The sequence below is a fragment of the Comamonas composti DSM 21721 genome (assembly GCF_000429845.1).
Classification (GTDB): Bacteria; Pseudomonadota; Gammaproteobacteria; order Burkholderiales; family Burkholderiaceae_C; genus Comamonas; species Comamonas composti.
Map to the genome: position 1 here is coordinate 114572 of NZ_AUCQ01000003.1, position 55306 is coordinate 169877.

Annotated in this window: 55 protein-coding genes and 1 pseudogene (2 of these 56 cut by a window edge); 13 read left to right on the forward strand and 43 right to left on the reverse strand. The window is 64.4% G+C overall.

Annotation, left to right across the window (positions count from 1 at the left end):
• The 9 genes from G486_RS0103820 to G486_RS0103860 all read right to left on the reverse strand — a co-directional run.
• On the reverse strand, positions 1-406 hold the start of the coding sequence (locus G486_RS0103820) for a TonB-dependent hemoglobin/transferrin/lactoferrin family receptor (RefSeq protein ID WP_027014336.1). The gene continues 1961 nt to the left of window position 1, outside the view; only the first 406 of its 2367 coding nucleotides appear in the window; its start codon is at positions 404-406; its stop codon lies off the left edge, out of view.
• A gap of 170 nt (positions 407-576) precedes the next feature.
• Entirely contained in the window at positions 577-786 is a 210-nt protein-coding gene (locus G486_RS0103825) for a 2-hydroxymuconate tautomerase (protein WP_281171898.1), read from the reverse strand.
• Between the two features lie 149 nt (positions 787-935).
• A complete protein-coding gene (locus tag G486_RS0103830; RefSeq protein WP_027014338.1) occupies positions 936-1922 on the reverse strand; it encodes a Bug family tripartite tricarboxylate transporter substrate binding protein in 987 nt (328 codons plus the stop codon).
• A gap of 204 nt (positions 1923-2126) precedes the next feature.
• Positions 2127-2918: a 2-oxo-3-hexenedioate decarboxylase gene (gene dmpH, locus G486_RS0103835; RefSeq protein WP_027014339.1), complete on the reverse strand. Its 792-nt coding sequence runs from the start codon at positions 2916-2918 to the stop codon at positions 2127-2129.
• A gap of 44 nt (positions 2919-2962) precedes the next feature.
• Entirely contained in the window at positions 2963-4213 is a 1251-nt protein-coding gene (locus G486_RS0103840; protein WP_027014340.1) for an ABC transporter substrate-binding protein, read from the reverse strand.
• Entirely contained in the window at positions 4210-5247 is a 1038-nt protein-coding gene (aphG, locus tag G486_RS0103845) for a 4-hydroxy-2-oxovalerate aldolase AphG (RefSeq protein ID WP_027014341.1), read from the reverse strand. The genes G486_RS0103840 and aphG overlap by 4 nt, the downstream gene beginning before the upstream one ends.
• Before the next feature lie 12 nt (positions 5248-5259).
• Positions 5260-6183, reverse strand: coding sequence for an acetaldehyde dehydrogenase AphF (gene aphF, locus G486_RS0103850; protein ID WP_027014342.1), 924 nt, complete (start codon positions 6181-6183; stop codon positions 5260-5262).
• 164 nt (positions 6184-6347) lie between these two features.
• Complete coding sequence (dmpE, locus tag G486_RS0103855; RefSeq protein ID WP_027014343.1) at positions 6348-7130, reverse strand: 2-oxopent-4-enoate hydratase; 783 nt, start codon at positions 7128-7130, stop codon at positions 6348-6350.
• Between the two features lie 197 nt (positions 7131-7327).
• Positions 7328-8782 carry a 2-hydroxymuconic semialdehyde dehydrogenase gene (locus tag G486_RS0103860; protein WP_027014344.1) on the reverse strand — a complete coding sequence of 485 codons (1455 nt, stop codon included), beginning with the start codon at positions 8780-8782 and terminating at the stop codon, positions 7328-7330.
• A 112-nt stretch (positions 8783-8894) separates the two neighbouring features.
• Here G486_RS0103860 and G486_RS21495 point away from each other — a divergent pair.
• Positions 8895-9791, forward strand: a pseudogene (locus tag G486_RS21495) (LysR substrate-binding domain-containing protein).
• A 28-nt stretch (positions 9792-9819) separates the two neighbouring features.
• On the opposite strand, the gene G486_RS0103870 reads toward G486_RS21495, so the two are convergent.
• The 10 genes from G486_RS0103870 to G486_RS0103915 all read right to left on the reverse strand — a co-directional run bounded on the left by G486_RS0103870 (position 9820) and on the right by G486_RS0103915 (position 17435).
• Positions 9820-10272 (reverse strand): GlcG/HbpS family heme-binding protein, encoded by a 453-nt coding sequence (locus G486_RS0103870; RefSeq protein WP_034386582.1) that lies wholly within the window; start codon positions 10270-10272, stop codon positions 9820-9822.
• 11 nt (positions 10273-10283) lie between these two features.
• Positions 10284-11174 carry a SphA family protein gene (locus G486_RS0103875; RefSeq protein WP_027014346.1) on the reverse strand — a complete coding sequence of 297 codons (891 nt, stop codon included), beginning with the start codon at positions 11172-11174 and terminating at the stop codon, positions 10284-10286.
• 261 nt (positions 11175-11435) lie between these two features.
• On the reverse strand, positions 11436-12380 hold the full coding sequence (locus G486_RS0103880; RefSeq protein ID WP_027014347.1) for a catechol 2,3-dioxygenase: 945 nt from the start codon (positions 12378-12380) through the stop codon (positions 11436-11438).
• 10 nt (positions 12381-12390) lie between these two features.
• Positions 12391-12756 carry a 2Fe-2S iron-sulfur cluster binding domain-containing protein gene (locus G486_RS0103885; RefSeq protein WP_027014348.1) on the reverse strand — a complete coding sequence of 122 codons (366 nt, stop codon included), beginning with the start codon at positions 12754-12756 and terminating at the stop codon, positions 12391-12393.
• Positions 12757-12763: 7 nt separating this feature from the next.
• Positions 12764-13837, reverse strand: coding sequence for an NADH:ubiquinone reductase (Na(+)-transporting) subunit F (locus G486_RS0103890; RefSeq protein ID WP_027014349.1), 1074 nt, complete (start codon positions 13835-13837; stop codon positions 12764-12766).
• Positions 13838-13896: 59 nt separating this feature from the next.
• Positions 13897-14253: a phenol hydroxylase subunit P4 gene (locus G486_RS0103895; RefSeq protein ID WP_027014350.1), complete on the reverse strand. Its 357-nt coding sequence runs from the start codon at positions 14251-14253 to the stop codon at positions 13897-13899.
• The gene (locus G486_RS0103900; RefSeq protein ID WP_027014351.1) at positions 14250-15848 is read right to left on the reverse strand and encodes an aromatic/alkene/methane monooxygenase hydroxylase/oxygenase subunit alpha; all 1599 of its coding nucleotides are present in this window, start codon (positions 15846-15848) and stop codon (positions 14250-14252) included. The genes G486_RS0103895 and G486_RS0103900 overlap by 4 nt, the downstream gene beginning before the upstream one ends.
• A gap of 56 nt (positions 15849-15904) precedes the next feature.
• On the reverse strand, positions 15905-16174 hold the full coding sequence (locus G486_RS0103905; protein ID WP_027014352.1) for an MmoB/DmpM family protein: 270 nt from the start codon (positions 16172-16174) through the stop codon (positions 15905-15907).
• 35 nt (positions 16175-16209) lie between these two features.
• Complete coding sequence (locus G486_RS0103910) at positions 16210-17202, reverse strand: aromatic/alkene monooxygenase hydroxylase subunit beta (RefSeq protein WP_027014353.1); 993 nt, start codon at positions 17200-17202, stop codon at positions 16210-16212.
• A gap of 41 nt (positions 17203-17243) precedes the next feature.
• Entirely contained in the window at positions 17244-17435 is a 192-nt protein-coding gene (locus G486_RS0103915) for a phenol hydroxylase subunit (protein WP_027014354.1), read from the reverse strand.
• Positions 17436-17741: 306 nt separating this feature from the next.
• Between G486_RS0103915 and G486_RS0103920 the strand changes: the two genes are divergently transcribed.
• The 6 genes from G486_RS0103920 (at position 17742) to G486_RS0103945 (ending at position 24842) form a co-directional block, all read left to right on the forward strand.
• Positions 17742-19445: a sigma-54-dependent Fis family transcriptional regulator gene (locus G486_RS0103920; protein ID WP_027014355.1), complete on the forward strand. Its 1704-nt coding sequence runs from the start codon at positions 17742-17744 to the stop codon at positions 19443-19445.
• Between the two features lie 4 nt (positions 19446-19449).
• The gene (locus tag G486_RS0103925; protein ID WP_027014356.1) at positions 19450-20202 is read left to right on the forward strand and encodes a GntR family transcriptional regulator; all 753 of its coding nucleotides are present in this window, start codon (positions 19450-19452) and stop codon (positions 20200-20202) included.
• 126 nt (positions 20203-20328) lie between these two features.
• Positions 20329-21699 (forward strand): aspartate aminotransferase family protein, encoded by a 1371-nt coding sequence (locus tag G486_RS0103930; RefSeq protein ID WP_027014357.1) that lies wholly within the window; start codon positions 20329-20331, stop codon positions 21697-21699.
• Between the two features lie 162 nt (positions 21700-21861).
• A complete protein-coding gene (locus G486_RS0103935) occupies positions 21862-22923 on the forward strand; it encodes a peptidogalycan biosysnthesis protein (protein WP_027014358.1) in 1062 nt (353 codons plus the stop codon).
• Positions 22905-23816: an arginase family protein gene (locus G486_RS0103940; RefSeq protein ID WP_027014359.1), complete on the forward strand. Its 912-nt coding sequence runs from the start codon at positions 22905-22907 to the stop codon at positions 23814-23816. The genes G486_RS0103935 and G486_RS0103940 overlap by 19 nt, the downstream gene beginning before the upstream one ends.
• Before the next feature lie 114 nt (positions 23817-23930).
• On the forward strand, positions 23931-24842 hold the full coding sequence (locus tag G486_RS0103945; protein WP_034386585.1) for a bifunctional GNAT family N-acetyltransferase/nucleoside diphosphate kinase regulator: 912 nt from the start codon (positions 23931-23933) through the stop codon (positions 24840-24842).
• A gap of 135 nt (positions 24843-24977) precedes the next feature.
• Here G486_RS0103945 and G486_RS0103950 read toward each other — a convergent pair whose 3' ends face one another.
• Positions 24978-25358 carry a tautomerase family protein gene (locus tag G486_RS0103950; protein ID WP_027014361.1) on the reverse strand — a complete coding sequence of 127 codons (381 nt, stop codon included), beginning with the start codon at positions 25356-25358 and terminating at the stop codon, positions 24978-24980.
• Between the two features lie 91 nt (positions 25359-25449).
• Between G486_RS0103950 and G486_RS0103955 the strand changes: the two genes are divergently transcribed.
• Complete coding sequence (locus tag G486_RS0103955) at positions 25450-26322, forward strand: LysR family transcriptional regulator (protein ID WP_027014362.1); 873 nt, start codon at positions 25450-25452, stop codon at positions 26320-26322.
• 139 nt (positions 26323-26461) lie between these two features.
• On the opposite strand, the gene gorA is transcribed toward G486_RS0103955, so the two are convergent.
• The 5 genes from gorA to G486_RS24245 form a co-directional block, all read right to left on the reverse strand.
• On the reverse strand, positions 26462-27817 hold the full coding sequence (gorA, locus tag G486_RS0103960; RefSeq protein WP_027014363.1) for a glutathione-disulfide reductase: 1356 nt from the start codon (positions 27815-27817) through the stop codon (positions 26462-26464).
• An 82-nt stretch (positions 27818-27899) separates the two neighbouring features.
• On the reverse strand, positions 27900-28721 hold the full coding sequence (locus G486_RS0103965) for a DODA-type extradiol aromatic ring-opening family dioxygenase (RefSeq protein ID WP_027014364.1): 822 nt from the start codon (positions 28719-28721) through the stop codon (positions 27900-27902).
• Entirely contained in the window at positions 28718-29026 is a 309-nt protein-coding gene (locus G486_RS0103970) for an aromatic ring-opening dioxygenase LigA (RefSeq protein WP_027014365.1), read from the reverse strand. Before G486_RS0103970 ends, G486_RS0103965 begins: the two co-directional genes overlap by 4 nt.
• Positions 29023-29727 (reverse strand): glutathione S-transferase family protein, encoded by a 705-nt coding sequence (locus tag G486_RS21500; RefSeq protein WP_051303108.1) that lies wholly within the window; start codon positions 29725-29727, stop codon positions 29023-29025. Before G486_RS21500 ends, G486_RS0103970 begins: the two co-directional genes overlap by 4 nt.
• A 38-nt stretch (positions 29728-29765) precedes the next feature.
• Positions 29766-30722 (reverse strand): Bug family tripartite tricarboxylate transporter substrate binding protein, encoded by a 957-nt coding sequence (locus G486_RS24245; protein ID WP_051303110.1) that lies wholly within the window; start codon positions 30720-30722, stop codon positions 29766-29768.
• Between the two features lie 126 nt (positions 30723-30848).
• On the opposite strand from G486_RS24245, the gene G486_RS0103985 reads away from it, so the two are divergent.
• Positions 30849-31682, forward strand: a complete 834-nt coding sequence (locus tag G486_RS0103985) for a helix-turn-helix transcriptional regulator (protein ID WP_027014367.1) — start codon at positions 30849-30851, stop codon at positions 31680-31682.
• Between the two features lie 32 nt (positions 31683-31714).
• Here the strand turns inward: G486_RS0103985 and hpaR are convergent, their stop codons facing one another.
• The 7 genes from hpaR to G486_RS0104020 all read right to left on the reverse strand — a co-directional run bounded on the left by hpaR (position 31715) and on the right by G486_RS0104020 (position 37615).
• Complete coding sequence (gene hpaR / locus G486_RS0103990; RefSeq protein WP_027014368.1) at positions 31715-32194, reverse strand: homoprotocatechuate degradation operon regulator HpaR; 480 nt, start codon at positions 32192-32194, stop codon at positions 31715-31717.
• A gap of 104 nt (positions 32195-32298) precedes the next feature.
• Entirely contained in the window at positions 32299-33132 is an 834-nt protein-coding gene (hpaH, locus tag G486_RS0103995; RefSeq protein ID WP_027014369.1) for a 2-oxo-hept-4-ene-1,7-dioate hydratase, read from the reverse strand.
• 3 nt (positions 33133-33135) lie between these two features.
• Positions 33136-33576 carry a 5-carboxymethyl-2-hydroxymuconate Delta-isomerase gene (locus G486_RS0104000; RefSeq protein WP_027014370.1) on the reverse strand — a complete coding sequence of 147 codons (441 nt, stop codon included), beginning with the start codon at positions 33574-33576 and terminating at the stop codon, positions 33136-33138.
• A gap of 25 nt (positions 33577-33601) precedes the next feature.
• Complete coding sequence (locus G486_RS0104005) at positions 33602-34576, reverse strand: tripartite tricarboxylate transporter substrate binding protein (protein ID WP_027014371.1); 975 nt, start codon at positions 34574-34576, stop codon at positions 33602-33604.
• Between the two features lie 87 nt (positions 34577-34663).
• Positions 34664-36121 carry a 5-carboxymethyl-2-hydroxymuconate semialdehyde dehydrogenase gene (hpaE, locus tag G486_RS0104010; protein ID WP_027014372.1) on the reverse strand — a complete coding sequence of 486 codons (1458 nt, stop codon included), beginning with the start codon at positions 36119-36121 and terminating at the stop codon, positions 34664-34666.
• Positions 36122-36185: 64 nt separating this feature from the next.
• The gene (locus tag G486_RS0104015) at positions 36186-36941 is read right to left on the reverse strand and encodes a fumarylacetoacetate hydrolase family protein (RefSeq protein ID WP_027014373.1); all 756 of its coding nucleotides are present in this window, start codon (positions 36939-36941) and stop codon (positions 36186-36188) included.
• Positions 36938-37615, reverse strand: a complete 678-nt coding sequence (locus G486_RS0104020) for a fumarylacetoacetate hydrolase family protein (RefSeq protein WP_027014374.1) — start codon at positions 37613-37615, stop codon at positions 36938-36940. The genes G486_RS0104015 and G486_RS0104020 overlap by 4 nt, the downstream gene beginning before the upstream one ends.
• A gap of 502 nt (positions 37616-38117) precedes the next feature.
• On the opposite strand from G486_RS0104020, the gene G486_RS0104025 reads away from it, so the two are divergent.
• Positions 38118-38411 (forward strand): antibiotic biosynthesis monooxygenase family protein, encoded by a 294-nt coding sequence (locus tag G486_RS0104025; protein WP_027014375.1) that lies wholly within the window; start codon positions 38118-38120, stop codon positions 38409-38411.
• A 94-nt stretch (positions 38412-38505) separates the two neighbouring features.
• Here G486_RS0104025 and G486_RS0104030 read toward each other — a convergent pair whose 3' ends face one another.
• From G486_RS0104030 to G486_RS0104045, 3 genes are all read right to left on the reverse strand, one after another.
• Positions 38506-40371, reverse strand: a complete 1866-nt coding sequence (locus tag G486_RS0104030; RefSeq protein ID WP_027014376.1) for a phosphoenolpyruvate carboxykinase (GTP) — start codon at positions 40369-40371, stop codon at positions 38506-38508.
• A gap of 282 nt (positions 40372-40653) precedes the next feature.
• Positions 40654-40797: a hypothetical protein gene (locus G486_RS24250; protein WP_169728576.1), complete on the reverse strand. Its 144-nt coding sequence runs from the start codon at positions 40795-40797 to the stop codon at positions 40654-40656.
• A gap of 391 nt (positions 40798-41188) precedes the next feature.
• Positions 41189-42394 carry a threonine ammonia-lyase gene (locus G486_RS0104045; protein WP_027014378.1) on the reverse strand — a complete coding sequence of 402 codons (1206 nt, stop codon included), beginning with the start codon at positions 42392-42394 and terminating at the stop codon, positions 41189-41191.
• 118 nt (positions 42395-42512) lie between these two features.
• On the opposite strand from G486_RS0104045, the gene G486_RS0104050 reads away from it, so the two are divergent.
• Positions 42513-43523, forward strand: a complete 1011-nt coding sequence (locus G486_RS0104050) for a helix-turn-helix transcriptional regulator (protein ID WP_027014379.1) — start codon at positions 42513-42515, stop codon at positions 43521-43523.
• Positions 43524-43682: 159 nt separating this feature from the next.
• Here the strand turns inward: G486_RS0104050 and G486_RS21505 are convergent, their stop codons facing one another.
• On the reverse strand, positions 43683-44999 hold the full coding sequence (locus tag G486_RS21505; RefSeq protein ID WP_051303112.1) for an MFS transporter: 1317 nt from the start codon (positions 44997-44999) through the stop codon (positions 43683-43685).
• Positions 45000-45472: 473 nt separating this feature from the next.
• Here G486_RS21505 and G486_RS0104060 point away from each other — a divergent pair, with 473 nt between their 5' ends.
• Positions 45473-45829: a zinc ribbon domain-containing protein YjdM gene (locus G486_RS0104060; RefSeq protein WP_027014380.1), complete on the forward strand. Its 357-nt coding sequence runs from the start codon at positions 45473-45475 to the stop codon at positions 45827-45829.
• A 92-nt stretch (positions 45830-45921) separates the two neighbouring features.
• On the opposite strand, the gene G486_RS0104065 is transcribed toward G486_RS0104060, so the two are convergent.
• Positions 45922-46539, reverse strand: a complete 618-nt coding sequence (locus G486_RS0104065) for a pseudouridine synthase (protein WP_084455027.1) — start codon at positions 46537-46539, stop codon at positions 45922-45924.
• A gap of 347 nt (positions 46540-46886) precedes the next feature.
• Between G486_RS0104065 and G486_RS21510 the strand changes: the two genes are divergently transcribed.
• Positions 46887-48680: a methyl-accepting chemotaxis protein gene (locus tag G486_RS21510; protein WP_051303113.1), complete on the forward strand. Its 1794-nt coding sequence runs from the start codon at positions 46887-46889 to the stop codon at positions 48678-48680.
• 306 nt (positions 48681-48986) lie between these two features.
• Here the strand turns inward: G486_RS21510 and G486_RS0104080 are convergent, their stop codons facing one another.
• The 6 genes from G486_RS0104080 to G486_RS0104110 all read right to left on the reverse strand — a co-directional run.
• Positions 48987-49532 carry a hypothetical protein gene (locus G486_RS0104080; RefSeq protein ID WP_027014382.1) on the reverse strand — a complete coding sequence of 182 codons (546 nt, stop codon included), beginning with the start codon at positions 49530-49532 and terminating at the stop codon, positions 48987-48989.
• A gap of 177 nt (positions 49533-49709) precedes the next feature.
• Positions 49710-50576 (reverse strand): HpcH/HpaI aldolase/citrate lyase family protein, encoded by an 867-nt coding sequence (locus G486_RS0104090; RefSeq protein ID WP_027014383.1) that lies wholly within the window; start codon positions 50574-50576, stop codon positions 49710-49712.
• Positions 50577-50586: 10 nt separating this feature from the next.
• Positions 50587-51951, reverse strand: coding sequence for an MmgE/PrpD family protein (locus G486_RS0104095; RefSeq protein ID WP_027014384.1), 1365 nt, complete (start codon positions 51949-51951; stop codon positions 50587-50589).
• 52 nt (positions 51952-52003) lie between these two features.
• The gene (locus G486_RS0104100; RefSeq protein ID WP_027014385.1) at positions 52004-53212 is read right to left on the reverse strand and encodes a CaiB/BaiF CoA transferase family protein; all 1209 of its coding nucleotides are present in this window, start codon (positions 53210-53212) and stop codon (positions 52004-52006) included.
• Positions 53213-53306: 94 nt separating this feature from the next.
• On the reverse strand, positions 53307-54473 hold the full coding sequence (locus G486_RS0104105) for an acyl-CoA dehydrogenase family protein (protein ID WP_027014386.1): 1167 nt from the start codon (positions 54471-54473) through the stop codon (positions 53307-53309).
• Positions 54474-54562: 89 nt separating this feature from the next.
• Positions 54563-55306, reverse strand: partial view of an FAS1-like dehydratase domain-containing protein gene (locus G486_RS0104110; RefSeq protein ID WP_027014387.1) — the 3' portion only. Its footprint extends 159 nt past the window's final position; the window shows 744 of its 903 coding nt (coding positions 160-903); its start codon lies beyond the right edge, outside the window; the stop codon is at positions 54563-54565.

The window sequence follows — 55306 nt, forward strand, 5'->3', positions numbered from 1 at the left end:
CATCCATGCCGATGCGGTTGCCCTCTATGCCGCGTATGTTGTAGCCCGTGGTGCCCGCGCGGTCGAAGCTGCTGCGGTTGCGGCTCGCGCCCGAGGCCGTGCCCGGAGCCGACACCAGGGGCTGGTAGCGCACGATGTCGGCCATGTCATTGGCCTGCTCCAGGGCCTGGCCGCTGACCGTGGCAGAGGCTCCGGGTTCGCGCTTTTCAGCGGTATCGCGGACCTCGACCTGGGGCAGGGCCTGGGATATCAGGGTCTGTGTAGCGGGTTCGTCCTGGGCCCAGGAGGCGGCAGGCAGCAGGCCGATGATGGTGGCCTGCACGGCCAGGGCCAGCAGGCTGCGCGGTTGCGCGGGATGGGTGATGCAGGTCTTGCCTGAAAAAATGGAATGCGATGTCAGCGCCATGGTAGAGATTGGAATGAAAGGGTTGCTGGCTAGCTCCCCCTGTTCTCCACCAAGCACTCCCGCAGGAGCCTCGCTGTCCTCCAGATGATAATTGTCTGCTGGCTGGGCTTGATTGTCTCACATACTGAGAACGATTCTCATTATCGAAAAAGATTTGCGATTCGTCAAAACTAACGGCCCAAATCCTTGGCGCTGATGCCGGCAATGCCCCAGTTCTCCTTGGGCACGTCCTGTATCCAGACGCGCACATTGGCCACGGGCGCACCCACGGCCTCGACCAGGGCCTGGGTGACCTTTTCGATCACCGCTTTTTTCTGCTCCTCGCTGCGGCCTTCCAGCATGTAGATTTGTGCAAATGGCATAGAGCTTCCTTTTTCTATCAATCGTTATCGGTGGCAAGACAAGAGGCCCGGCGCCCAAAACCGGCAGAGCCTTCCTCAGAGACGCCGAGCAAGAGCCGCCTCGCGGCGAAGGCATCGTCCCCTTGTTTCTCTATTTCAGGGGAAGGCGCCGCAGGCGACTCAGGGGGTTAAGCCTTGATCCCCAGCTTGCGAATCAAGTCACCCCAGCGCTTGTTCTCTGCGCGGATGAATTCCGCGAACTGCTGGGGCGTGTTGGCGCGCAGATTGCCCGAGATGTTGTCAAAGGCCTGCTGCACCTCGGCCGTCTTGGCGCCTGCAGCCCAGGCCTCGTGCAGCTTGGTGATCACGGCCTGGGGCGTGGCCGCCGGCGCCACCAGGCCAAACCAGGTCTCGACCTCAAAGCCGGGATAGCCCGACTCGGCTACCGTGGGCACATCGGGCAAGGCCTTGGAACGCTGGGGCGAAGTCACGGCAATGGCGCGCAGCTTGCCGGCCTTGATGTGCTGCAAGGTCGTGGCCAGCGAGCTTTCCATGCTCATCATCACCGTGCCCGACAGCAGATCCGGCACGATCTGGCTGGAGCCCTTGTAGGGCACATTGGTCAGCTGAATGCCGGCCACGGACTGCAGCAGCTCGGCGGCCAGATGGTTGCTGGTGCCAATGCCCGAGGTCGCGTAATTCACCTTGCCGGGGTTGGCCTTGGCATAGGCCACCATGCCCTTGAGGTCGGAGAATGGTGCGCCTGGATTGATCACCAGCGCGCAAGGCGTGGTGCCGACCAGGGAGATCGGACGCAAGTCCTTTTCCACATCAAAAGGAACGCTGTTGTACAGGTGGGGCGCAATGGCCAGGCTGCTGATGGCCGTCAGGCCAATGGTGTAGCCGTCGGCTGCGGCCTTGGCCACGGCGTCCGTGCCGATATTGCCCCCGGCCCCGGCCTTGTTCTCCACCACAAAGGGCTGGCCCAGTTGGTCCGACATGGCCTTGGCTGCCGCGCGGCCCATGACGTCCGTGGGGCCACCGGCCGGAAACGGCACGATGATGCGCACCGGGCGCGTGGGGTAGACCGCCTGCGCCAGGGCGCGGCCCGGCAGGGCCATGGTCATGGTCATGGCTGCCAGGGCGGCCGCCGTCATCAACTCTCTTCTTTGCATGGTTTGTCTCCGTTTTTGTTTTGAAAAATCTTGATGGGATGAATCGTTTTGAGGCGCTGGTACAGCGCTACAAAGCTTGGGCTGGGCCTTGAAAACTGGCGCGGCCCAAGGCCAAAGACACCGAGGAAGGGCCGCCCCGCACCGAGGGTGTCGTCCCCCTTTCAGGGGGAAGGCGCGAAGCGACTCAGGGGGAGTCCAACCACCTCAGGCGGCGAAGCTGATTGACGTGCTGCCCATGCCTTGCACGCGCAGGCAGACATGGTCGCCAGCGGCCACGGCCACGGCCTCGGTGGCGCCACCCGAGAGAATCAGGCTGCCCGCCGGAATTTCCTGGCCACGCCGGCCCAGGTGGTTGGCCAGCATGGCAATGGCTGCGGCCGGGTGGCCCAGCACCGCTGCACCTGCGCCCATGGCCACGGGCTGGCCGTTTTTCTCCAGCACCAGGCCCACGGTGCGCAGATCCACGGCGTCGGGGCGCAAGGGCTGGCCGCCGACCACAAAGCGCGCGGCCGAGGTGTTGTCGGCCACCACGCTCTTGAGGTCGAACTTGAAGTCGCGGTAGCGGCTGTCGATGACTTCGATGCCGGGCATCACAAAGTCGGTAGCGGCCAGCACGGCGCCGATATGGCAGCCCGGGCCCTTGAGCGCATGTTTGAGCACAAAGGCGATCTCGGGCTCCACCTTGGGATGGATCAGCTCCGAGGTCTTGACCGTGCCGCCATCGGGCACGCTGAAGTAGTCCACCAGAAAGCCGAACACCGGGTCGGTGACGCCCATTTGCTTCATCTTGGCGTGCGAGGTCAGCCCGGCCTTGAGGCCCACCACGCGGGCGCCGCGTGCCAGCTTGCGCGCCAGGATGGCGGCCTGTATGGCGTAGGCGTCATCCCAGTCCATATCGGGATGGGCGTCGGTGATCTTCAAGGTGTCGTGGGCCTGCAGCTCGCAGGTCTCCAGATGCTCGGCCAGTTGTTCGATGGTGGCGGGGGAAAGTGCCATGGGGTGCTCCGAATATTGAAAATGAATGGGCGGGCAAGGCCTGCTCAGGTCTGGCCCAGGGTGAGCTCGGCCGTGACGGGGATGAAGGGCGAGCGCGTGTTGTCCACGACTTCCAGCACCCAGCGGCCCTGTGCGTTCTTCAGCCATTGACCGCCCACGGCGGGTGTGGAGCAGACGTTGAGGCTGGGCATGCGGCCCGAGAAGCTCAGCGGCCCGACCACGGTCCTGGCCTTGACGCGGCGCAGCGCCTGCACCAGGCCCTGGCGTGTGGGCTCCTGGGCCTGCTCCACGGCCTGTACGGCCAGATCGACCATGGCATGGGAAAAGCCCAGCGTCTGCACCCAGGGCTTGCCCGTGCGCGTCTCGTACTCGCGCGCCACCTGGGCCGAACTCGCGCTGGTAAAGCCCGAGCTGAAAGGCCAGGCCGGAGACCACCAGACTTCGTTGGTCAGCGCAAGATCCGGCTGGTCGATCTGCCCCACGGTGTCCGCAAACGCAAAGGCCTTGGCCAGCGAGAGCATGCGAGGCTGGTAGCCGACCTCGCGTGCGGCTGCGTGAAATGCGAGCGCCATGGGCGGTGGCAGAACGCCCGTGACCATGGATACCCTGGCATCGCGCAGGCGTGTGGCAATTCCCTTGTAATCGGGCGCCGAGAGCTTGAGCCGGCCCGGCTCGAAGAGCCTGAGGCCGCGTTGCTCCATGGCGCGTGGAAAGGCTGCCATGAAGGCCGATCCGTCTATGTCGTCAGGCCAGATGCCACCCACCAGCGAGCCCAGGCGGGCACGTGCGAACAGGCTGGAATGCACGTCGGCAAAGTCCTCGAGCCCGACGAAGAAGTGAAAGGTCCACTGAAAGCCCTTGTAGAGATCGCCCTTGCGCCCCTGAAACCAGGCTTGCCAGGGCGCGACCGTGGTCACGCAGGGAATGCCTGCCGCCTCGCAGACATCGGCCACGGGGTTGCAGATCTCGGGTGTGGCCGAGGCCAGCACCATGTGCACGCCGCTGGCAGCGAGTGCCGAGGCGATCTCGGCGGCCCGCTCTGACGAGGATGCGGCGTCATGCAGCTCCAGCTCGATTTTCCTGCGCCCCATGTGCCGCGTGTCCAGGCCCTGGGCCAGACGCTGGGCAAACAACTCGTGCACATAGATGTTGGTGGCGCCAAAGGCCGCGAGCGCCCCGGTGTTGGGCGAGATGATGGCAATGCGCAGCGCGCGGCCATCATCGGCTGCAGAGGCCTGGGTGGACTGGGCCAGGCCCCAGGCCGCCGATGCCTTGAGCAGGGCGCGGCGCTTCATGCTGCGACCTGCAGACCGCGCGCACGCGCCATGGTCAGCGCCGTGTCTTCGATCATGTCTTCCTGGCCGCCGACCATGCCACGCCGGCCCAGTTCGACCAGCAGATCGCGCGCAGGAATGCCGTACTTCTTCTCGGCCCGCTTGGCGAACAGCAAGAAGCTGCCATACACGCCGGCATAGCCCAGGGTCAGCGCGTCGCGGTCCACGCGGATGGGGAAGTCCATCAGCGGCACCACCAGGTCTTCGGCCACGTCCTGGATCTTCCAGACATCGACACCGGTCTGAATCCCCATGCGCTCACACACGGCCACCAGCACTTCCATGGGCGTGTTGCCCGCGCCCGCACCCAGGCCTGCGGCCGCCGCATCGATGCGGTTGGCACCGGCCTCCACGGCGGCAATGGAATTCGCCACGCCCATGGCCAGGTTGTGGTGGCCATGAAAGCCCAGCTCGGTCTCGGGCTTGAGTGCAGCGCGCACGGCGGCAATGCGTTCCTTGACTTGGTCGGGCAGCAGATAGCCCGCCGAGTCGGTCACATAGATGCAGTTGGCGCCATAGCTCTCCATCAGCTTGGCCTGCGTGACCAGGCCCTGGGCGCTGTTCATATGGGCCATCATCAAAAAGCCCACGGTGTCCATGCCCAGCTTGCGCGCCTGGGTGATGTGCTGCTCGCTGACATCGGCCTCGGTGCAATGCGTGGCCACGCGGATGGTGGAAACGCCCAGCGCATGCGCCATCTGCAGATGGTCCACGGTGCCAATGCCCGGCAGCAGCAGGGCCGAAACCTTGGCCTGCTTCATCAGCGGGATCACGGTGGACAGGTATTCCTCGTCGCTGTGCGCCGGGAAACCGTAGTTGACCGAGGCGCCGCCCAGGCCATCGCCGTGCGTGACCTCAATCAGCGGCACGCCGGCCGCATCCAGGCCCTGGGCCACGCTTTTCATCTGTTCCAGCGTCATCAAATGGCGCTTGGGGTGCATACCGTCACGCAGCGTCATGTCGTGGACGGTGATCTTCTTGCCTTTGAGTTCCATGTTGTCTCTCCTTCAGGCGGCTACGGGGGCCATGGGTGCCAGCGTGAGCTTGCCGGCCAGCATTTGTTCGGCAAACATCTCGGCCGTGCGCGCGGCGGCGGCGGTCATGATGTCCAGATTGCCTGCGTACTTGGGCAGGTAGTCGCCCAGGCCTTCGACCTCCAGGAAGACGGAGACGCGCTTGCCGTCGAACACCGGGCCGTTGACCAAGCGGTAGCCGGGCACGTATTTCTGCACCTCGGCCAGCATCTGGTGGATGGAGGCGGTGATGGCGGCCTGGTCGGGCGCGTCCTCGGTCAGGCAGTGCACGGTGTCGCGCATCATCAAAGGGGGTTCGGCCGGGTTGATGACGATGATGGCCTTGCCTTTTTTGGCGCCGCCCACCTTTTCCACCGCACCGGCCGTGGTTCGCGTGAATTCATCGATGTTCTTGCGTGTGCCCGGTCCTACGGACTTGGAGGACACGGTGGCCACGATCTCGCCATAGGCCACGGCCTGCACACGGCTCACCGCCGCCACCATGGGGATGGTGGCCTGACCACCGCAGGTGACCATGTTCACATTCATGGCGCCGCTGCCCAGGTGCTGCATCAGGTTGACCGGGGGCACGCAGAAAGGGCCTATGGCCGCCGGCGTGAGGTCGATCATCAGCGCGCCCTGCTCGTTGACCTTGCGCGAGTTCTCGGCATGCACATAGGCGCTGGTGGCGTCGAATACGATTTGCACGCCATCGGCCTGCATATGTGGCAGCAGCCCATCCACGCCCTCGGCTGTGGTCTTGATGCCCATTTCACGCGCCCGCTTGAGGCCATCGGACTCGGGGTCTATGCCCACCATCCACACCGGCTCCAGCACCGGGCTGCGCTGCAGCTTGGCCAACAGATCGGTGCCGATATTGCCCGGCCCTATCAGCGCACATTTGATTTTTTGACTCATCACTTGTCTCCAGTCTTGAAATAGCACCCCCTGAGTCGCTGCGCGCCTTCCCCCTCTCTCGCTTCGCGGGAGGGGGACGACAGCCTCGCTGCGGGGCGGCCCTTGCTCGCTGTCCCTGGCCTTGGAACGCGCCCGTTCATGCGACCTGGGGGCAGGTTTGACGCTTAAACAAACCTCACAGAGCAACTACCTATTCCGCCTATGGTCACGCGCAGGTTGTCCCCGGCCTTGACCGGCACCATGGCGGCCAGCGAGCCGGAGAGCACGACTTCGCCGGCCTCCAGCGCGATGCCGTGGGCACCCAGGGTGTTGGCCAGCCAGGCCACGGCATTGGCAGGGTGGCCCAGGGCTGCGCTGCCTGCGCCCGTGGCCACGATCTCGCCGTTTTTCTCCAGCACCATGCCGCAGGTGGCCAGGTCCACATCGCGCGGGTCGACCAGGCGATCGCCCAGCACAAAGACGCCGCAGCTGGCGTTGTCGGCCACTGTGTCCTGGATCTTGATCTTCCAGTCGCGGATGCGGGAGTCGACGATCTCGAAGCAGGCCATCACGCCCTCGGTGGCGGCCAGCACATCGGCGGCCGTCACGCCTGGACCCTGGAGCGTCTTCTTCAGCACAAAAGCAATCTCGCCTTCGGCCTTGGGCTGTATCAGGCTGCTCGCCGGCACGGCCTCGCCCTCGTTGAAGACCATACCGTCGGTGAGCCAGCCAAAGTCGGGCTGGAACACGCCCAGCATGTCCATCACGGCCTTGGAGGTCACGCCGATTTTTTTGCCCACCACGCGCTCACCGGCCTCCAGGCGGCGCGCCAGCATGCGCTGCTGTATGGCGTAGGCGTCATCGATGGTGATGTCGGGGTAGCGGTTGCTCAAAGGCTCGACCACCTTGCATTCACGCAGGGCCGCATACAGCTCGTCGCCCAGGGAGTGCTGCAGTTCAGTGTTCATAGGAAAGGCTCACAGAAAACAAAGAAGGGAAAAGTCGTGATGTTTGCAACTCAGGCTTCTGGTCAGGGCGCAGCGCTTGAACCAGCACACCCCAACTCAGAGACACCGCGCAAGGGCCGCCCCGCCGCGCCGGTGTCGTCCCCCTCCGGCGCGCAGCGCCTAAAGAGGGGGAAGGCGCGTAGCGCCTCAGGGGGTGCTTACAGCTTTATGCAAACGTTCTTCAGCTCCGTATAGAACTCCAGCGAATGCACGCCGCCCTCGCGGCCTATGCCCGATTGCTTGGCGCCGCCAAAAGGCGTGCGCAGATCGCGCAGAAACCAGCTGTTGACCCAGGAGATGCCCACGTGCATGCGCTGGGCCACGCGGTGGGCGCGGGCCAGGTCCTGCGTCCAGATGGCACTGGCCAGGCCGTAGACGTTGTCATTGGCCTTGGCCAGCACCTCCTCTTCGGTATCGAAGGGGGCGATATGGCAGCAGGGGCCGAAGATTTCTTCCTTGATGACGCGCGCCGTCTCGGGCAGGCCGGTCCAGATCGTGGGCTGCACCCAGGCACCGTCCGCATACTGGGTGCCCAGGTCGGGCACACCGCCGCCGGTGACCACGGTGGCGCCTTCCTGCACCGCCAGCTGGTAGTACGACAGCACCTTGGCCTGGTGCTCCTTGCTGATCAGCGGGCCCAGCTTGGTGTCGGCGTCTTCGGGCACACCGATCTTCCAGCCCTCGATCTGCTGCTTCAGCGCGGCCACAAAACGCTCATACAAGGGGCGCTCCACATAGACGCGCTCCGTGCCCAGGCAGACCTGGCCGCTGTTGACAAAGGCCGAGCGCAGCGTGCCTTCGATGGCGGCGTCGAAATCGCAGTCAGCAAAGACGATGGCAGCGTTCTTGCCCCCCATCTCCAGGCTCACGGGGCGTGCGCCCTTGGCTGCCGCCTTCATGATGGCCTCGCCGGTGCGTGTTTCACCGGTAAAGGTGATGGCATCCACGCCGGGGTGGCTGGTGACGAACTCGCCGGCCGAATCGGGGCCGAAACCATGGACCACGTTGTAGACGCCGGGCGGAATGCCGGCCTCGTTCATGACCTCGCCCAGCAGGGCTGCGGTCTGGGGCGATTCTTCGGAAGGCTTGACCACCACGGTGTTGCCGCAGGCCAGGGCCGGCCCCACCTTCCAGGTCATCAGCAGCAGGGGCAGATTCCAGGGGCAGATCACGCCCACCACGCCCACCGGGCCGCGGTGGCCGTAGTTGATGGCGCCGCGCCCGTCGGGCGTGGCCATTTCAAAGAACTCCGTGGGCACGTTCTTCACCACGTCGGCAAAGATTTTGAAGTTGGCCGCACCGCGCGGAATGTCGATATGGCTGGCCACGCTGCGTGGCTTGCCCGTGTCCGCACATTCGGCGGCCAGGAATTCCTCGAAGCGACGGTTGATGCCATCGGCCACGGCATAGAGTTTTTCCACGCGCTCGGCCACGCTCATACGGCCCCAGGGCCCGTGGAGCGCTGCGCGCGCTGCGGCCACGGCGGCATCGACTTCGCTGCGGCCGGCCTCATGCACCTTGGCAATCACCTGGCCCGTAAGCGGTGAGTGCTTGTCGAAGCTGCGCCCCGTGGCAACGTAGGCACCGTTGATGAAGTTCTGGATGTCTTTCATGGTTTTCTTCCTGTCACGCATGCTTTTGCAGCAACGATAAATTCGGTGTTCAATACTGTCCAATACTGAATTTTCTAAAATCAATACCTGCAAGGTATCAAGGAGCCGCCCCGTGGACTTGAGGCAGATGAGGTACTTTCTGGCGCTGGCAGAGGAGCTGCATTTCGGCCGTGCTGCGGCCCGGCTGCATATGGCCCAGCCACCGCTGACGCGGCAGATCCGCGCCATCGAGGAGGAATTGGGCACGGCGCTGTTTGTGCGCACGCCCAAGGGCGTGGAGCTGACGGTTGCAGGCTAGGCCCTGCTGGACGAGGTACCCAACATCCTGTCGCTGGCCCAGCGCGCCCGCGAGCGCACGCAAAGAGCCGGTCAGGGGCTGACGGGCCAGTTGGACGTGGGGATTTTTGGCTCCGGCGTGCTGGATGTGATTCCGCGCCTGCTGGCAGCGTTTCACCAGGCCAGGCCCGAGGTGCGTATCGCGCTGCACAACCAGACCAAGGACGAGCAATTGCAGGCGCTGCGCGAACGCAGAATCACCATTGGCTTCAACCGGCTGGTGCCGGCAGAGCCAGACATCAGCGTGCAGACCGTGCTGAAAGAAGCCCTGGTCGTGGGCCTGCCGGCCACGCACAGGCTGTGCGCACGCGAGGAGGTGACGCTGTCCGAGCTCGACAACGAGCCCATGATCCTCTACCCCAATCTCTCGCTGCATGGCCTGGCCCAGGAGGTCAGCAATGCCTTCCACCGCGAGGGCCTGCGCCTGAACGTGGCCCAGTCGGTGGAAGATGTGCTGACCTGCGTGGCCCTGGTGGCGGGCGGGTTTGGCGCCTGCATCACCACGCGCTCGGCCACCAGCTTGCGCCTGCCGGGCGTGGAATACCGGCCGCTGCGCTCGCGCCATTTGCGCGACATCGAGCTCAGCTGCCTGTACCGCAGCGACGATGCATCGCCGGTGCTGGCGGCCTTTCTGGACGTGGTGCGCACCTTTCCAGGCCAGGACAAAGCCTAGGCCTGGAAAGACAGGCAAGCGCCAGGCTTTAGCCACCTTGCTGGTCCTTGCCCAGACCCAGGGCCTGCAGGCCGGCGCCGGCAATGATTTCGTCCTGCTGCTCGCTGCCGCCGGACACCCCTATGCCGCCGATGCGTGCGCCCTCCACCACGATGGGCAGCCCGCCGCCAAAACCCACAAAGCGCGGACGCAGGGCCAGACCCTGGCGCACGGCCGGCGAATGCTGCGCCAGGGCCTCATGCCACAGGCCCGTGGCCAGACCAAAGCTCACGGCCGTATAGGCCTTGTCCGTGGCGATGTCCATGGAGTGCAGGGGTGCGCCCGTCATGCGCACAAACGCGGCCTGTACCCCGGCCGCATCCACCACGGCCACATTGACACGCACGCCCAATTCCACGGCCTTGGCCACGGCCGCAGCCACGGCCCGCAAGGCGGCGTCGGTGCGGATCACGGGTTGGGAAGCCATCAGGGAGTCCGGCATGGCAGGCCTCCTCAAAAAGCTTTGACTACGGTGAAACGCACCAGCGAGCCCTTGGGCATGGCACCCGTGCCGGCCGTGGCGCTGACCTCCTTGTAGACCGCGCCCTTGAGGAAGACGCCCGCACCCTGTATCGGGTAGACCAGCTCGGCCCCCACGGCATGGCGCGAGGAATGCTTGCCCGTGGCACCCGGGCCTTTGTCATCGCTGATCTGCCACTGGCTGTAGCCCACCAGGCCGGCTTGCACGGCGCCGAAATGCTTGCCCAGGCCCCATTCCAGCGTCACCTGGTTGCCATTGCGAAAGCCCATATCGTTCTTTCCGTTGCGCTCGAAACGCATCAGGCCCGAGGCCGAGATGGTCTTGGCAGCGTCGAAGTAATAGGTCAGGCCGCCGGTAAGCATGGTGCTTTTGTAGCCCTTGCCCGGCGAGGCCGGGGCGCGGCTGCTGGCCGAGTCCAGCCAGATACCGGCACCGGCCACGGCGTCCCACTGCGGGCCATGCCAGCCCAGCACCAGCGGACCCAGATAGACGTCGCCCACACCGGAGCGGCTGTCGGAAATGCCGGCCGCATTCACCGTGAGCGAGGTACGCATCACCGGCACGATGGCCTCCATACCGTAGTCCGCGCCCAGCAGCTTGTAGTTGGTGATCCAGACAAAGCGGTTGGCCAGGGCAGTCACGGTTCCACGGTTGTGGCCGGGCAGGTTGTCACTGCTCCCCGGCGCGCGGAAGTCGTTGATGTTGTAGTTGACCATATAGCCCAGGTAGTACACGCCGGGCGGCGGCACGCTGGGGCCTTGCATGCCCTCCACACCGGGGACGTAATGGCCTTCGGCCTGCACAGCCGTCGCTGCCAGCGTGCCCAACAGGGCCAGGGCAGCAGATGCAATCTTGTGGTTCATGTCTATCTTTCAGGTGGGTTCACAGATGTCTCAGGGGTCGGCAAAAACGCTGCGCCTTGGCAAGCAGCCCTCACCCCCACCCTCTCCCCAAAGGGGCGAGGGAGCAAAGCCAGGGGCGCTGCGCCAAAAACCGGCGCGGCCCAAGGTCAGGGACAGCGAGCAAGGGCCGCCCCGCAGCGAGGCTGTCGTCCTCCTGCCCGCAACGCGCAGCGGTGCGAGAGCGGGGGGAAGGCGCAAAGCGCCTCAGGGGGGTGTTACCTATCAGGTATAGACATCCGTGAAAGAAGCCACGAGCTCACCCGTGTGATAGAAAATTCCGCTTCCCAGACGGTCCTCGCTCCAGGTGGTCACGGGGCGATCGGGCTGGGCCAGATAGCCCAGGCCGGCAAAGGTTTCGTTGCGGTTGCCGCTGGGGTCGAAGAAGTAAATCGTCTCGCCGCGTGTGATGCCGTGGCGCGTAGGGGCCACGTCGATGCGCACCTTGTTCTTGGCCATGACGTCGGCGGCCTTGAGCACGTCGTGCCAGGAGTCCAGGAAGAAGGCGATGTGGTGCAGGCCCGAGGTGGGGCCGCCCACAAAGGCGATGTCGTGCGGCGTGGTGGAGCGCGCCATCCAGGTTGCGGCCTGCATATTGCCTTCGGGGCCGACCAGAATCTGCTCGGTCAGGAAGAAGTCCATGCACTCGGCCATGAAGCGGGTGTTCTCCTCCACGGTGTTGATGCCGGCCTCGGGATTCATCTCGCACATCAGCAGGCAGTGGTCTATCCAGTGCGCGCCCGCGCCCTTGAGGCCATCGGGCCAGGGGTCAGGATTCAGAGAGCCCACATCCGTACCCACGCACTCCTTCTTGGCGTACAGCCGCATCTCATGGCCGCTGGGCAGATTGAACTGCAGCATGCGGCCCACCGTGGGCTGGCTGCCTTCGGGCAGCATGGTGGTCTTCACGCCCCAGGCCTCGATGCGCGCCTGCAGGCTGTCGAGGTCGGCGTCGTTTTGCACCTTGTAGGCCACATGGTTGAGGCCGGCGCGGTCGCTTTGCGTGAGGATCAGCGAGTACTTGTCCCACTCGTCCCAGCATTTGAGGTAGACATTGCCCGCTGCATCGCGCAGCGTGACCTTCATGCCCAGCACGTTTTCGTAGTGCTTGAGCGCAGCATCCATGTCCATCACGCGCAAGTTGGCGTGGCCGATTCGCATTACACCCATGTCTGTCTCCTTAGTTGCTTGTTGGTGTCTCGTGGGTTGTGGGCGCAGTGGCAGCCGCCCGCAGAAAAAATGGTTTGTGCAGGCGCTGCGCCACGGCAATGCGCACGGCCTCCAGCGGGGCCACACGGCAGGCCAGGGTGTAGCCCTGGTCGCGCTCGAGATCGCTCACATGGGCACAGCTCACGGGGCCCAGATGGCGTACCGCGCCTTCGAGCACCCGCACCTTGCAGACGCCGCAGCCGCCGTTGGCGCAGCCCACCGGAATGCCTTTGCGCCCCAGGCGCAACATGCCGCTCAGCAGGCTTTCGTGGGTGCCGCAGGCATAGGCATCGCCGGTTTGCTCCACGCTGACTTGCACGTTTTGCATGGCTGTCATGGCGGCCTCAGACGCGCTTGAACAAGGGGCTGCGCGCGCCTTGCGCATCGGCGGCCGAGAGGAATTTCTCGGTGTAGATGTCGCGCTCGAACAACCGGCCCTGCATCAGGGTGGAAATACAGGCCTCGACCATGGGTGGTGGCCCGCACAGATAGGCTTTGCAACCCGCAAAGCCGCCTTGGAAATGGGCTTGCGCAGCCTCGTGCACAAAGCCGCGTGCGCCTTGCCAATCACCGCAGTCCTCGCCCGAGAGGGCAGGGATGTAGGTGAAATGCGGGTGCTGCGCGGCCAGGGCGCGGAACTCATCGTCGTAGTACAGCTCCTCGCTGGAGCGCTGTCCGTAGACCAGGGTGATGGGCTGCTCGCAACCATTGGCCAGCAGCTCCAAAATCATGGCGCGCGGGCTGGAAAGCCCCGAGCCCCCGGCCATGAAGACCATGGGCTGGCGTGCCGAATGGCGCACAAAAAAGCGCCCATAAGGTCCGGCCAGCTGCAGGTGATCGCCTTCACGCAAATGCTGGTGCAACCAGCTTGTGCCCGCGCCGTCCGGCACCAGGCGCACATTGAGCTCGATCTCCTGGGCGCAGCCATCGGCGCCAGGTGCATTGGCAATGGAAAAGGCCCGCGAGCCGCCCTGCTCCTCGCTCAAACCAGGAATGCGCAGCTGCACATACTGGCCCGCCTGGTAGCGCATGGGCTGGTCCAGGCGCAGATGCAAGGCCTTGATGGTGGGCGTCAGATCGACGATGCGCACCACAGTGGCGGCGAAGTCGCGCACCGGGATGATTTGTGCATCGGGCTCGTCTTCGAAGTCGGCCTCGATGGTGGCGTCGGACTGCAGCGTGGCGCAGCAGGCCAGCGTCATGCCGTCCTCGCGCTCCATGTCCATCAGCGCAAAGGGGTTGGCCGCACCGTGGTCCACCTCGCCGTCGCAGACCTGGACCTTGCAGGTGCCGCACAGGCCATGGCCGCAGGCGTGGGGAATGTAAATACCCTGGCGCAGCGCGGCGTCCAGCAGGGTCTGGCCCTCTTCCACTTCAATCGAGGCGCCCAGGGGTTCTAAGGTCAGTTGGTAGCTCATATCGTCTCGCTCTCATTCCTGCAGCGCCGGCCAGGCCAGCGCTGCAGCCGCCAGGGTGGTTAGCTGTAAGAGCCTTGGATGCCTGTCAGGCCCGGGGTGCGAAAGCGGATCACGTCCTTGTGCGTCAGGCCGTTGTCGGCCAGCGACTTGGACGCATCGGGCGACCAGGGCTGGCCCGACTTGAACCACTGCACCGCGCTCCAGTCGATACGCGCAAAGTCGGGGTGGGCGCCATAGACATCGGGCAGCACGGCCTGGGCCAGCGCGCCGAAAGGCATGTCGGGCGGCAGAGGCAGGGCCACGGGCGAGCAGAACATCAGGTGGTCTTCCCAGCCGATGTAGAGCAGGGGCGCAGGAAAGTTCTCGCGCACATCCTTGGCGGGAAAGCGATAGGGCTTGAGTGCGGTGACGCTCATGGCTGGGCCTCCTGGCTGTTGTTGGCGGAAGCGTTGTTGCCCGGAGTGGCCGGCGGCGGATCGCCACGCCAGGCCGCGAAATTGCGCTGGTCCTCCGATCCCTCAAAGTCCATGTTGTCGCGGCCCACATTCATGCCGTACCAGTCCAGCACGGCAGCCAGCGGGTCAAAGCCTTCGGCCGTAGGGTCCACATCGGGCTTGAAGCAGTTGCCCTGGTAGATCTGGTGCACCGGCAGCCAGGACTGGACAAATTTCTCGGGCTCGTCGTCGAAGACATGCTTGCAGCCGTCGCTGCAGAAGTGGTATTTGCTGCCCTCGTAGTCGGATTCGCGATAGCAGATCTTGGTGGCGTCGCCGGGTTCGGTGAAGCCCATGGGGATCTGGCAGGTGGTGCACAGCATGGGCAGGGTCTTGCTGTAAAAGCGCTTGCCGGCCTGCTGCTCGGCGCGGTAGTGCTCCAGGCGGGGACGGTAGTGCTTGTCAAAGCTGTCCGGGTATTTTTCGGACAGCCACTGCATCTCCTGCTCGCCGGGCACCCAGGTGTGAAAAGGTGCGGCCGCCGTGTAGTTGTAGAAGATGTTCCAGGCCTGGTGGCTGATGTGGTCCTTGCCTTCGCAGGCCAGCTTCCAGCCTGCGGGCTCGCGGATGCCGTAGCGCGCCAGGTCGCGGAACAGGGCGCCGCCGTTTTCCTCGGCATACATCTCCCAGGCTTCCTTCCAGCTCATCACGCGCTTGGGCAGCATGTAGTCCTGCATCATGGCCACCAGGGTCAGCACGCGGTAGCCACGCCAGAACCATTTGTCGATCCAGCGCTGCACGATGGGCACGTTGCCCGGATCCTGCTCCAGCATGAACTTGATGCATTCGATGCCCAGCGTCATATGACGCGACTCATCGCTTTGCGCCGAGAAGCCAAAGGTCACGGTGGACAGATCGCCGTTGTGCGCTGCGCCCGACATAAAGGGCACGAACAGCAGGTTTGTGAGCACATATTCGAAGGAGAAGCTCACCGCTGTGAGGAACTCGAACGGGCCCGCGCTCAGCGCATCTTCGAAGAAGGACTTGGGCACCGACAGAAACCAGACCCGGTCGAACCAGTGGCTGGAGCTGTGCATGCCGTTGAAGTACTTGTTGTAGTTGGACAGCGCATGGGTCTCGGTTTGGAAGTGGCGCAGCTCGTCGATGGACTGCATCTGCGCCGCCACGCGTGCCCCCGCACCGGTGAAATGCCGGCCCGCATGGGCAAAGCCACGGTGGGCGTAATACTCGAGCGGCACCACACCCTGGATGAACAGTTTGAGCGCGTTGAGGTAGCGCGCATCGGTCACGCCCAGCTGGCCGTTGTTCTGGGCAAAGGCCTCGATCACGGCGTAGAGCTTTTTCTCTTTTTCGCCCTGGTACTTCCAGTAGGCGTCCATGGTCAGGCGGAAGGGGTCTTCCCACTTGTCCCAGTCGTGGATCTTGATGCCCTCGAACTTGTCATAGGGGAAGACCTTGTCCATGGGCTGGTAGGTGGTCTCCCAGCCCAGGCCACGTGTCATGGCGGTATAGCGGTCCTTGAGGCCCAGCTTTTTCTTGATTACGGGTGCGTCCATGGTGTCTCCTTGGATGGCTTTGTCTGGTGGTGTTCGGTGAGCGGCCCTGATGGGGCTTATTGGTTCCAGCTCAGAGAGAATTCGTCGTCGTCCTCGTCCACATGGCCGGACAGCGTGACCAGATTGATCTGGATCTGCTGCAGCTCGTAGGGGCGACCGGTCTGCTCTTCGATGCTGGCGCGGCGTATGACCAGGCGGCCGGGCGCATCGATCTTCACCAGACCGGGCGAGTACACGGCCTGGGCATGGCTGTTGTCGGCGAGGATGGCGTCTACCACAGGGCGCGATTCCTCGTTGTCCTGAAAGGCGATGAAGACCTTGGAGATGGGGGTGCTGGCAGATGTGCTCATGGCGCTGCTCCTCAGATGTCCAGACCGGCCTTGCGGGCGCGGGCATCCAGGCTTTGGCGGACTTCACCGAGCACGGCCGCGCCACGCTCGCCCAGGGCCAGTTCGGCCACGGCGGCCAGTGCCACGCCGGCATGGTCGGCATAGCTCAGATACCAGCGCGACAGCTGGCTGCGGTTGTCTGCGGATTCGGCTGCAGCCACCTTGACCACGGCATCGATCCAGCGTGCGGTCTCGGCATGCCACTCGGGCATGAAGGCCGTGAGCATGGCCACGGCCGTGCCGCCCTGCACGGTGACATGCTCGTCCACAAAGTGGTTGTAGATCAGGGGGTAGAGCAGCCCGTCGAGCACCATGTTCTGGGCCACGAACAGCTCCATGGGGTCTTGCACCACCAGCAGGTCTTCCACCAGATGGCGCAGCGGCTGCCAGGCGGGGTGCTGCATCCAGTCGTTCTTGCCGGCCTCGAGCACGCCGGGCTCGTCCATGACCAGGCCCAGGCGTGTGAGGTACTGGGCCACGCCCAGATGGTCCATGGCATGCATCATGGCCGGGGCCGTGAAGGGCGTGCCGTAGCCGCGTGAGCAGATCTGGCTGTTGTTCATATTGCCGCCCCAGGCCACATGGCGCAGCGGCATCAACACCTCGCAGGCCTTGGCGCGCAGGGCATCGGGCATCTTGCCGGCCAGGTTGCGTGACTCCACAAACTGGTAGTTGGCTTCCACGGCCTCCTGCTGCTTGGCACGGGTCATGGTCCAGGTGGCGTAGTAGTACTGGCGTGGATCGCGCAGCGCGTTCCAGTCGGCCATGCGGATGGCCGTGCGGCCGGTGTCGAACAGCTCGAACTCGGGCTCCCACAGCGGCCGGTAATGGAAGTGGTGTGTGGGCTGCACGCCCAGCGTGGCCTCCAGATAGCGCGACGCGGGCTTGTCCCCCGTGTAGGCTGCCACGCGGGCAAAGGTGTGGCGCAGCGGCTGTATCTCGCGCGCCGAAAGATCGATGTTCATGAGCTTGTCTCCTGTGTTGTCGTGGAATGCGTGAGCGGTGGTCAGAGCAGCTTGGCTTTCTGGACCTGGCAGAAGGCCTCGAAGTCGGCCTCGGTCATGGCGAGTTCCACCGTGAGCTCGGGCCAGCCCACGGAGAACTCGAAGTCCACAAAACCGTTGGCGCGCTTTTGCAGCACGCGCACCGAGCGGCGCGTGAGATCGCAGGCGGGAAGATCGAGAACAGCTGTTTCCATGTGGGACTCCTGGCAGGTTGTTGCCCAGGCTGTTGCATGGGCCATGCCAGTTCATGGAAATATCGATAAATCTAGGGTTAGCACCTAAATCGATGACCGCTGATACAAAAGGCGGGGCAGCAGATCAAGGGGAAACCCGGAAATTGCTGCGGTGCACATCAATGCTCTAATGCACTGCAGCATGATCAAATGATCAACGTCCGATGACGGATGTTTGCAATTCATAAACTTTCAGCGAGTGAGCAAAGCAGGTGATGCGGGTCAGACCTCATTGCGAGAAAAAGCTGTTTTATCGATAGTTTTGCAATGCCCCAGCCTGTTCCGCCTCTGCCCTCCGATGCCGATTTGCGCAGCCAGGTCCGTTTTTCCACCGAAGACGGGCTGATCTGGCTCTCGGGCCAGCGCATGCTGCTGATGCATCTGGCCTCGCTGCACGCGCTGCGCCGCGAAATGATGAACACCATGGGGCCCGACCACACGCGGCGCCTGCTGCTGCGTGCCGGCTATGCCGCAGGCGAGCGCGATGCGCTGCTGGCCCGCCAGATACGGCCTACGGCCAGCCTGTTCGAGATGTTTGCCGTAGGCCCCCAGCTGCACCGACTGGAGGGCGCGGTGCGCGCCACGCCCGAAGTCTTCGAGGCCGATGAAGAGGCCGGCCACTTTCAATGCGTGGTGCGCTGGGAGCACAGCTGGGAGGCGGAAATCCATTTGCGCGAATGGGGGCCGCAGGAGCAGCCCTCGTGCTGGATGCTGCTGGGCTATGCCTCGGGTTACTCCAGCGCTTTCTTCCGTCGCCCGGTGTTCTTCAAGGAAATGCAGTGCTCCACCTGCGGCCACGCCCACTGCCTGATCGAGGGCCGGTTTCAGCATGAGTGGCCCGATGGCGAACAGATCGCGCGCGACTACGACCCCGACTCCATGCTGGTCTGCCTGGATGAGCTGCGCTCCCAGGTCGAGGCCTTGCGCACCGGCCTGGCCCCTTGCGACAGCCAGGGCCCGCTGCTGGGCCGTTCACGGGCCTTTCAGGCCGCACTTGCGCTGCTGTCCAAGGCCGCGCCCACCCAGGTCACGGTGCTGCTCACGGGCGAGACCGGCGTGGGCAAGGAGCGCTTTGCGCGTGCCCTGCATGCCATGAGCCCGCGCGCCGACAAGCCCTTTGTGGCCGTGAACTGCGCGGCCCTGCCCGCCGACCTGATAGAGAGCGAGCTGTTCGGCGCCGAAAAAGGCGCGTTCACCGGTGCCACGGCCACGCGCATAGGCCGCTTTGAGCGCGCCCATGGCGGCACGCTGATGCTGGACGAGCTGGGCGAGCTGCCCCTGGCCGCCCAGGCCAAGCTGCTGCGCGTGCTGCAAAGCGGCGAGGTGGAGCGCCTGGGCGGCCACCGCAGCACCCAGGTCGATGTGCGCGTGATTGCTGCCACCAATGTGGACCTGGAAAAAGCCGTGGAGCAGGGGCGCTTTCGACGCGACCTGCTCTACCGCCTCAACGTCTACCCCATACGCATCCCCGCGCTGCGCGAGCGTGTGGACGATATCGAGCTGCTGGCCATGCATCTGCTGCAGAAATACTCGGCCTTGCACGGCAAGCCGGCCCCGGGCTTCAGCGACCGGGCGCTGACCGCGCTGCGCGGCCACAGCTGGCCCGGCAATGTGCGCGAGCTGGAGAACCTGGTGGAGCGCGGCCTCATCCTCACGCCGGCTGGCGAGCCCATCGATGTGGCCTGCCTGTTCCCCCAATGGAGCGACAACGGCCAAAGCACCATAGACGACCAGGGCCACCTGGCCCAGGCCTGCGGCGCCGATGGCGATCTGCACACGGCCAGTGTCTACGACAGCATGCAGCACCAGGGGCTTTCGCTGGATGCCCTGGAAGACGGGCTGCTGCAAGAGGCCGTGCGCCGTGCCAGCGGCAATCTGGCCGCAGCGGCCCGCGCCCTGGGCATGACCCGCCCCCAACTCAGCTACCGGCTCTCACGCATCCGCGAACGCACCACAGGTACCGAGGAGTAAACGCTTGGCCAAGAAATCCTTTATGCAATGCCCGGCCTTGCCCGAGGCCGAATCCAGCGGCGGCGAGGCATCGCGCACCCTGACCGAGCAAACCTATGCCCGGCTGCGCACCGACATTGTCGAAGGCCGTTTGCTGCCTGGCAGCAAGCTGCGCATAGAGCATCTGCGCCAGGCCTACGAGGTCGGTGCGGGCACCTTGCGCGAAGCGCTGACGCGCCTGGTCAGTGATGCCCTGGTCACGGCCGAAGGCCAGCGCGGCTTTCGCGTCTCCACCATCGCCATGGACGATCTGCAGGACATCACCCGGCTGCGGGTACACATCGAAACCCATGCGCTGCGCGAATCCATACGCCATGGCGATGCGGGCTGGCGCGCGCAATTGCAGGCCAGCTATGAAGAGCTGTCTGCGGCCGAGCAGCCGCTGTCCAGCGACAACCGGCGCCGCTGGGAGGCCTTGAACGTGCGCTTTCACGAGGCCTTGCTGGCCGGCCATGCCTCGCCCTGGACGATCAAGGTATTGCGCCTGCTGGCGCGCCATGGAGAGCGCTATCGCTGCTACGCCATGGGCCAGCCTGCGCTCACGCGCGATGTGCACGCCGAGCACAAGGAAATCTTCGAGCTCGCCATGGCCGGCCAGGAGGCACGTGCGGCCCTGGCCCTGGAAGCCCATATCTGCACCACCCCGCATCTGCTGCTGCAGGCCATGCGCGAGGGCACGCTGGTGCTGCCCGGCAGCGGGCAGGACATGGAGGATTGAGCAGGGACGCTGCAGGCCCTGGTCTGGCGCGACCCCGGGCATCTCCACAATTCCCACACAAAGGCTCGACAGCCCGGCAAGATTGGCACACCACACTGGCGGGCTGAATATCCGGAGCCTTTCGCTGTGATCAATAACGCTCAATTGCTGGCCGACGAAGCCAAGTACTGCTCGTTCGGGGACACCGTCCACTACGTCAATCCCCCGAAGATCTTCTCGGGCTGCGAAGGCAGCTATATGTACGACGATGCAGGCACGGCCTACCTCGATCTGCAGATGTGGTATTCGGCCGTGAACTTCGGCTACAAGAACAAGCGGCTCGAGGCCAAGATGATCGAGCAGCTGCAGACCCTGCCCCAGGTCGCCAGCCAGTACCTGCACCCCACCAAGATCGAGCTGGCCAAGTTCATCGCCGAAGATGCCAAGCAAAAATGGGGCAATGACGGCCGCGTGCACTTCAACGTGGGCGGCGCCCAGGCCATCGAGGACTCGCTCAAGGTCGTGCGCAATGCCACCGGCGGCAAAAGCCTGATGTTTGCCTTTGAAGGTGGCTACCACGGCCGCACACTGGGCGCCTCCAGCATCACCTCCAGCTACCGCTATCGCCGCCGCTATGGCCACTTTGGCGACCGCGCACAGTTCATCCCCTTCCCCTACCCCTTCCGCCGTCCCAAGGGCATGACCTCGGAAGAGTATGCGGACTCCATCGTGCGCGAGTTCGCGCGCAAGTTTGAGAACGAATACCACGCGATCTGGGACCCCAAGACCAGCCAGTGCGAATACGCGGCCTTCTATGTCGAGCCCATCCAGGGCACGGGCGGCTACGTGGTGCCCCCGCCCAATTTCTTCAAGGGCCTCAAGAAGGTGCTGGACGATCACGGCGTGCTGATGGTGGTCGATGAAATCCAGATGGGTTTCTGGCGTACGGGCACGCTGTGGTCGGTGGAGAACTTCGGCGTCAAGCCCGACGTACTGGTGTTTGCCAAGGCGCTGACCAATGGCCTCAATGCCCTGTCCGGCCTGTGGGCACGCGAAGAGCTGATCAACCCCACGGTGTTCCCGCCGGGCTCTACCCACTCCACCTTCGCCTCCAACCCCCTGGGCACGGCCCTGGGCCTGGAAGTCATGAAAATGACCCACGAGATGGACTTTGGCCGCCAGGTGCGCGAATCGGGCGCCTACTTCCTCGAGGGCCTCAAGGATCTGCAAAAACGCCACAAGGAAATCGGCGATGTCGATGGCCTGGGTCTGGCCCTGCGCGCCGAGATCTGCACCGAGGATGGCTTCACGCCCAACAAGGCCTTGCTGGACAAGATGGTCGACATAGGCCTCGAAGGCGGCCTCGAGTACCAGGGCCAAAAGCGCGGCCTGGTGCTGGACGTGGGCGGCTACTACAAGAACGTGATCACCTTCGCCCCGTCGCTGATGATTACGCGCCCTGAAATAGACGAGGCTATGGTGCTTCTCGACCAGCTCCTGAGCAAAGCAAAAAAATAAGCTCCCCCTGAGGCGCTGCGCGCCTTCCCCCTCTCTCTTCGGGAGGGGGACGACAGCCTTGCTGCGGGGCGGCCCTTGCTCGCTGTCCCTGACGTTGAGCTGCGCCAATTCAAGTGCAACGAGCGATGCGGGCATAAGGAAACTAAATACAAAAAGAGCTAGATGGAGCACAAAAGCTTTCGCAACCAGCTCGAACCCTCTGGCCTGCTGCAGCAGTTCAGCGTCCATCCCCCCGAGGGATTCGCCCTGCTGCCGCACTGGCCGGCACCGGCTTTCACGGCCCCGTTCGATTTGCTGACCACCGCAGACGACGCGCTCAAGGCGCGTCTTTTGTCTTTTCCGGGCGGGCAATGGCTCAGCCGCCGCCTGCGCCTGACCACCGACTTCGTGGGCACCACGGTCAGCGAATATGCCTTGTTCCCACAAGGCACTGGCGTCCAGGAGCAAGCCAATGCATTGTGCCAATGCGCGGGCCGCACCCTGCTCACCATCGTCAAGGACCTGCCTCAGGATTCGCCCCTGCTCAGCGATGCGGACAACGCCCATGCCCGCGCGCTGGCCCAGGCGCTGGAGCAAAACGGCTTTCTGCTGCTCGAAGGCCAGGCCCTGGCCTATGTGCCCATGGACTTTGGGAGTCTGGACGAATACCTCGCCCGCCTCTCCAAAAGCTGGCGCAGCAATCTGCGGCGCAAGCTCAGAAGCCGCGCAGATCTGCAGATAGAGCGCGTGCCCACGGGCCCAGCCTTTGCCGAAGAGGCGCGCATCGATGCCTACTACGCCCTGTTCGAAGCCGTGTACGCGCAGAGCGAGATCCATTTCGACAAGCTCACGCGCGGTTTCTTCGCGGCGCTGCTGCGTGACGCGAACAATGGCGGCATGGTCTTTGAATACCGTGATGCCGCAAGCCAGGCGCTGCTGGGCTGGAATCTGTGCTTCGAGCATGGCGGCAATCTGGTGGACAAATACATAGGCCTGTCCTACCCGGCTGCGCGCGAGGCCAATCTTTACTTCGTCAGCTGGATGGTGAACCTCGAGTACGCGCTGGAGCGCGGTCTGCGGCACTACATCGCAGGCTGGACCGACCCCGAGGTCAAGGCCCAACTGGGCGCAAGCTTTACCTTGACGCGCCATGCCGTCTTCATCCGCAACCCGCTGTTGCGCGCCCTGGGCCGGCGTTTTGCCGGGCATTTTGAAAGCGATAGCCAATGGAGCCGAAACAACTGAATCCCGTGGTCCTTGATGTGGACGGCTCGGTCGGTGCGCTTGCCGGCGAGCTGCGCCTGCCCTTGCAGCACTGGCAGGAGGCCGTGCGCTTTGGCTGCGGGCTGGCGCGCTTCAACAGATTTCGCACCGAGCTCGATGCCTTGCTGCCGCCAGCCCATGGCACGGTGCTCATGGGCAGCGGCGACTTCCACCACCTGAGCTGGCCTTTGGTGGAGCGCTGCATTGCGCGCCAGGCCCTGTCGGCCGCACACCCGCTGCGCGTCATCGTGCTCGACAACCACCCGGACAATATGCGCTTTCCCTGGGGTGTGCACTGCGGCTCCTGGGTGCGGCGCGTGGCCTTGCACCCGGCCGTCTCCCATGTGCATGTGGCTGGGATCACCTCGCAGGACATAGGCCCCGCCCATGCCTGGGAAAACTATCTGACGCCGCTGCGCGCGGGCAAGCTCAGTTACTGGAGCTGCGGCGTGAACACGGCCTGGGCCGCGCGCGTCGGCGCCCAGCAAGGGTTTCGCAACTTCGCCAGCCTGGCCGAGCTGAGCCGGGCCCTCAAGTCCATGCTGCGCGAACAGCCCCAGCCCACTTATCTGAGCATAGACAAGGACGTGTTCGACTCCGAGGTCGTGCGTACCAACTGGGATCAGGGCCGCATGCAGGAAGAGCAGGCGCTGGCCATCATCGATGCGCTGGCCGGCCAGCTCGTGGGCAGCGACATCACGGGCGACGTGTCCTCCTGGCGCTATGCGACCTGGTGGAAGCGCCTCATGAGTGCCGGCGACGGCCAGGACACACAGATCGATGCCGTCACGCTGGCGGCCTGGCAGGCCGGGCAGCATGCGCTGAACCGCCGGCTGGTGGAATGCCTGGCGGATGCGGCCGGCAGCACGGCCTGAAAAGCGCACGGAACCCACGCGCTGACGCAGCGCCTTAGAATGGGCGCTCTTCGAAAGAACCGTCATGGCCGAGGCCATGAAGGGCTTTCATACTTGAAACCCAATGGGGTGAAGATGAACAAGCCTTTCATTTCCCTGTGCCCCGAGATCACTCGGACCAATGCGCTGACTTTGATGGACTGGCTGGAGGACGAGGGCGTGACGCGTTACCTGAGCGACTCGCGCCATGTCTCGCGCTTCATAGAGCAGGTCATCGGCCGGGTCCAGCTGCCCATCCTGACCCATTTGTTCAACCAGGGCGGGCGCTTCTTCATGGCCTACGACCGGCACGATGTGCCCGTGGGCTTTGTGCGTCTCGTGAAAAACGGCGCGGACTGCGAAATGGTGCTGGTCATAGGCCAGCGCGACAACTGGGGCCGAAGGCTGGGCGCCAGTGCCATCCGCGAAGGCATGAAGCTCGCCTTCTTCGACATGCGGGCCGAAAAACTCATCGCCAAGATCCACCCCGACAATGCACGCTCGATCAAGGCCTTTGTGCGCAGCGGCTTTGTGCTGGAGAGCGAGACCCCGGCGATGAAGTCTTTTGCCATGGGCTCGGAGCGCTATCTGCGGCTGTTGCGCGAAAGCCCTGCAGTGCACGCTGCCGAGATCTACATCACCGAGCTCGACCAGGCCCGGCTTAGAGGGCTGGTCGAGCTCGAACAAGGCCCGGACATCTTCGAGCTGGAGCACGAGATCGAGCGCGCCATCATCGTCGATCCCCGGCAGGTGGCCGAGGACGTGGTCACGATGAACTCCAAGGCCTTGCTGCAGGTGGACGACGAAGCGCTGGAAGTCGCGCTGGTCTACCCCGAGGATGCGGACGACGGCGCGGGCAAGCTCTCGGTCTTCTCCGATATCGGCACCGCCATCCTGGGCTACAAGGAAGGCGATGCCTTCAGCCTGCGCGTGCCCCACCGCACCTGCCAGATCCGCATCGACAAGGTGCTCTACCAGCCGGAGGCTGCGGGCGACTTCCATCTGTAGATTCGTTCTGCGGCTGGTGGGGGCGTTTCGGGGCCTGTGAAGGCCCGGAAATCAAGGCCCGCTGGCAGGAGGAATACACCCTCTCGGCAAACGTTTAGACGCTGATCCGCGGGCGAGGCTCTTCACATCGCCTTCTCACACATAGGTCGCCACCCCCATGCCCATGGACCAGTTTTCCTTGCCCACTTCGACGAGGTTGATAAAGACATCCTCGGGCCTGAGGCCAGGGCTTTGGCCCAGCAGCTCGGTGGCGCGCGAGAACAAGGCTTTTTTCTGCTCCAGGCGGCGAGTGTTGCTCACGGTGATCTGCACCAGCACCAGATCGTCGCTGCGTGTCACGCCCAGATAGCGGCGGCTGTAGCGAAAGCTCGCTTGCTCATGCTCGGTCAGCGTCATGAATTCGTCGTCCTCGGGTACCGTATAGGTCTGGTGCAAGGCCTGATACAGGCTGTCAAAGATGGCCTGTTTGTAGGCCTCGGATTTTCCGGCGCGCATATGGATGTGGACCAGCGGCATGCGATCTCCTTTGAAAAGCATTGGAAGGACGGGATGCATGCTATTCATATCCATAAGATATGGATATTTATTTCATGGATAAGTATTTGAAATGATTGAGCGCCCTTTGGATCTGGATGCGGTCGAGGCCTTTGTGCGCATTGCCGACCTGGGCAGTTTCACGCTCACGGCCGAGGCCATGGGCACCAGCCAGGCCGCAGTCAGCCTCAAGCTCAAGCGCCTTGAGGACAGGCTGGGGCACAGGCTGCTGGAGCGCACGCCACGCCATGTGCAGCTGTCGCTCCAGGGCGCGGCCTTTCTCGAACACGCGCGCGAGCTGCTTGCAGTTCATGAGCGTGCCCTGGCTTCGTTTACAGGCAAGCGCCAGCGGCTGGCCCTTGGCGTGAGCGACCATGTGGCAGGGCCGGACCTGCCGGCCCTGATTGCACGCATGGCGGCCCATGCACCACAGCTTCTGCTGGAGATCCGCCTTGCCTCATCCGGCGAGCTGCTGCAAAGCTATGACAGGCGAGAGCTCGATGCTGTCGTGGTACGGCTGGACATGGGCCGCAGCGACGGTGAGCTGATTGCCGAGGAGCCGTTTGCCTGGCTGGCGGCACCTGGCTGGCAGCCGCGCATGGGCGAGCCCTTGCCTTTGCTCAACCTGGCTCAGCCCTGCGGTGTACGTGCCATGGCGACCGGGCTTCTGGATGCCTGCAACAGGCCCTGGAGTGAAGTGTTCGTGGGTGGAGGGGTCGCTGCCGTGGCCGCTGCCGTGATGGCCGGCCTGGGTGTGGCAGCGATTGCACCACGCATGCTGCCGTTGGGGGCTGTGGACGTGGGCCCCTGGCTCGACCTGCCCGCGTTGCCCAGGCTGCCTGTCATGCTGCACACCCGCATCCGTGCGGGTGAGCGTGGCGGAAGGCGCAGAGAGGCCTTGAATACGCTGGCAGCGGCCTTGAAGAGCGCAGTTCGCCCAGCCTGAACAGCGTGTAGATTCGCTAGCAAAATAAAAGCTGCAAGCGCTTGCTGCTCTTCGATTTCAACATGATTTATCTCTGAAATCGATATCTATACAGCGCTTGCAGCATCTGTATTGATAGCAAGCTGGACGCGTCGAGTCTTTACCCCACAGGCGTGCGCATGGTCACGAACTCTTCGGCCACCGAGGGGTGTATGCCCAGCGTGGCATCGAACTGGGCCTTGGTTGCGCGGCATTGCAAGGCCACGGCAAAGCCCTGGATGAGCTCGCCGGCTTCGTCGCCGACCATGTGCACGCCGAGCACGCGCTGCTCGGGCCCGCCCACCACGAGCTTGAGAAAGACCGGCTGGGCTTTCTCGGCCAGCCGGTTGGTCAGCGGGCGGAAGCTGGACTTGAAGACCTGCACCTGTTCGTGGTGCGCGCGCGCCTGGGCTTCGGACAGACCGACCGTGGCCACATTCGGATGGGAGAACACGGCCGTGGGCACGAGCGCATAGTCGGGCGCGGTCTTGTCGCCCGCGCCGAACAGCTGGTGCGCCAGCGCCGTGGCTTCGGCCAGGGCCACGGGCGTCAGCGCCATGCGGCCCACGACATCGCCCACCGCATGGATGGAGGGAATGCGGGTGGTAAAGCCCTGATCGACCACGATGGCGCCGCTGCCGTCGAGCTCCACGCCCACCTCCTGCAGGCCCAGGCCCTGGGTGTTGGGCGTGCGGCCCGTGGCGAACAGCAGGCAGTCGGTGTGCAGCGTCTGGTCGTCGTCGAGTTGCAGGTGCAGCGTGCCATCGGCCTGCCTGGCGATGGCGCGGATCTCGCGGCCCAGCTGCATGTGCACGCCCGAATCCTGCATGCGTGCCGCCAGCGCCTGGCCCAGTTCATCGTCGAAATGGCGCAGCAACTGGGCGCTGCGGTGCACCAGCGTGGTCCGGGCGCCCAGGCCGTTGAAGATGGAGGCGAACTCCATGGCGATATAGCCGCCGCCGACCACGACCACGCGGCGCGGCAGCGCGGGCAGGTCAAAGGCCTGGTCCGAGCTGATCGCCCATTGCAGGCCTTGCACGGCCGGCATCTGCGGCTGGCCGCCCGTGGCCACGAGGATGTGGCGCGCGCTCAGCGTGGTCTCGCCCACGGCCACGCTGTGGGGACCGGTGATGCGCGCGCGGCCCGCGATCAGCTGCACGCCGGCCTGGGCCAGAAGCTGTTCGTAAATGCCGTTGAGGCGCTGGATCTCGCGGTTCTTGCCCGCGATCAGCGTGGGCCAGTCAAAGCCTGCGGGCTCCAGGCTCCAACCAAAGCCCGGGGCTTCCTCCAGCCCCAGGCCGAAGCGGGCCGCATGGCTGAAAAGCTTCTTGGGAATGCAGCCCATGTTGACGCAGGTGCCGCCGGGCCTTGCGGCCTCGACCACGGCCACGCGGGCCCCGAGGGAGGCCGCGACGCGGCTGGCGCGCACGCCCCCCGAGCCCGCGCCTATGACTACCAGATCAAAGTCGTATGGCATTTCAATTCTTCATGAGCAAGATGCTTTTTTCAGGAGCGCCGCAAGGCCCCAGCCCGCAGCCCGGATACAGCGGGCCAGGGGTCTAGGCCATCGACATGGCCGCCACCGTGCAGCCGCAGGCAAATGCGGGCACGGGCTCGTAGCACCAGATCTCGCCCTGGCATTCGGCCGCAGCCGCCGCCACGGCGATGTAGGTGCGGATCTCGAAGCCGCCCTGGCCGCCGTCGCGGTAGGTGTCGGCATCGGTGTAGTCGAGCAGGGCGCTGCGCTCGTTGCGTGCCCAGCGGGCGAGAAACTCCCGGTCCCAGTCCGCATTGATCCGCCCCGAATCCGGCGTGCACGGCCAGTGCGAGATGCCGCCCGTGCCCAGCACGGCGATGCGCTTGTCGCTGGCATCGCAGGCCTTGCGGATCGCCTGGCCCAGCGCATGGACGCGCGCCAGCGGCGGCAGCGGCGCGGCCTGGCAGTTGATGTTCACGGGGATGACGGGGAGGTCGTTGTCGGGCAGCAGCAGGTGCAGGGGCACCATCATGCCGTGGTCGAACTTCCACTCTTCGCAAAAGGCCACGTCCACGTCCTGCATCATGGTGGCCAGCAGTTCGCGCGCCAGCGCCTTGGCGCCGGGCACGCGGCGGCGCGGTATGCGCAGCCACTCGGGATCTTCGATGGGGCCGTCGTAGTAGTCGGCCATGCCCACGGCGAACGAGGGCATGTTGTTCATGAAGAAGTTCGCGAAATGCTCGGCCGAGACCACGAGCAGCGCATCGGGGCGGGCCGCGCGTATGGCCTCGCGCATGCGCGCATAGGCCGCGTCGATCTTGAGCTTGCTCTCGGGCGCTGCGCGCTCGCTGCGGGCCGTGATGCCCGGGCCATGGCTGCAGACGCCCGCAAATACCAGACTCATGCTTTTTCTCCCACTGTTTTGTAGACGCCTTCGCGCACCGGGCCATGCAGGCGCAGGCCTTCGCGCATGGCGTTGAGGTAGGCATCCCATGCCTGGCCGGCCGCTGCCGCAAAGTGCATGAGCAGCTGGCCGTTGACGCCCATCACATAGAGCAGGCCGATGTCGGGCGTGCTCATGGCCATGCGCTCTTCGTCCGTGAGGTCGAAGTCGGCGAGGTAGCTGGCGGCATCGCGCCGCCAGTGGGCGAGCGCTTCGTCGCTGCGGTTGAGCTCGTAGATCGCCTTTTGCACGTAGTACAGGCTCATGCGCTGGTTTCCTGGGCGTCGAGGGCAAAGCCCGCAGGCAGGTCGTAGGCGCGCACCTCGCGCTCACGCAGGACCACCTTGCGCACGCTTTCGCGCTGCCAGACGCGCTGGGCCAGCGCGTGCCAGCGCGGGCGCGCGGGCAGGGCCTGCTGTATGCGCTCATCATGGCTCCAGAGGTAGAACACGAACAGGTAGGCGTCGACCACGCTGAAGCTGTCGCCCAGGGCATAGGGCTGCTCGCCCAGGCGCTCTTCCACGGTCTGTATCACCTTGGTCAGGCTGTGATGCGACTGGGCGCTGACGGCGGCCATGCCTTCGGGTGATTCGCCGCCGTAGGACTGGGGGCGGAAGATGCCGCGATAGGCCACGTGCAGGCTGCTGGAGATCAGGTTCATCCACTGGTGGGCGCGGGCGCGCGCCAGGGTGCCGGTGCGTGGCAGCAGATTGCGCTCGGGCACCAGGTCGGCAATGTAGGTGAGTATGGCCTGGGACTCGGTCAGCACCTGGGCATCGATGCCCAGGGCCGGCACGGTGCCGCTGGGGTTGAGTTGCAGGTATTCGGGGCGGCGGTTGTCCTGGGCACGGATGTTGACCGTGCTGGCCGCATAGGGCAGGCCCGATTCCTCCAGGGCGATGTGCGCGGCCAGGGAGCAGGCCTTGGGGCTGTAGTACAGCGTGAGTTGGGGAGGGAAGGCAGTCATGGGAAGGTGATGGCAGTGAAAAAGGCGAGCGGTAGCGCTCAGCTGACCTGGATCTTGGCTTCGCGCAGCAGCTTGCCCCAGCGTTGGGACTCTTCCTGGCACAGCTGAAAGAACGCGTCCGAGCCCAGGAACCAGGGCTCTATCCCCATGTCGGCAAAGCGCGCGAGCACGGCCGGGCTTTGCAGGGCCTGGCGCACGGCTTCGCGCAGGCGCGTGGTTTGCTCGGCGCTCATCCTGGCCGGGCCGACCAGCCCCTGGAACGCATAGGCATCGAAGCCGGAGAGGCCTTGCTCGGCCACAGTGGGCACGTTCTTGAGCAGCTCGCTGCGCTGGGCGCCGCCCACGGCAATGGCCTTGAGCTTGCCGGTCTCGATCAGAGGCTTGGCCACGGGCAGTTCCAGGAACATGGCCTGGATCTGGCCGCTGAGCAGATCGGGAATGGCCTGAGAGCTGCCGCGATAGGCCACATGCTCCAAAGGTGCCTGGCTGCGGCGCTTGAGCAGTTCCATGGCCAGGTGGTGGGGCGAGCCCACGCCGGCCGAGGCAAAGCCCATGGGGCTGGACGCGGCCTTGGCCTGGGCCAGCAGCCCCTGCAGGTCGCGCACGGGCTGGGTCGTGACCAGCACCAGCGGCACCTTGACCATCATGGCGATATAGCTGAAATCCTTGGCCGGACGGTAGCTGAGCTTGGCAAACAAATGCTCGTTGACCATGAGGGCTGCGTTGTCCGCCGTGCCTATGGTGCTGCCGTCGGGCGTGGCGCGGTGCACGGCCTCCATGCCGATGTTGGTGGCCCCGCCGGGGCGGTTGTCTATGACCAGGGTCTGCTTGAGCTGGTGGCGCATTTCATCGGCCAGCAGGCGGGCCACGGTGTCGGTGCCGCCACCGGCCTGGTAGGGCACGATCCAGCGCAGGGATTTATCGCTCTGGGCCCAGGCAGCGGGCAGGCCGCCGGCGAGCAGGCCGGCGCAGACAAGTCGTCGGGACAGGTTCATGCGGTTGTCTCCAGGAAATCTTTGTTGGTATGGGTGAAGCAGCCTGCATCCTAGGAGTCCCCGCAGCTTCTGTCTGTCCTTGGAAGCAAGGACAATGGCACTTTGCCTGCTGGTATCTGGAGATCTATGCATATCTGGCCGCTTCAGCCGCAGACCGGCTCGCTCAGGGTGGAGCCGGCCGCAATTTCCGATCTGCTGGCCTCGATCACCGAGCCCGACAGCAGCCTGCTGCCGCGCGCGATTTTGAATCTGGTGCGCGGGGAGGTGGAGGCCATCAACTGCGCGATCTTTCTGCTGCCCGCAGGCGGCCAGCCCTGGCTCATGGGCCATGCCCAGGTTCCGGGGCGTCACCATGTGCCCAGCGTGGGCGGCAGCTATGCGGACAGCTATTACCAGCGCGACCTGAGCCTGCAGCATGCACTGCGCCTGAGCCGCGAGGACGCGGGCCGCACCATGCTGCTGCACCACAATGCCAGCGACATCCACGACCATGAATACCGGCTGCGCTGCTACGAGGAGGTGGACACGCGCCAGCGCTTTGCCGTGGTGCGGCCGATCAACGAGCGCGACAGCCTCATGGTGGGCATTTACCGTGCCTCGGCGGCCATGTCCTCCGGGGATCTGGCGTTTCTGTCGCAGACCGCGCGCTGGGTGGGAGAGGCGGCCGTACAGCGCCTGCGCGCCCGCCCGCCAGCCGGCGTGGCCGCCGAGGAAGCCATTCTTGCGCTTGAATCCCGGCTGCGGGTGCGCCTGAGCCATCGCGAGCGCCAGGTTCTGCTGGCCATGGTGCAGGCCCGGACCCTGCCCGCAACCGCCCAGGGCCTGGGCGTGGCGTTGACCTCGGTCGTGACCTACCGCAACCGCGCCCTGGCCAAGCTGGGCCTGGGCTCGCGCCATGAGCTACTGCGTGCTGTGGTCGAGGAGGTCGGGGCCCTGGCAGCGGCGCGCAGCGGAGCCTGAGCAGGGGCCCGCAGGCCGGGCCGAAGCCGCCGCTATTCCAGAGGATCAGCCGATCCCAGGCGCTGCTCTGCCTGGGCCAGCAGAAGATAGAGCTGCTGGACTTGCTCGCTGCCGACCAGCTGTTCGATCTCGGCATAGATCTCTTCGGAGCTCGGGCCTATGCGCGACAGGATGGCATGGGCCTCTTCGGTGAGACCGAACTCGGTGCCGCGCTGGTCGAGCACGGCGCGGCTGCGGCTGATCAGTGCACGGCCTTCGAGCGTCTTGAGCAGGCGCGAGAGGCTGGGCATGCTGATGAAGGTCATCTGAGACAGGTCCATGGGCCGCAGGCGCGTGCCCGACGACGACATGGCACGCAGCACGCGCCACTGCTGCTCGGTCAGGTCATGGGAGCGCAGCAGCGGGCGAAAGCGGGCCATGACGGCCTCGCGGGCCTTGAGCAAGGCCATGGGCAGGGAGCGTGCGAAGGAGCGCATGGGCTCGTCCGCCGCAGGGATTCTGGGCTCGGTCATACGGACAAAAAAAGGGTGCATTGTGCCTGCTGTACCGCAGGCCGCCTGCATGCCAGCCGCATGGCGGCGCGATGCGCTTCTTCGCGCGCCAGCCCCGGCCCGGTTCAGACAAGGCGAAAGCGCAGCGTGCCCAGCGGTCCGTAATCGGCCTCGAACACATCTCGGGGCTTCGCGGGTACGGGGCGTGTGAACGAGCCTGCGAGCACGATCTGGCCAGCCTCCAGCGACTCGCCCCAGGGCGCGAGCTTGTTCGCCAGCCAGGCCACACCGATCGCGGGATGGCCTTGTACGCCCGCGGCCAGGCCGGTTTCCTCGACCGCGCCGTTGAGGCGCAGAATGGCGCCGCACCAGGGCAGGTCCAGCGCCTGCGGTGCGGCCCGGTCCGCGCCGATCACGATGCCGGCATTGGCCGCGTTGTCGCTGATGGTGTCGAACACCTTGCGCATGGCCTTGGTGTGGCGATCGAACTGCTCTATGCGCGAGTCGATGATCTCTATGGCCGGGGTCACATAGTCGGTGGCCGCGAGCACATCGTCCAGCGTGATCTGCTTGCCGCCTTCGAGGCCCGGGCCGCGCAGCGGCGCCTTGAGCACAAAGGCCAGCTCCACCTCCACGCGTGGCGCGATGAACCGGTCCGCCGGAATGTCCAGCACTTCGCCTGGGGTGGCGGTGTAGAGCATGGAGTCGAGCAGGGTGCCGTAGTCGGGCTCGTCGATCTGGCTGGAGATTTGCATGGCGCGCGAGGTCAGGCCGATCTTGTGGCCTATCACCTTGCGCCCGGCCGCGATCTGCTGGCGCACCCAGGTGCGTGCCACGCGGTAGCCGTCGGCGACCGTCATGTCGGGAAAGCGCTTGGAGAAGTGCTCGATCTGCTGGCGCGTCTTTTCGCTGGTGTCCAGCTCTTGGGCGAGCTGATTCAGGAGTTCGTCGGAGAACATGGATTACCTAGGAGGAAAGAGGGGGTGCAGCGTGCTGTGCTTGGCGTCATAGACCTGGCCCGGGGCCTCGTCGATCTGCACGGTCAGGCCCAGGTGCTTGCGGGCATCGGCGAACAGCGGCGCCAGATGCGCTTTGGCACAGCCCAGCAAGGCATCGCCGGCCGCCTTGTGGACGGCCGGGCTGCGGCCTGCGCCCATGCGCAGGTTGATGTAGATGAAGCCGTAGTCGCCATCACCGCCTGCGGCCCGCCCGGCAGCGCCGCCATCCGAGACGGCGGAATGCGGCGCCGGGTAGGCATAGACGCGTGTGCCGCCCTGGGGGAAAACGCGGGCGCCGTCCTCGGCATGCAGCGCGAGCATGGTGTCGGCCAGGCCGCGGCACAACTGGCCCATGTCGGTTTGCGGTTCGAGGTTGGCGGTATAGAGGATGACGACGTGAGGCATGGCGTGGATAGGGGGCTGAAAGTGCTCAGCCCAGGGTGATGTTGGCGCGGCGGATGATTTCGCCGTACTTGGCGATCTCGCTGTTCACGAACTCCGAGAACTGTGCCACGGTGCCGGCGCGCGACACCAGGCCGCCCTTGGCAAAGACCTCGACCACGTTGGGGGCGGTCAAGGCCTTGTTGACCTCGGCATTGAGGCGCTCGACGATGGCCTTCGGGGTTCCTGCAGGGGCGATCAGGCCCTGCCAGGAATTGGACTCCAGGGCCATGCCCTGCTCGGCCAGCGTGGGCACATTGGGCGCGAAGCGCGAGCGCTTGGGCGTGGCCATGCCCAGGGCGATGAGCTTGCCGTTCTCGATATGGCCGCGGAACTCGGACCAGTTGCCGAACATCACGCTGACCTGGCCGCCCAGCAGATCGTTGAGCGCCGGCCCCTGGCCCTTGTAGGGGATGTGGACCATGTCGATGCCCAGCATCTGGGACAGTAGCGCGCCCGACAGGTGGGCCGAGGTGCCGTTGCCGAACGAGGCATAGGTCAGCTTGTCGGGCGTGGCCAGGGCGGCCTTCTTGAGGTCGGCCAGGGTCTTGAGGCCGCTGGCGGGGTGGGTGGCCAGCACGTGCTCGGACAGGCCCATGAGCGCCACCGCCTGCAGGTCGCGGGTCGTGTCGTAGGGCAGGCTCTTGACCAGGGTCTTGTTGGCCGTGAAGCTGTTGGCCACGCAGGCCAGGGTGTAGCCGTCGGCGGGCTGCTTGCTCGCATAGTCCACGCCGATGACGGTGCCCGCACCGGGCTTGTTCTCCACGATGACGCTCTGGCCGAGCTGCTTGCCGAGCTCGGAGCCGATCAGGCGGGCCACGAGGTCGGTCGTGCCGCCGGGGGTGAACGGAACAATGATGCGCAGGGGCTTGCTGGGCCAGCGGTCAGCCTGAGCCAGACTCAGGCCGCAGGCGGGGGTCAGCGCAGTGGCCAGGCTGGCCTGCAGAAGGTGGCGGCGTTGCATATGAATCTCCTTGCTTTGTTGTTGTTGGCATCAGCGCCTGGCCAGCAGGCGCTGAAAGCTGTCTGAATGAATGTCTGTCAGAGCGTCCTAGACGCCCCAGCGCGGGATGTGGTGCGAGCCCATGGAGACGGCCACGTTCTTGGGTTCGCAGAACACTTCGTAGCTCCAGGTGCCCCCTTCGCGGCCCGTGCCCGAGCCCTTGGTGCCGCCAAAGGGCTGGCGCAGGTCGCGCACGTTCTGGCTGTTGACGAAGCACATGCCGGCCTCGATGGCTGCGGCCACGCGGTGGGCACGGCCCGTGCTCTCGGTCCATACATAGCTCGACAGCCCGTACTGGGTGTCGTTGGCCAGGCGGATGGCTTCGGCCTCGTCGCCGAACGGAATGATGCAGGCCACGGGGCCGAAGATCTCTTCCTGGGCGATCTGCATGCGGTTGTCCACATCGGCAAACACCGTGGGCAGCACGTAGTTGCCCTTGCTCACGCGTGCGGGCAGCACGGGGGCGTCGAGCCCGCCGCACAGCATGCTGGCACCCTCTTTCTGGCCCAGCTCGATGTAGTGGCGTACCTTGGCCAGATGGCCCTGGCTGATCATGGGGCCGACGATGGTCTTCTCATCCAGCGGGTCGCCCACGGTGATGCGCTTGGCGCGCTCCACGAAGCGATCCACGAACTTCGCGTAAATGCCTTTTTGCACCAGGATGCGGCTGCCGGCCGTGCAGCGCTCGCCGTTGTTGCTGAAGATCATGAAGATGGCCGCGTCCAGCGCGCGTTCGAAATCCGCGTCGTCGAAGATCACGAACGGGCTCTTGCCGCCCAGCTCCATGCTGAATTTCTTGAGGCCCGCAGCCTGCACGATGCGGTTGCCCGTGGCCGTGGAGCCCGTGAACGAAACGGCGCGCACGTCGCGGTGCGCCACCAGGGGCTCGCCCGCATCCTTGCCATAGCCATGCACGAGGTTGAGCACGCCGGCGGGGATGCCGGCCTCCAGCGCGAGCTCGCCCAGGCGCGCAGCGCTCATGGGCGAGAGCTCGCTCATCTTGAGCACGGCCGTGTTGCCGAAGGCCAGGCAGGGCGCAACCTTCCAGGTCGCGGTCATGAAGGGCACGTTCCAGGGCGAGATCAGCGCGCACACGCCCACGGGGTGGAACAGCGTGTAGTTCAGGTGCGTGGGCGTGGGGTAGGTGTGGCCGTCCACGCGTGTGCACATCTCGGCGAAGTAGTAGAAGTTGTCGGCGGCGCGCGGTATCAGCTGCTTGCCTGTCTGCGCAATCACCTGGCCGCAGTCGTTGGTTTCGGTCTCCGCGATTTCCGGCACATGCTGGGCGATCAGGTCACCCAGCTTGCGCACCAGCTTGGCGCGCTCGGTGGCCGCAAGGCCCGCCCATTTGGGAAAGGCCTCCTTGGCTGCGGCCACGGCGGCGTTGACCTCATCGGCTCCGCCTGCGGCAACCTCGGCGATCACATCCTGCGTGGCCGGGTTGATGTTTTCAAAATAGTTCTTGCCGGCGACGGCGCGGCCATTGATCAGGTGGTCGATTTTCATTTGATATTCCCTTGGGAGGTCAGCATTCGGGCTGCTGGTTTTTGCGAGGTGGTGGTGCGGCGGCTCAGGCTGCAACCAGGGTGTTGACCAGCGTGCCCAGGCCGTCGATCTCGGTCTCGACCGCGTCGCCGGGCTGTACGTTGACCACGCCGTCGGGCGTGCCCGTGAGGATCACATCGCCGGGCTGCAGGGTCATGATGGCGCTCAGGTACTCGATGAGATCGGGGATGCGGTGGATCATGTCGCCCGTATGGCCGGTTTGCGTGAGCTCGCCGTTCACACGGGTGCGCAGGCCCAGGGCATGGGGGTCGGGAATGTCGGCCGCATCGACCAGCCAGGGGCCGATCACGGTGCAGGCATCGCGGTTCTTCACGCGCAGATTGGGGCGATAGAAGTTCTCCAGGTAGTCACGCACCGCGTAGTCGTTGCACACCGTATAGCCGGCCACGCAGGCCATGGCGTCGGCGGCCTTGACGCGCCTGGCGGTCTTGCCGATGACCACGGCCAGCTCGCACTCGTAGTGCATGAAGCCGGCGTCGGCCGGGCGCGGGGTCTGGGCGCGATGGCCGATGAGCGCATTCGCGCCCTTGAGAAACACCAGGGGCGCATCTTTGGCCGTCACCGTGAGCTCGCGCGAGAGCTCCTTCACATGGTCTGCATAGTTGAGCCCCAGCGCAATGATGGTGCCGAACTCCAGCGGCGGCAGCCATTGCACCTCGGTCTCGGCCACGCTGCGCCCGCATGGCAGCAGCACCTGGCCTGGCTGTCCAGGGGTCACGGCCTGTACACGGCCTTCAAACATCACGCGTCCGTGTTTCATGCCAATTCCTCCAGCACCAGGCTGTGGTGCAAAGCGCCCAATCCGGCCACCTCGATGCGCACCTCGTCGCCGGGCCGGGCCTGGGGTGCGCCTTCTCCGGGGCCGAGCAGAAGCACGTCGCCAGCGGCCAGCGTCATGAACTCCGTCACGTCGGCGATCAGCTGCGAGGCAGGGCGCACCAGGTCGGCAAAGCTGCGCTCATAGACCGGGCGGCCGTTGAGTGCCAGCTGCAGGCGGGCCGTGTTCACATCGAAGCCCGGCAGGGGCTGCAGCAGATCGCCCATGGGGCAGAAGCCGTCGCGGCAGCGCTGGACGATGGCCGGGCGGTAATAGTTTTCGTGGGGCAGGGTGATGTCGCTGACGATGACGTAGCCGGCCACGTAGTCCATGGCCTGCGCTGGCGCAACCTGCGTTGCCGCCCGGCCCATGACCAGGCCCAGCGTGGCATCCAGGCGCACGACGCCCGGGTCCGCCGGAACAGCCACGGCAGCGCCGCTGCGCGCCCAGGTATTGCGCGGCTTGATGTAGAGCACGGGCGCCTTGGGGGCGGCCTTGTAGGGCGGGCTGTCGAACTGAGGCGCGAGGCGCGTCAGGGTGGCGCGGTCGTTGAGCAGTGCGCCGTAGACCGTGCCCAGCGGCATGCCGCTTTGGAGAGCAAAGGCTTGAGTTTCCATGGCTGATATTTAATTAACATGTTAATTATTAAAGCCATATTCAGGATCGTCAACTTGGATTGTCAAGGGGTTTACCCTTGGTTGCATTGCTCCGAGGAAGAGCTGTGGCACAGGCTGTGGAGTCGCTGGGGCATGGGCCTGATGCGCGTGAACTTGCGCAGAGCCACGGATCGCGTGGCCACACACAGGAGCAGCTCGATGCAGTGGCAAAGCTGCTCAAGAGGCAGGGCATCCCCGGCCTGAGCGCTTGCCGGTATGGCCCCTTCCCCCGAAGGGGAGGGCTTTGATGGCATCGGTTTTGAGATGCGATGGCCCTGGCCCAATGAGCGGCCCAGGATGACGCTGGGCTGGTGCAAGCCGATCGATGTTTATGCACAATACCTAGCTCAGCTTGCTTTGCAGCCTGAATCCGTGCATTGATGCTTTGCTGCACTTCGACTTGAATCCGTCCCTACAGGACAAGCGAAAGCAGCTCTCTTTATTGGAATAAGCAGGACGCCCGATGTTTGTTGTGATCTTTCGCGCCAAGGTGCGCGAGCTGGACGAGCAGTATTCACGCATGGCGGCGCGCATGCGCGAGCTGGCCTTGAACGAGTTCGGCTGCCTGGAGTTCCATGCGGTCACCGAAGGAGAGAATGAGGTCGCTCTTTCCTACTGGCCCAGCGAAGAGGCCATCCGTGCCTGGAAGTCCCATCCCGAGCATCTGCTCGCGCAAGGCCTGGGCCGCGAGCGCTGGTATGCCTCGTACTGCGTGCAGGTGGCCAGCATAGGGCGCGAGTACCGCATGGCCGGCTGAAGCCCGGCCGACCCGCCATGCAAAAAGGAGCGCCGAGGCGCTCCTTTTTGCATCAACCCCAGGGGCGCTAAGCTCCGGGCTCGGGAGAAGGCGCTCAGGCCGCGAGGCGCTTTTCGAGCTCGGCCTTGGTGGCCAGCATTTCCTGGGGCAGCTTGTAGGCCAGCTTGTCGAAGTGCTCGCTGTGCAGCTTCATCTCCTCGGTCCAGGCGGCCTTGTCGAGGCTGGTCACGTCGGCGAACTGGGCGGGCGTGAATTCCAGGCCGGACCAGTTGATCTCGGCGTACTCGGGGGCGATGCCGAAGGCTGTCTGTCGGCCTGCGGCCTGGCCTTCGATGCGGTCGATCATCCACTTGAGCACGCGCATGTTCTCGCCATAGCCGGGCCAGACGAACTTGCCCTGCTCGTTCTTGCGGAACCAGTTGGTGGTGAAGATCTTGGGCAGCTGCGCGCCCTGACCTTCGAGCTTGGTGCCCAGGCTCAGCCAGTGCTGGAAGTACTCACTCATGTTGTAGCCCATGAAGGGCAGCATGGCGAAGGGGTCGCGGCGCACCACGCCCTGGGCGCCGAAAGCTGCGGCCGTGGTCTCGGAGCCCATGGTGGCTGCCATGTACACACCTTCCACCCAGTCGCGCGCCTCGGTCACCAGCGGCACGGTGGTGGAGCGGCGGCCGCCGAAGATGAAGGCATCGATCTTCACGCCGCGCGCATCGTCCCAGGCCTCGTCCAGGGCCGGGTTGTTGATGGCCGAGACCGTGAAGCGCGCATTCGGGTGGGCAGCCTTGGCGCCGGTTTCCTTGGCGATCTGCGGCGTCCAGTCCTTGCCCTGCCAGTCGATCAGATGCTCGGGCAGGCTGCCCGTATCCTTTTCCATGCCTTCCCACCATACGTCGCCGTCATCGGTCAGGGCCACGTTCGTGAAGATCACGTTCTTGTCCAGGCTGGCCATGCAGTTGGGGTTGGTGTGGTAATTGGTGCCGGGGGCCACGCCGAAATAGCCGGCTTCGGGGTTGATGGCGCGCAGCGAGCCGTCGGCCTGGGGCTTGATCCAGGCAATGTCGTCGCCAATGGTCGTGACCTTCCAGCCTTCGAAGGCCTTGGGCGGCACCAGCATGGAGAAGTTGGTCTTGCCGCAGGCGCTGGGAAAGGCCGCAGCCACGTGGTACTTCTTGCCCTCGGGATTGGTCACACCCAGGATGAGCATGTGCTCGGCCAGCCAGCCCTGGTCGCGGCCCATGGTGGAGGCGATGCGCAACGCAAAGCACTTCTTGCCCAGCAGCGCATTGCCGCCGTAGCCCGAGCCATACGACCAGATCTCGCGCGTTTCGGGGTAGTGCACGATGTACTTGGTCTTGTTGCAGGGCCAGCTGGTCTGGTCTTTTTCACCAGCGGCCAGCGGCGCGCCCACGGTGTGCATGCAGGGAACGAACTCGCCGTTCTCGCCGATCACGTCATACACGGCCTTGCCCATGCGCGTCATGATCTTCATGTTCACCGCCACATAGGCGCTGTCGGACAGCTCCACGCCCACATGGGCTATGGGGCTGCCCAGGGGGCCCATGGAGAAGGGCACGACATACATGGTGCGGCCGGCCATGCAGCCATCGAATAGCGGCTGCAGCGTGGCACGCATCTCGGCGGGCGCCATCCAGTTGTTGGTCGGGCCGGCATCTTCCTTCTTTTCGGAGCAGATATAGGTGCGGTCTTCGACGCGCGCCACGTCCGAGGGGTCGGACCAGGCCAGATAGCTGCCGGGGCGCTTGGCAGGATTGAGCTTCTTGAACGTGCCCGCATCCACCAACTGCTGGCACAGCTGGTCATATTCCTCTTGCGAGCCATCGCACCAGTGAATCCTGGCCGGCTTGCACAAAGCGGCCATCTCGGCCACCCAGGCAATCAGGCGGCGGTTTTTGACGTAGGCAGGCGCCTGGAGATCCAGGCCTTGGATTACGGGTGCATTCATCGCAGAGCTTTCTTCAATTGAAAAAACCAATTTTTCAAAGAAGACGAGGGCAGAAAAGTCGTCATCTTTGAGAAAAAGGCTTGTCAGCGCATGAAGAAGCAGGCTTGCTGACCTGGCCTGCAGCCGGGGACTCGATTCTAGGGAGAGGGATTTTATTTGTCAGCAATATGACGGCCAAAACTATGCAATATATGCATTAATAAATGCTCAAAATTGAGGATTGGTGCTTATTTTTTGCGCAAAAAAAGCTCCGCCAAGGCGGAGCCGGTGCAGAGCAGGCAATCAGGCCATGGTCACGGCAATGAAGGCCAGAATGAACATCATCACGGCGCCAGCGAGTGGAATGATGAAAGGGATATAGGGCGTAATGGATTCAACCGCATCGCTGGTTTCTGCGGCGTTGTTCTCTACGGGATCGTGCGACATGCTGAACTCTCCTTATAGATAAAGGACGGGGGCATAGCGAACCATTCTAGGTAGGGCTTTGCATGCCGGCCTCTGGGGAAAGCCATGAGGCCGGCAGTAGATTGGATGGAGACCGACCCCGGCTTTCCATACAGGCGCGCGGCGGCAGCTCCGTCATGCGGCGGAAGAACCCGATGAAGGCCGCATCGCTGGCAAAGTCCAGGGTCCTGGTCACCCATTCCAGAGAGCCCTGGGAGGCCAGGCGCTGCGGCAGCTCGCTTTGGATCTTGGCTATTACAGCCTGCTCGGCCTGAGTGCAGCAGCTGGCTGGGTCTGCTTGGCCACAGCCCTGGTCGCGGGCGGGTTCAGGCCCGAGCGCCTGCATGGACCAGGGCCCACTGGCGGGAAGCGCTCAGACCGCGCTGACTTGCATGTCCTGAGCTTGCAGTGCAGCCATGACTTCCTGTGCATGGTCCTGGTTGCGGGTCTGCAGGACCAGCTCGATCTCCACGCTTTGCGCGGCCAGCAGCGTGAAAGCTCGCTGGTGGTGGACCTCGGCGATGTTCGCGCCTGCAGCGGCCACGGTGGCTGTGATGCGCGCGAGCACGCCGGGCACATCGCGGGCGTTGACCTTGAGACGAGTCAGCCGGCCCGAGCGCACCATGCCACGCTCGATGATGGAGGCCAGCAGCATGGGATCGATGTTGCCGCCCGAGAGCACCAGGCCCACCTTTTTGCCCGCAAATCGCTGAGGGTGGCGCAGCAGGGCCGCGAGTGCGGCGGCCCCCGCGCCTTCGACCAGGGTCTTTTCTATCTCCAGCAGCATGAGCACGGCCTGCTCTATGTCGCCCTCGTCCACCAGCAGCAAATCGTCGACCAGGCGCCTGACGATCTGCGTGGTGATCTCGCCGGGCTGGGTCACGGCAATGCCCTCGGCGATCGTGGAGCTGCCCATGGGAAGATCCTCATGGCGCACGGCATTCACCATGGCTGCAAAGCGCTGGGCCTGCACGCCAATGACCTCGATGCCGGGTTTGAGGCCCTTGGCGGCCGTGGCCACGCCTGCGATCAGGCCGCCGCCGCCCACGGCCACGACCAGTTGCTCCAGATCAGGCTGCGCGGCCAGCATCTCCAGGGCCAGCGTGCCCTGGCCGGCTGCTATCTGCACATCGTCATAGGGGTGGACGAAGACCAGGCCTTGTTGCTCGGCCAGTGCATACGCATGCTGACGCGCCTCGGCCAGGGTGTCGCCGTGCAGAACCACCTCGGCACCAAAACCGCGCGTGCGCTCGACCTTGACCCCGGGCGTGAAGCGCGGCATGACGATGACCGCGCGCAGCCCCAGGCGCTCGGCGTGATAGGCCACGCCCTGGGCGTGGTTGCCCGCGCTCATGGCGACCACGCCGCGCGCGCGTTCCTGTGCAGACAACTGGGCCAGCTTGTTGAAGGCGCCACGCTCCTTGAACGAGGCTGTGAATTGCAGGTTCTCAAACTTGAGGAATACCTGCGCTCCCGTGATCCGGGACAGCGTGAGCGACTCTACGCAGGGTGTCTCCAGCACGGCGCCGCGCAGGCGTTCTGCGGCGCGTTGAATGTCGTTGAGCTTGAGCTTGAGCATGGCGCATTGTGGCGCAGGCCTGCGCATCTGCTGTGCGAGGCTGCTATGCACTGGTGTAGCAAGGCGTAAGCATCGACATCTAAAATGGGAATCATTATCAGAAAATTTTGGGCGGGATATGGCTGTTTCCTCCGCTGCCCGCCCACCGCGCTGGATGGGGCTGGGCACTGTACGCGCGAGCGACTTCGAGGCGCCTGCGCTCGACTTTCTCGATGCCGAAGTCCAGGCCCAGCAAGTGCTGATGGCCGGCCATGTTCAAGCCCTACAGTTGCAGCGCGGTCTCTGGCTGCATGGTGTCGAGGCCAGCGACCTGTGCACGCTGCGCTCCAGCGTGCCGGCCGAGCCTGGCCTGCATCTGGTGGTGTTGCTCGAAGGACGCGTGGACGTGGCCTTTGGCGGGCAGCGCTTGCAAATGCAGGTCGATCCTCTGACAGGCCCTCAAACAGGTGCCTGCGGGGCCGTGGTGCATTCACGCCCGGGTGATGCGTTTGTGCGCCGCTGGCAGCGTGGCAAATACGAGCGCAAGCTCAGCTTGAGTGCAGAGGCCTGCTGGCTGGAGGACCAGACCATGGACTGGGCCGCACTGCAGTTGCTGTGTCACTGGCGTCAGCACCAGCAACTGGTCATACGCCCATGGCAGCCTTCGGTGCGTGCCGTAGCGGTGGCCGAGCAGATCATCCAGCTTGCGCGCGAAGCCAGGACGCCGGTGCTGTTGCTCAGCCGAGCGCTGGAGTTGATGCACGAGGCCTTGCAGTCGCTGTCGGAAAGCCCGCAGGGTCAGGAAGCCCAGGCTGCACCGCTGGGCCTGCGCGAGCATCAACGCCTGATGAGGCTCAAGGCCGTGCTGGACAGCGAAACCGAGTGCTTCCGCCCCCTGCCCGATATTGCGCGCGACATAGGGCTCAGCCCCAGTGCGTTGCAGCGTCAGTTTCGTCAGGTGTTCGGCAGCAGCATCGACGAGTACCGCCGGGACCAGCGCCTGGAACGGGCCTGGGCCCAACTGGAGCAGACCGGGTGCAGTGTGTCCGAGGCCGCGCATGCGGCCGGCTATACCAGCGCGGCCAATTTCTCGACTGCCTTCAAACGGCGCTACGGTATATCGCCGAAATGGGTGAGAGCCAAGGTCTAGCCGCTCACCCGCAAAGGCACTGTCCCCAAGGGTTGGAGCGAAATCGGGCGATTTCTTCGCGCTGGCCCTTGCTTGCACCCCGGTGCAAGCTGCGGCGCATCGACTCGAACTCATCCCGATTGCGCTCCAACGCGCCTGCGTAGAGATCGTGAACACGCTCTAGGCAGCCTTACCCGGCGTTTGAGGCCATGCCGCCGGCAGCTCCACAGGGTGCGAGCTTTTGAAGAAGAGCGTGGCGATCAGGCCCAGGGCCACGCCCAGCATCACATAGAACGCCGGGGCCATGGGCGAACCCGTGGTGCGGATCAGCCAGGTCACGACAAACGGAGCAAAGCCGCCGAACACCATGACCGCCACGTTATAGCCTATGGACATGCCCGTGGAACGCACGGCGGTTGGAAACAGGTCGGCCATCAGGCTGCTGAAAACACTGAAAAACATGGCCACGAAGATGCAGACGCCCAACTGGACCAGCAGCAGCTTCTGCACCGTGGGTCCGTTGGTCAGCCAGGCATACAGCGGATAGAGCACCAGCAGATAGCCTGCGAGTGCAAACAAGGCCAGTCTGCGATGACCTATACGGTCGGACAGCAGGCCGAAAAGCGGCGTGGCCAGCATCAGCAAGGCACAGCCTGCCATTTGCGCCATGAAGGCGTCGTGCATCGGCAACTGCAAAGTGACCGTGGCATAGGTGACCAGATAGGTAAAGGTGATGTAGACGGAAACCGTGGCCGCGATCACCAGCCCCATGGCCACGAGGATTGCACGCCCATGGTTTTTCAGCACGTCCACCAGGCCTGTATTCCGGCTTCGGTCCTGTTGCTGCACAAAGGCCTGAGGCTCCTGCACATGGCGGCGTATGTAGAGCGCAACCGGGACGATGAGCAGGCCCAGTGCAAAAGGCAGGCGCCAGGCCCAGGACATGACCTGCTCGATGCTGAACAAGTCGGTAATCATGACGCCTGCGGCCGCGCTCAGAAACAAGGCCACGGACTGGCCGGTCATTTGCCAGGAGCCGTAAAAGCCGCGCTTGTCGGGCGGTGCAAGCTCGATCAGCAAGGCTGTGGAGCTGCCGAACTCGCCCCCCGTGGCAAAGCCCTGGAGCAGGCGTGTGAGCACGATGAACAAGGGGGCGGCAATCCCCACGGATTCATAGGTGGGCGCAAGGGTGATGAAGACCATGGCCAGGGCCATGAGACTGGTCACCAGCACCATGGCCGCCTTTCGCCCCTTTCGATCGCTGTAAAGGCCCAGCAGGATCCCTCCCACGGGACGCATGAAAAAGCCCACGCCGAAGACTGCCGTGGTGAGCAGGATGCGGTTGATGTTGTCGTCGGGGTTGTCGGGATGGGCCGGGAAAAACAGCTTGGCCAGAATCGGCGTCATGAACGCAAAGACGAAAAAGTCATACCATTCCAGCGCATTGCCGATGATGGCCGCTGCAATGCTTCGCAGTGGTGGATTCCGATTGCTCATGAAAGCGTCACTCCTTGAAAAGATGTGCGTTTTTGCCATCTTTGGTTATGAGTTAAAACTTTTCTGTCCACTATATGGTGAGCGATCGAATGCCAACTCACTGCCCTCATTTACACGACGATACGCAAGAGTTTGTTTGTGTTTCACAAGGCAATATGAACCACGGGCACAGCTCGCACGGCAGGCTTCGGACACTGGCGCGCTTGGCACCACGAGCCGCAATCAAACCTGGAAATGATTGCCCATGTGGACAAGGTGTCGAGGCGGGGCTGCTTCACTTGCTACAGAGACCAAGGCCAGACTGTTGGAACGTGTTCAGGATCCAGGCCATCTGCCCGGCCGGCTCTGCATGAGCCTGCGCCTTACTGCGGCATTGGGCCGCTGCAGGCACATGCGGCAACGACAATGTCTGTCTTCGAGACGGCGCCCCAGTGGCGCCGCACTTTTTCAGCAGATAGCCACGGAGCCTCGCCATGCCGCACAACACCCCAGCCTGCCCCCAATGCACGCTTGAGAACACCTACCCTGATGGCGACCACTTCATCTGCCCCGACTGCAGCTTTGAATGGCCGCAGCAGGAAGGCTCCGAGGATGCGCAGGCCGATGAAGCATCCAAGGTGGTGCGCGACGCCAACGGCAATCCGCTGGCAGACGGCGATGCCGCCATCCTGATCAAGGACCTCAAGGTCAAGGGTGCGTCTTCCGTTCTCAAGAAAGGCAGCAAGGTCAAGGGAATACGCCTGGTCGATGGTCCCGATGGGCACAACGTGGACTGCAAGACCGACCTCGGCAGCCTGCTGCTCAAGTCCGAGTTCCTCAAGAAGGCCTGAGATCGTGAACACGCTCTAACGGGGCCCTGCCCGGCGGTGATCCCGGGCGGTTTTGCTCCAGCGAGCCTTCCGCTCAGAGCAGGCTCTCCCTCTCAGTGGCGGGGCACCTCTTTCCATTCGCCAGGCTGCAGGCTCTCTAGCGAATACGGGCCTATGGCCGCACGCACCAGACGCAGCGTAGGGTGACCTATGGCTGCTGTCATGCGTCTCACCTGGCGGTTTCTGCCTTCACGGATGATCAGCTCGATCCAGCAATCGGGAATGTTCTGGCGCACACGTATCGGCGGATCACGCGGCCAGAGCACCGGGGCCGTCTCCAGCCGCCTGGCGCGCGCGGGCTGGGTCATGCCGTCCTTGAGCCGCAGGCCGCGCCTCAACTGCTCCAATGCCGCCTCCTGGGGAACACCCTCGATCTGCACCCAATACGTCTTCTCCATCTTGAAGCGCGGATCGGCAATGCGCGCCTGCAGCTTGCCGTCATCGGTGAGCAGCAGCAGGCCTTCGCTGTCGGCGTCGAGCCGGCCGGCCACATAGACACCAGCCACATCGATAAAGTCCTTGAGGCCTTGCCAGCGCCCTTCGGGCGTGAACTGGCTGAGCACGCCATAAGGCTTGTTGAAGCACAGCAGGCGTGGCGGACCGGCGCGCAGGGCCTGGGGATCCACGCCGGACTGGGGCCTTTGGGCCTGGGGAGGTTTCTGGTAGTTCATGGAAGAGCCCGGATTGTGAGGGCTGACGAAGGTCGCAAGGCCTGAAGCCCTGGTATCTCCACAAAAACGGGACAAACAAGGCTCAGATTCCCGCATGGTCCAAAGGGGATATGCGCTGCAATGGACTGCACAGGCGATTTGGATGAATACCAAGGTCGCGCTTGCGGGTTCGCAACTTTTTCAGCCCAGCGCCAGCTTTCAGGGACAGGGCTAGAGGGGATGCGGCCTGTCCTACGCAGCCTCTGCTCCCGAACTGACTTTGCGCATTCTCTACACACGCCTGCAAGACATGCGAGGGACTTTTCATGGATGTCGGCGTTTCAACCATTGAAATCTAGGTGAAGCTCATGAAGCTCAGCGTTAAGAAACTTTTTTCTCTTGCTCTGGCTGTCATGGCCATTGCGCTTGCCGTGGCTGGTTTTTGCATCTACCAGGTCTCCCATTCGGCATCCCTGCTCGCCGAATCCCAGACGGCGCGCTACAACTCCTATCTGCTGGCCGATGAGCTGCGCCAGGGCTCGGATGATCTGAGCCGCCTTGCGCGGACCTATGTGGTCACCGGTGATCCACGCTGGGAGCAGCAGTACGCCGAGCTCTTGGCCATACGCAACGGTCAAAAGCCGCGCCCCAACCAGTACGAGAAAATCTACTGGGACTTTCGCGCTGCCGACATCGACCCGGGTAAGGGCAGCGGCAGTGCCATCTCGCTCAATGATTTGATGAAACATGCGGGGTTCACCGAAAAGGAATTCGGCCTGCTGCACAAGTCCGAGACCGAATCCAACGCGCTGGTCAAGCTCGAGACCACGGCCATGAACATGGTCAAGGGGTTGTACGACGATGGTACGGGCCAGTTCACCATCAAGCGCGAGCCCGACCTGGAGCAGGCCCGCGCCATGGTCCATGGGCACGACTACCACGCGATCAAGGCCCGCATCATGAAGCCGCTCGACGAGTTCCTCACCGTGCTCGACGAGCGGACCTCGGGCGCCGTCGCGGCGGCCGAGCAGACCAAGAATCAGTGGATCTGGGCGCTGGTCTCCATTGCCAGCATGCTGCTCCTGGTAATGATCTTCATGCTCTGGCACATGTATCACCAGATCATGGCTTCGGTGCAGACGGCCATCGAGGCCTCGGACCGCATGGCGCATGGCGATCTTTCACAACGCGTGACCACGCATGGGCTGGAGGAAATCGCGCGCGTGCTGGTCTCTCTTTCCGAGATGCGCGACAACCTGACCCAGGTCGTGGCCACGGTGCGCCAGAACGCCGACAGCGTGGCCACGGCCAGTGCTCAGATCGCCCAGGGCAACAACGACCTGAGCGCACGCACCGAGCAACAGGCCAGCGCGCTCGAAGAGACGGCGGCCTCCATGGAGCAACTGAGCACAACGGTGCGCCAGAACGCAGATAACGCCAGGCAGGCCAACCAGCTCGCGAGCACGGCCTCCACCGTGGCCACGGATGGCGGCGAGGCCGTGAACCGCGTGGTATCGACCATGAAGGACATCCACAGCAGCTCGCAGCGCATTGCCGACATCATCGGCGTCATAGACGGCATTGCCTTCCAGACCAACATCCTTGCACTCAACGCGGCCGTGGAAGCCGCGCGCGCTGGCGAGCAGGGGCGGGGCTTTGCCGTGGTGGCGGGCGAGGTGCGTACCCTGGCCCAGCGCAGTGCAGAAGCCGCCAAGCAGATCAAGGAGCTGATCACGGCCAGTGTGGAGCGCGTGCAGCAAGGCACGACCCAGGTCGACCAGGCAGGTGCGACCATGAACGAAGTGGTCAGCGCCATACGACGCGTGACCGACATCGTCGGCGAGATCAGTGTTGCAAGCAATGAACAAAGCCAGGGCGTGAGCCAGGTCGGCGAGGCCGTGACCCAGATGGACCAGGCCACGCAGCAGAACGCGGCACTGGTCGAGGAGTCGGCAGCGGCCGCCACCCATCTGCAATCCCAGGCGGAAAAGCTGGTCGCAGCCGTTGCCGTATTTCAGCTCGACCCCCAGGCCCATCTACAGCCCGCCCAGCAGCCTGCACTCGCGCCAGCCGCCGCTCAGCCTGCGCGCTCAGGCATGCCGGGTGGACGCTTGTCGTTCAAGAGCCTGGTGCGCAAGACACCGGCCCACGAGCCGGTCTGAGCCGGCGCTTTTAGAACGTGTTTACGATCTCCTCGGCGCCGCGCCAGTGTCTTTGCGGGATGGGATACGAGGCGCGACACCGCAGCAATAGCCGTGCTATTGCGAGGATTCGCAACGCTGTAGACCGCCCGCAAAGGCACTGTCCCGAAGGGTTGGAGCGAAATCGGGCGATTTCTTCGCGCTGTGGCTTGCTTGCACCTCGGTGCAAGCTGCGCCCCATCGCTTTGAACTCATCCCGATTGCGCTCCAACGCGGCAGCGTAGAGATCGTAAACACGTTCTTAGAGGAGGCGCCGGCGGCCTTGTCTCAAAGGCGCTTTTCCTTGGCCTCGATCAGCTTTTGCATGAGCTGGCAGACCTGCTTGGCCTGCTCCTGCGTGATGTCTATGTTTTCGATCACCGAGCGCTTGAACTGTATGCCGCTGACGGCCCCGCTATTCTCCACAAAGCCCAGGGTCAGCGTGCGATTCAGAAAGTAGATCAGCGCAGCTATGCCAAAGCCGAGCAGCATCACCAGCAGGCCGGCCACGGGGCTGCGGGCCAGCATGGGCAGGCCCATGAAGATGGCCATGGCGCTGATGGCTGCAGCCGTCTTCCAGGGCTTGTGATAGCCATAGTAGGTCGAGCAAATGCCTTGCAGCGGAATCAGGCGCGACTGGGTCCCCGACAGCGATGCGCTGCTGAACTCCAGGCGCTCGCTGCCCACGAGAATGGTGGTTGTGGGATCGATGTTCACCTTGGAAAGAATCCAGGCCACGAGACCGCCCTCGCGTCCGGTGATGGCAATGTGATTGCCCTGATTGTCTATGGGCTGCTCGCTGGCTTTCCAGGCTTTGATGACTAATGCGCTCATGCAGACTATCTCCTTGAGATGGATTGGATCGGAGCCTGTTCCATGGCGTTTTGGCGCTGTGTCAACAGGCGAAGCCCGTGATTACAACATGTTGCATCGCTGATATGCCTGCTTCGGCAGTGAACAATGATTGCTCCTCCATCAAGGCCAGCCTCTGATTCTCGGGCATGGACGCCTTCACGGGCCTGCGCGTTGCAAGGCCTTGGCGTGGCGCTGCAAGACCTGCTCTGCACGCTTGAGCATGGGCGCGTCGATCATGCGCCCGTCGAGCACGCAGACCCCACCTCCAGCTTCGCTCAACGCCTGTTGCACTCTGCGCGCCTGGACCACTGCGGCCTCGTCGGGATCGAAGACTGCGTGCAGCGGCGCCACCTGGGCCGGGTGTATGCACAGCTTGCCGCCAAAGCCCATGCGCAGCGCACGCTGTGCATCGTGCTGCAGACGCTCGGGGTGGACGGTGTCCACGGTCACCCCGTCCACGGGGGCAGCAAGGCCCGCGCGGCGGGAGGCCAGCACCAGGGCCATGCGCACAGGCAGCAGCTCCTGCTCGTCAAGGCTGCAGTCCATGCCTGCGTCGACCTGAAAATCCAGGTGGCCGAAGACCAGGCGCACGGCGCACGGCGTTCTGGCGATCTCGTCCACGGCGTCGAGCCCCGCCACGCTTTCGATCAGCGGCACGATGGCCGCCCGGGGGCCTGCCGCAGCGGCCACGGCCAGCAGGGTGGCAGCGCTTTCGGCCTTGGGCAGCACGGCACCGCAAAGGCCCTGCTGCACGAGCCCGGCCAGAGCCTGCACATCCTCCTCATGCCAGGGTGTCTGCGCGGCGTTGATGCGTACCAGCAGGCGCATGCGGCTGGCCGGCAGCAAGCCCTGGATGGCCTGGACCAGGGCCTGGCGCGCGCCATTCTTGTCACCCGGGGCCACGGCATCCTCCCAGTCGGCGATGACCATGTCGGTGCCGCTGGCCAGGGCCTTGCCAAGACGCTCGGGCCGGGAAGCCGGAACGAACAGGAATGAGCAGGCCTGTTGAAGCAAGTCGTACATATGCTGCGACCTAAGCAAGCAAGTGCCCGATGCGGTCCATGGCAGCCACCTGCCACAGCTGCTGCACCGCCTGCTGCACCCGCTCTGCCGGCAACGCACTGCCATAGGCGGCCAGGCGCAAGGCCTTGGCGGTGATTTCCTCGCGGCTCAAGGTGTTGCCCGGGTCGCCCTTGGGTTCGTCCACCCGGCCGTGCAGGCTGCGTCCATCCGTGGTCTGCACCGTCACCTTGCCAATCCAGCGTTGGGGGTAGGCGGCATCCACTTCGGGGTCCAGCACCATGCTGACCTTGTCGCGCATGGCCACAGTGTCGGCCGCCAGGTACTGGGTGTCGAACTCGGTCAACCCCGCATGCCCAAAGCGTGCCGCCAGCGCCAGCACCGTGCCCATGGAGAACTTGCTCTGGTGCACCGTGACGGGCGAGGTGACAGGCCCCAGCACATCGATGGCGCCCTGGTGCACATGGCAGATGACTTGCGCGATATCGCCCAACGCCACCCCATGCTGCTGCATGACCTGCAGCAAGGCATCGGCCGCCGGATGGGTGTGGCGGCAGGAGGCATGCCATTTGAAGCTGGTCTCGGCCGTGGCCCAGCGCGTGCCCAAACCATCGGTGAGCTTGGCGGGGTTGCTGTCGCTGGACATGCCGGCCGCCAGGCCCTGGGGGCCGGTGAAGATGTCCTGCGCGCCGGTGAAGCCATCCTGTGCCAGATAGGCCGCCATCAAACCCGCCGATGCCGCATGTGCCGTGTGCAGCTGTTTGCTGTCGGCAGCGGTGCGCAAAAACTCCCACAGGCCGGCGGACTGCGTGCCGGCAGAGCCGAATGCATGCTGCATTTGCAGCGGCGTCAGCCCCAGCAGATTGCCCACGGCTGCGGCCGCAGCCAAGGTGCCGGCCGTGCCCGTGGTGTGGAAGATTTTGTAGTGGCTGCGGCCCAGAAACTCGCCCACGCGTATGCCCACCTCGTAGCCGGCCACGCAGGCCGCCATCAGCTGCGCGCCGCTGGCGCCCATGCTCTGGGCCACGGCCACGGCCGCCGGAAACACCACGGCCGCGGGGTGGAACACCGAACCGTTGTGCACATCGTCCTGCTCGGCCACATGCGAGGCGGCGGCGTTGGCCAGGGCGGCCATCATGGGCGAGGTGGTGGCGCTTTGGCCTATGACCTCGCAAGGGCCTTGGGCCGGCCCTTGCGACAGCGCAAAGCGCGCCAGGCTCAGCACCGGGCGGGCACCTTGCCCGGCCAGCACCGAGCCGAACCAGTCCACCCACAGGTCTTCGGCCTTGCGCTGCACGGCGGCGGGCACATCGCTCCAGGCGAGCGTGGCGGCGAACTGGGCCAGCGGATGCACCGCCACCTGGCTTTCTTGCTTCATATCGGTCTCCAGCGCAGCCTGCATCTGCATGGGCTGCTCTTGTTTTAGGGTTTTAAACATCCATGGCCTTGGCGCTTTGCGCCTGCTGCAGCGCCCCGATCTGTTCGGCACTCCAGCCCAGCTCGGCCAGGATGGCGGCGTTGTGCTGGCCCACGGCAGGTATGGGGTCCATGCGGTAGTCAAAGGCGCTGTTCACGCCCGGAGGCAGCAGGGCCGGCACCTCGCCCACGGGCGTGGCCACAGAGCGCCAGCGCTGGCGCGCAGCCAGCTGCGGATGGGCCCACAGCCCCGCCATATCGTTGACATGGGCGTTGGCAATGCCGGCCGCATCCAGGCGCTGCACCACCTGGGCCGAAGTCAGTTGCGCGAACTCCTGCAGAATCAGTTCCTGCAATTCCGCCCTGTTGGCATTGCGCTGGGCATTGCTGTGAAAGCGCGCATCCACGGCCACCTCGGGGCGCAACAGCACCTGGTCGCAAAACACCTTCCATTCGCGCTCGTTCTGCAGGCCCAGCATCACCGTGCCGCCGTCGCCGGCCGTGAATGGCCCATAGGGGTAGATGCTGGCGTGCGAGGCCCCGGTGCGCGGTGGCGGCGTGGCGCCGTCGTAGGCGTAGTACAGCGGGTAGCCCATCCACTCGCCCATGGCTTCGAGCATGGAGACGTCGATATGGCTGCCCTCGCCCGTTCTGCCGCGCAGCAGCAGGGCCGAGAGGATGTTGGTGTAGGCATACATGCCTGCCGCAATATCGGCCACCGAGATGCCGGACTTGCTCGGTGTCTCCGGCGTGCCGGTGACGGACAGAAAACCCGCCTCGCTCTGGATCAGCAGGTCATAGGCTTTTTTGTCGCGGTAGGGGCCGTCGCTGCCATAACCGCTGATGTCGCAAACGATGAGCCTGGGGTTGTGCGCCTTCAAGTCCGCATACGACAGCCCCATACGCGCCGCAGCGCCGGGCGCCAGGTTTTGCACCAGCACATCGGCCGTCTTCAGCAGCTCCAGCAGTGCTGCCTTGGCCTGGGGCAGCTTCACATCCAGCGCCAGGCTTTGCTTGCTGCGGTTGATCCAGGTGAAGTGCGAGGACTGGCCCTTCACGCGCTGGTCATAGCCGCGCGCAAAGTCGCCGCTGCCGGGCCGCTCCACCTTGATCACGCGCGCGCCCAGATCGGCCAGCTGGCGCGTGCAAAACGGTGCGGCCACCGCATGTTCCAGCGAGACCACGGTGATGCCATCCAGAGGGCGAATTGCTTGTTTTGTCATCTTGTCGATCCACGGTGAATGCCAACGGTAAGGCCCTGCCCCTCACCCCAACCCTCTCCCCGAAGGGGCGAGGGCGTAAAGCCGGGGGTGTGCATCAAAACGATCGGGGCAAGCCCAAGAGGTGCTCGGCCACGTAGGAGAAGATCAAGTTGGTAGAAATCGGCGCCACCTGGTACAGGCGCGTCTCACGGAATTTGCGCTCCACGTCGTATTCGCAGGCAAAGCCAAAGCCGCCGTGGAATTGCAGACAGGCATTGGCCGCTTCCCAGCTGGCCTTGGCCGCCAGGTACTTGGCCATATTCGCCTGGGCGCCCATTTGCTCATGTTTGTCGAACAGCTCGCAGGCCTTCCAGCGCATCAGATTCGCGGCCTCCAGTTCGATAAATGTCTCGGCGATGGGGAATTGCACGCCCTGGTTCTGGCCAATGGGGCGGCCAAACACCTGGCGGTCCTTCACATACTTGGTGACACGGTCCATGAACCAGTAGCCGTCGCCTATGCACTCGGCGGCAATCAGGGTGCGCTCGGCATTCAGGCCATCGAGGATGTATTTGAAGCCCTTGCCTTCCTCGCCAATCAGGTTCTCTGCCGGGATCTCCAGGTTCTCGAAGAACAGCTCATTGGTCTCGTGGTTGACCATATTGGGAATGGGCCGCACCGTCATGCCGTTTTGCTCGGCCTCGCGCAGGTCCACCATAAAGATGGACATGCCCTCGCTCTTCTTGGTCACCTCGGCCAGCGGTGTGGTGCGGGCCAGCAAGATCATGAAGTCGCTGTGCTGTATGCGGCTGATCCACACCTTCTGGCCGTTGATGACGTAGCGGTCATCCTTTTTCACCGCGCTGGTCTTGATCTTGGTGGTGTCGGTGCCGGTAGTGGGCTCGGTCACGCCCATGGACTGCAGCCGCCATTCGCCGCTGGCAATCTTTGGCAGGTATTTGTCCTTTTGCGCCTTGGAACCATGGCGCAGCAGCGTGCCCATGTTGTACATCTGGCCGTGGCAGGCGCCGGAGTTGCCACCGCAGCGGTTGATCTCTTCCATGATGACCGAGGCCTCGGTCAGCCCCAGTCCCGAGCCGCCGTATTCCTGCGGAATCAGTGCCGCCAGCCAGCCCGCTCCGGTCAGCGCGTTGACAAAGGTTTCGGGGTAGGCGCGTGCCTCGTCCACCTTGCGGAAATACTCGTCCGGAAACTGCTTGCACAGGTCGCGAATGGCATCGCGAATTTCGGGGTAGTTGTTGCTCAGTGTCTTTTCGATCATGGCGTTGTCTCTTCCAGCTTTTTCAAGCTTTTTAGGCCTCTCACGCTTGCTGCATATGCACAAGCAGCTCTTGTTTCGATAGTCCTGCTTCAGGCCAGCACAGCCGTGGCCTGCATGGTCAGCCAGCCCTCGTGGTCCTGGGCCCAGAGCTCCACGGTCTTGCCGTCCTGCGAGGGCTTGCCATGGACGCTGAAGGCATGCAGATCAAACGTGGGGCGCACGGCCCGGAAATCGAAGCTGAGCAGTTGTGCCTGGGGCAGATGGCGGCGCAGCAGATCGACCAGCAGCGTGGCAATCAAGGGGCCGTGCACGATGAGGCCGGGGTAGCCCTCGACCTGGGTGACGTACTGGCGGTCATAGTGGATGCGGTGGCCGTTGAAGGTCAGGGCCGAATAGCGGAACAGCAGCACATCATCGGGAACCATGGTGCGCGACCATGCGGCCTGGCCGGCCAGCGGCGGTGTTTGCGGCGCGGGCGCGGCTTCGCCGGGCTGGGCCAGCGGGCGGTAGACGATGTCGTGCTCCTCGGTCAGCGCCAGGCCGCTGGCATTGCGGAACTGGTGCTCCACCTGCACAAACAGCAGCTCGCCCGAGCGCCCGGCCTTGTGCTTGACGGACTGTATGGTGGAGACACGCTCCACCTCCTGCCCGACCGCCAGCGCATTGCCCGCCTCCCAGCGCAACCGGCCACCGGCCCACATGCGGCGCGGCAGCGGCACGGGAGGCAGAAAACCACCGCGCAGCGGGTGGCCATCGGGACCGATTTCGCTTTGGCGTGCGTGGGGCAAAAAGTACATCCAATGCCACAGCGGCGGCAAGGCTGTACCTGCCAC

Excerpts from the sequence above, each read along its gene's own strand:
- G486_RS0103830 (WP_027014338.1), bottom strand. The coding sequence starts at position 1,922 with ATGCAAAGAAGAGAGTTGATGACGGCGGCCGCCCTGGCAGCCATGACC.
- dmpH (WP_027014339.1), bottom strand. The coding sequence starts at position 2,918 with ATGGCACTTTCCCCCGCCACCATCGAACAACTGGCCGAGCATCTGGAG.
- G486_RS0103840 (WP_027014340.1), bottom strand. The coding sequence starts at position 4,213 with ATGAAGCGCCGCGCCCTGCTCAAGGCATCGGCGGCCTGGGGCCTGGCC.
- aphG (WP_027014341.1), bottom strand. The coding sequence starts at position 5,247 with ATGGAACTCAAAGGCAAGAAGATCACCGTCCACGACATGACGCTGCGT.
- aphF (WP_027014342.1), bottom strand. The coding sequence starts at position 6,183 with ATGAGTCAAAAAATCAAATGTGCGCTGATAGGGCCGGGCAATATCGGC.
- dmpE (WP_027014343.1), bottom strand. The coding sequence starts at position 7,130 with ATGAACACTGAACTGCAGCACTCCCTGGGCGACGAGCTGTATGCGGCC.
- G486_RS0103860 (WP_027014344.1), bottom strand. The coding sequence starts at position 8,782 with ATGAAAGACATCCAGAACTTCATCAACGGTGCCTACGTTGCCACGGGG.
- G486_RS0103870 (WP_034386582.1), bottom strand. The coding sequence starts at position 10,272 with ATGCCGGACTCCCTGATGGCTTCCCAACCCGTGATCCGCACCGACGCC.
- G486_RS0103875 (WP_027014346.1), bottom strand. The coding sequence starts at position 11,174 with ATGAACCACAAGATTGCATCTGCTGCCCTGGCCCTGTTGGGCACGCTG.
- G486_RS0103880 (WP_027014347.1), bottom strand. The coding sequence starts at position 12,380 with ATGGGTGTAATGCGAATCGGCCACGCCAACTTGCGCGTGATGGACATG.
- G486_RS0103885 (WP_027014348.1), bottom strand. The coding sequence starts at position 12,756 with ATGACAGCCATGCAAAACGTGCAAGTCAGCGTGGAGCAAACCGGCGAT.
- G486_RS0103890 (WP_027014349.1), bottom strand. The coding sequence starts at position 13,837 with ATGAGCTACCAACTGACCTTAGAACCCCTGGGCGCCTCGATTGAAGTG.
- G486_RS0103895 (WP_027014350.1), bottom strand. The coding sequence starts at position 14,253 with ATGAGCGTCACCGCACTCAAGCCCTATCGCTTTCCCGCCAAGGATGTG.
- G486_RS0103900 (WP_027014351.1), bottom strand. The coding sequence starts at position 15,848 with ATGGACGCACCCGTAATCAAGAAAAAGCTGGGCCTCAAGGACCGCTAT.
- G486_RS0103910 (WP_027014353.1), bottom strand. The coding sequence starts at position 17,202 with ATGAACATCGATCTTTCGGCGCGCGAGATACAGCCGCTGCGCCACACC.
- G486_RS0103915 (WP_027014354.1), bottom strand. The coding sequence starts at position 17,435 with ATGGAAACAGCTGTTCTCGATCTTCCCGCCTGCGATCTCACGCGCCGC.
- G486_RS0103920 (WP_027014355.1), top strand. The coding sequence starts at position 17,742 with ATGCCCCAGCCTGTTCCGCCTCTGCCCTCCGATGCCGATTTGCGCAGC.
- G486_RS0103935 (WP_027014358.1), top strand. The coding sequence starts at position 21,862 with ATGGAGCACAAAAGCTTTCGCAACCAGCTCGAACCCTCTGGCCTGCTG.
- G486_RS0103940 (WP_027014359.1), top strand. The coding sequence starts at position 22,905 with ATGGAGCCGAAACAACTGAATCCCGTGGTCCTTGATGTGGACGGCTCG.
- G486_RS0103945 (WP_034386585.1), top strand. The coding sequence starts at position 23,931 with ATGAACAAGCCTTTCATTTCCCTGTGCCCCGAGATCACTCGGACCAAT.
- G486_RS0103950 (WP_027014361.1), bottom strand. The coding sequence starts at position 25,358 with ATGCCGCTGGTCCACATCCATATGCGCGCCGGAAAATCCGAGGCCTAC.
- G486_RS0103955 (WP_027014362.1), top strand. The coding sequence starts at position 25,450 with ATGATTGAGCGCCCTTTGGATCTGGATGCGGTCGAGGCCTTTGTGCGC.
- gorA (WP_027014363.1), bottom strand. The coding sequence starts at position 27,817 with ATGCCATACGACTTTGATCTGGTAGTCATAGGCGCGGGCTCGGGGGGC.
- G486_RS0103965 (WP_027014364.1), bottom strand. The coding sequence starts at position 28,721 with ATGAGTCTGGTATTTGCGGGCGTCTGCAGCCATGGCCCGGGCATCACG.
- G486_RS0103970 (WP_027014365.1), bottom strand. The coding sequence starts at position 29,026 with ATGAGCCTGTACTACGTGCAAAAGGCGATCTACGAGCTCAACCGCAGC.
- G486_RS21500 (WP_051303108.1), bottom strand. The coding sequence starts at position 29,727 with ATGACTGCCTTCCCTCCCCAACTCACGCTGTACTACAGCCCCAAGGCC.
- G486_RS24245 (WP_051303110.1), bottom strand. The coding sequence starts at position 30,722 with ATGAACCTGTCCCGACGACTTGTCTGCGCCGGCCTGCTCGCCGGCGGC.
- G486_RS0103985 (WP_027014367.1), top strand. The coding sequence starts at position 30,849 with ATGCATATCTGGCCGCTTCAGCCGCAGACCGGCTCGCTCAGGGTGGAG.
- hpaR (WP_027014368.1), bottom strand. The coding sequence starts at position 32,194 with ATGACCGAGCCCAGAATCCCTGCGGCGGACGAGCCCATGCGCTCCTTC.
- hpaH (WP_027014369.1), bottom strand. The coding sequence starts at position 33,132 with ATGTTCTCCGACGAACTCCTGAATCAGCTCGCCCAAGAGCTGGACACC.
- G486_RS0104000 (WP_027014370.1), bottom strand. The coding sequence starts at position 33,576 with ATGCCTCACGTCGTCATCCTCTATACCGCCAACCTCGAACCGCAAACC.
- G486_RS0104005 (WP_027014371.1), bottom strand. The coding sequence starts at position 34,576 with ATGCAACGCCGCCACCTTCTGCAGGCCAGCCTGGCCACTGCGCTGACC.
- hpaE (WP_027014372.1), bottom strand. The coding sequence starts at position 36,121 with ATGAAAATCGACCACCTGATCAATGGCCGCGCCGTCGCCGGCAAGAAC.
- G486_RS0104015 (WP_027014373.1), bottom strand. The coding sequence starts at position 36,941 with ATGAAACACGGACGCGTGATGTTTGAAGGCCGTGTACAGGCCGTGACC.
- G486_RS0104020 (WP_027014374.1), bottom strand. The coding sequence starts at position 37,615 with ATGGAAACTCAAGCCTTTGCTCTCCAAAGCGGCATGCCGCTGGGCACG.
- G486_RS0104025 (WP_027014375.1), top strand. The coding sequence starts at position 38,118 with ATGTTTGTTGTGATCTTTCGCGCCAAGGTGCGCGAGCTGGACGAGCAG.
- G486_RS0104030 (WP_027014376.1), bottom strand. The coding sequence starts at position 40,371 with ATGAATGCACCCGTAATCCAAGGCCTGGATCTCCAGGCGCCTGCCTAC.
- G486_RS24250 (WP_169728576.1), bottom strand. The coding sequence starts at position 40,797 with ATGTCGCACGATCCCGTAGAGAACAACGCCGCAGAAACCAGCGATGCG.
- G486_RS0104045 (WP_027014378.1), bottom strand. The coding sequence starts at position 42,394 with ATGCTCAAGCTCAAGCTCAACGACATTCAACGCGCCGCAGAACGCCTG.
- G486_RS0104050 (WP_027014379.1), top strand. The coding sequence starts at position 42,513 with ATGGCTGTTTCCTCCGCTGCCCGCCCACCGCGCTGGATGGGGCTGGGC.
- G486_RS21505 (WP_051303112.1), bottom strand. The coding sequence starts at position 44,999 with ATGAGCAATCGGAATCCACCACTGCGAAGCATTGCAGCGGCCATCATC.
- G486_RS0104060 (WP_027014380.1), top strand. The coding sequence starts at position 45,473 with ATGCCGCACAACACCCCAGCCTGCCCCCAATGCACGCTTGAGAACACC.
- G486_RS0104065 (WP_084455027.1), bottom strand. The coding sequence starts at position 46,539 with ATGAACTACCAGAAACCTCCCCAGGCCCAAAGGCCCCAGTCCGGCGTG.
- G486_RS21510 (WP_051303113.1), top strand. The coding sequence starts at position 46,887 with ATGAAGCTCAGCGTTAAGAAACTTTTTTCTCTTGCTCTGGCTGTCATG.
- G486_RS0104080 (WP_027014382.1), bottom strand. The coding sequence starts at position 49,532 with ATGAGCGCATTAGTCATCAAAGCCTGGAAAGCCAGCGAGCAGCCCATA.
- G486_RS0104090 (WP_027014383.1), bottom strand. The coding sequence starts at position 50,576 with ATGTACGACTTGCTTCAACAGGCCTGCTCATTCCTGTTCGTTCCGGCT.
- G486_RS0104095 (WP_027014384.1), bottom strand. The coding sequence starts at position 51,951 with ATGAAGCAAGAAAGCCAGGTGGCGGTGCATCCGCTGGCCCAGTTCGCC.
- G486_RS0104100 (WP_027014385.1), bottom strand. The coding sequence starts at position 53,212 with ATGACAAAACAAGCAATTCGCCCTCTGGATGGCATCACCGTGGTCTCG.
- G486_RS0104105 (WP_027014386.1), bottom strand. The coding sequence starts at position 54,473 with ATGATCGAAAAGACACTGAGCAACAACTACCCCGAAATTCGCGATGCC.